This window comes from Amycolatopsis sp. NPDC004169 (assembly GCF_040610315.1).
Taxonomy (GTDB): domain Bacteria; phylum Actinomycetota; class Actinomycetes; order Mycobacteriales; family Pseudonocardiaceae; genus Amycolatopsis.
Map to the genome: position 1 here is coordinate 1 of NZ_JBEXMD010000001.1, position 56582 is coordinate 56582.

The 56582-nt window shown below is 70.4% G+C and carries 52 protein-coding genes (1 of these 52 running past the window's edge); 16 read left to right on the plus strand and 36 right to left on the minus strand.

What is annotated here, in order from left to right; translation table 11 throughout:
- Positions 1–116: 116 nt before the first annotated feature.
- Positions 117–1355, minus strand: a complete 1239-nt coding sequence (locus tag ABZX11_RS00005; protein WP_354908390.1) for a polysaccharide pyruvyl transferase family protein — start codon at positions 1353–1355, stop codon at positions 117–119.
- A 117-nt stretch (positions 1356–1472) separates the two neighbouring features.
- Here ABZX11_RS00005 and ABZX11_RS00010 point away from each other — a divergent pair, with 117 nt between their 5' ends.
- The 3 genes from ABZX11_RS00010 to ABZX11_RS00020 are packed head-to-tail and all read left to right on the plus strand — an operon-like array spanning position 1473 to position 4153.
- Positions 1473–2426 carry an ABC transporter permease gene (locus ABZX11_RS00010; RefSeq protein ID WP_176173644.1) on the plus strand — a complete coding sequence of 318 codons (954 nt, stop codon included), beginning with the start codon at positions 1473–1475 and terminating at the stop codon, positions 2424–2426.
- Between the two features lie 3 nt (positions 2427–2429).
- Positions 2430–3245: an ABC transporter ATP-binding protein gene (locus ABZX11_RS00015; protein ID WP_176173645.1), complete on the plus strand. Its 816-nt coding sequence runs from the start codon at positions 2430–2432 to the stop codon at positions 3243–3245.
- Positions 3245–4153: a glycosyltransferase family 2 protein gene (locus ABZX11_RS00020; RefSeq protein ID WP_354908393.1), complete on the plus strand. Its 909-nt coding sequence runs from the start codon at positions 3245–3247 to the stop codon at positions 4151–4153. The genes ABZX11_RS00015 and ABZX11_RS00020 overlap by 1 nt, the downstream gene beginning before the upstream one ends.
- A gap of 33 nt (positions 4154–4186) precedes the next feature.
- Here the strand turns inward: ABZX11_RS00020 and ABZX11_RS00025 are convergent, their stop codons facing one another.
- The 4 genes from ABZX11_RS00025 to ABZX11_RS00040 all read right to left on the minus strand — a co-directional run bounded on the left by ABZX11_RS00025 (position 4187) and on the right by ABZX11_RS00040 (position 7609).
- Positions 4187–5677, minus strand: coding sequence for a hypothetical protein (locus ABZX11_RS00025; RefSeq protein WP_354908396.1), 1491 nt, complete (start codon positions 5675–5677; stop codon positions 4187–4189).
- Positions 5678–5687: 10 nt separating this feature from the next.
- Entirely contained in the window at positions 5688–6260 is a 573-nt protein-coding gene (locus ABZX11_RS00030) for a DUF3558 domain-containing protein (protein ID WP_354908398.1), read from the minus strand.
- A 4-nt stretch (positions 6261–6264) separates the two neighbouring features.
- Positions 6265–6714, minus strand: coding sequence for a hypothetical protein (locus tag ABZX11_RS00035; RefSeq protein WP_354908400.1), 450 nt, complete (start codon positions 6712–6714; stop codon positions 6265–6267).
- Between the two features lie 130 nt (positions 6715–6844).
- Positions 6845–7609: an ESX secretion-associated protein EspG gene (locus ABZX11_RS00040; protein ID WP_354908402.1), complete on the minus strand. Its 765-nt coding sequence runs from the start codon at positions 7607–7609 to the stop codon at positions 6845–6847.
- Positions 7610–7715: 106 nt separating this feature from the next.
- On the opposite strand from ABZX11_RS00040, the gene ABZX11_RS00045 reads away from it, so the two are divergent.
- Complete coding sequence (locus ABZX11_RS00045) at positions 7716–7961, plus strand: hypothetical protein (RefSeq protein WP_310968146.1); 246 nt, start codon at positions 7716–7718, stop codon at positions 7959–7961.
- 52 nt (positions 7962–8013) lie between these two features.
- On the opposite strand, the gene ABZX11_RS00050 is transcribed toward ABZX11_RS00045, so the two are convergent.
- Positions 8014–9927, minus strand: coding sequence for a glycosyltransferase (locus ABZX11_RS00050; RefSeq protein ID WP_176173651.1), 1914 nt, complete (start codon positions 9925–9927; stop codon positions 8014–8016).
- Between the two features lie 6 nt (positions 9928–9933).
- Complete coding sequence (locus ABZX11_RS00055) at positions 9934–10401, minus strand: GtrA family protein (RefSeq protein WP_354853241.1); 468 nt, start codon at positions 10399–10401, stop codon at positions 9934–9936.
- 161 nt (positions 10402–10562) lie between these two features.
- Here ABZX11_RS00055 and ABZX11_RS00060 point away from each other — a divergent pair, with 161 nt between their 5' ends.
- Positions 10563–11897, plus strand: coding sequence for an FAD-binding oxidoreductase (locus ABZX11_RS00060; RefSeq protein ID WP_354909173.1), 1335 nt, complete (start codon positions 10563–10565; stop codon positions 11895–11897).
- Positions 11894–12649 (plus strand): decaprenylphospho-beta-D-erythro-pentofuranosid-2-ulose 2-reductase, encoded by a 756-nt coding sequence (locus ABZX11_RS00065; RefSeq protein WP_354908405.1) that lies wholly within the window; start codon positions 11894–11896, stop codon positions 12647–12649. Before ABZX11_RS00060 ends, ABZX11_RS00065 begins: the two co-directional genes overlap by 4 nt.
- 41 nt (positions 12650–12690) lie before the next feature.
- Here the strand turns inward: ABZX11_RS00065 and ABZX11_RS00070 are convergent, their stop codons facing one another.
- The 7 genes from ABZX11_RS00070 to glf form a co-directional block, all read right to left on the minus strand.
- Positions 12691–15342 carry a hypothetical protein gene (locus tag ABZX11_RS00070; RefSeq protein WP_354908407.1) on the minus strand — a complete coding sequence of 884 codons (2652 nt, stop codon included), beginning with the start codon at positions 15340–15342 and terminating at the stop codon, positions 12691–12693.
- The gene (locus tag ABZX11_RS00075) at positions 15339–15824 is read right to left on the minus strand and encodes a hypothetical protein (RefSeq protein WP_354908411.1); all 486 of its coding nucleotides are present in this window, start codon (positions 15822–15824) and stop codon (positions 15339–15341) included. The genes ABZX11_RS00070 and ABZX11_RS00075 overlap by 4 nt, the downstream gene beginning before the upstream one ends.
- A 138-nt stretch (positions 15825–15962) precedes the next feature.
- Positions 15963–17480, minus strand: coding sequence for a hypothetical protein (locus ABZX11_RS00080; protein ID WP_354908413.1), 1518 nt, complete (start codon positions 17478–17480; stop codon positions 15963–15965).
- Between the two features lie 75 nt (positions 17481–17555).
- A complete protein-coding gene (locus ABZX11_RS00085) occupies positions 17556–17732 on the minus strand; it encodes a hypothetical protein (protein WP_354908416.1) in 177 nt (58 codons plus the stop codon).
- A 730-nt stretch (positions 17733–18462) separates the two neighbouring features.
- A complete protein-coding gene (locus ABZX11_RS00090) occupies positions 18463–19431 on the minus strand; it encodes a decaprenyl-phosphate phosphoribosyltransferase (RefSeq protein WP_176173656.1) in 969 nt (322 codons plus the stop codon).
- Positions 19428–19946 (minus strand): phosphatase PAP2 family protein, encoded by a 519-nt coding sequence (locus ABZX11_RS00095; RefSeq protein WP_354908418.1) that lies wholly within the window; start codon positions 19944–19946, stop codon positions 19428–19430. Before ABZX11_RS00095 ends, ABZX11_RS00090 begins: the two co-directional genes overlap by 4 nt.
- The gene (glf, locus tag ABZX11_RS00100) at positions 19939–21162 is read right to left on the minus strand and encodes a UDP-galactopyranose mutase (RefSeq protein WP_354908420.1); all 1224 of its coding nucleotides are present in this window, start codon (positions 21160–21162) and stop codon (positions 19939–19941) included. The genes ABZX11_RS00095 and glf overlap by 8 nt, the downstream gene beginning before the upstream one ends.
- Before the next feature lie 79 nt (positions 21163–21241).
- On the opposite strand from glf, the gene ABZX11_RS00105 reads away from it, so the two are divergent.
- Entirely contained in the window at positions 21242–23245 is a 2004-nt protein-coding gene (locus tag ABZX11_RS00105; RefSeq protein ID WP_354908422.1) for a DUF6541 family protein, read from the plus strand.
- Positions 23246–23373: 128 nt separating this feature from the next.
- On the opposite strand, the gene ABZX11_RS00110 is transcribed toward ABZX11_RS00105, so the two are convergent.
- Complete coding sequence (locus tag ABZX11_RS00110) at positions 23374–24255, minus strand: LLM class flavin-dependent oxidoreductase (protein ID WP_176173659.1); 882 nt, start codon at positions 24253–24255, stop codon at positions 23374–23376.
- A gap of 96 nt (positions 24256–24351) precedes the next feature.
- Here ABZX11_RS00110 and ABZX11_RS00115 point away from each other — a divergent pair, with 96 nt between their 5' ends.
- A complete protein-coding gene (locus ABZX11_RS00115) occupies positions 24352–25149 on the plus strand; it encodes an HAD family hydrolase (RefSeq protein ID WP_176178011.1) in 798 nt (265 codons plus the stop codon).
- A gap of 55 nt (positions 25150–25204) precedes the next feature.
- Here the strand turns inward: ABZX11_RS00115 and ABZX11_RS00120 are convergent, their stop codons facing one another.
- From ABZX11_RS00120 to ABZX11_RS00165, 10 genes are all read right to left on the minus strand, one after another.
- Positions 25205–25933, minus strand: a complete 729-nt coding sequence (locus ABZX11_RS00120; RefSeq protein WP_176173660.1) for a lysophospholipid acyltransferase family protein — start codon at positions 25931–25933, stop codon at positions 25205–25207.
- Between the two features lie 9 nt (positions 25934–25942).
- Positions 25943–27376: a hypothetical protein gene (locus tag ABZX11_RS00125; protein WP_354908426.1), complete on the minus strand. Its 1434-nt coding sequence runs from the start codon at positions 27374–27376 to the stop codon at positions 25943–25945.
- Positions 27373–29085 carry a hypothetical protein gene (locus tag ABZX11_RS00130; RefSeq protein WP_354908428.1) on the minus strand — a complete coding sequence of 571 codons (1713 nt, stop codon included), beginning with the start codon at positions 29083–29085 and terminating at the stop codon, positions 27373–27375. Before ABZX11_RS00130 ends, ABZX11_RS00125 begins: the two co-directional genes overlap by 4 nt.
- Before the next feature lie 515 nt (positions 29086–29600).
- The gene (locus tag ABZX11_RS00135; protein WP_176173663.1) at positions 29601–30569 is read right to left on the minus strand and encodes a lysylphosphatidylglycerol synthase transmembrane domain-containing protein; all 969 of its coding nucleotides are present in this window, start codon (positions 30567–30569) and stop codon (positions 29601–29603) included.
- A 12-nt stretch (positions 30570–30581) separates the two neighbouring features.
- A complete protein-coding gene (locus tag ABZX11_RS00140; protein WP_354908431.1) occupies positions 30582–31826 on the minus strand; it encodes an acyl-CoA reductase in 1245 nt (414 codons plus the stop codon).
- The gene (locus ABZX11_RS00145) at positions 31823–32875 is read right to left on the minus strand and encodes an acyl-protein synthetase (RefSeq protein WP_354908433.1); all 1053 of its coding nucleotides are present in this window, start codon (positions 32873–32875) and stop codon (positions 31823–31825) included. Before ABZX11_RS00145 ends, ABZX11_RS00140 begins: the two co-directional genes overlap by 4 nt.
- The gene (locus ABZX11_RS00150; RefSeq protein WP_354908436.1) at positions 32872–34266 is read right to left on the minus strand and encodes an AMP-binding protein; all 1395 of its coding nucleotides are present in this window, start codon (positions 34264–34266) and stop codon (positions 32872–32874) included. Before ABZX11_RS00150 ends, ABZX11_RS00145 begins: the two co-directional genes overlap by 4 nt.
- Positions 34263–34991, minus strand: a complete 729-nt coding sequence (locus ABZX11_RS00155; RefSeq protein WP_354908438.1) for a glucose 1-dehydrogenase — start codon at positions 34989–34991, stop codon at positions 34263–34265. The genes ABZX11_RS00150 and ABZX11_RS00155 overlap by 4 nt, the downstream gene beginning before the upstream one ends.
- Entirely contained in the window at positions 34984–35229 is a 246-nt protein-coding gene (locus tag ABZX11_RS00160; protein WP_003096467.1) for an acyl carrier protein, read from the minus strand. The genes ABZX11_RS00155 and ABZX11_RS00160 overlap by 8 nt, the downstream gene beginning before the upstream one ends.
- A 10-nt stretch (positions 35230–35239) precedes the next feature.
- On the minus strand, positions 35240–35959 hold the full coding sequence (locus ABZX11_RS00165; RefSeq protein WP_176173668.1) for a UDP-N-acetylglucosamine acyltransferase: 720 nt from the start codon (positions 35957–35959) through the stop codon (positions 35240–35242).
- 149 nt (positions 35960–36108) lie between these two features.
- Between ABZX11_RS00165 and ABZX11_RS00170 the strand changes: the two genes are divergently transcribed.
- Entirely contained in the window at positions 36109–37215 is a 1107-nt protein-coding gene (locus tag ABZX11_RS00170; RefSeq protein WP_176173669.1) for a DegT/DnrJ/EryC1/StrS family aminotransferase, read from the plus strand.
- Positions 37212–38168, plus strand: a complete 957-nt coding sequence (locus ABZX11_RS00175) for a Gfo/Idh/MocA family oxidoreductase (protein WP_354908441.1) — start codon at positions 37212–37214, stop codon at positions 38166–38168. The genes ABZX11_RS00170 and ABZX11_RS00175 overlap by 4 nt, the downstream gene beginning before the upstream one ends.
- 190 nt (positions 38169–38358) lie before the next feature.
- Here ABZX11_RS00175 and ABZX11_RS00180 read toward each other — a convergent pair whose 3' ends face one another.
- From ABZX11_RS00180 to ABZX11_RS00210, 7 genes are all read right to left on the minus strand, one after another.
- A complete protein-coding gene (locus ABZX11_RS00180; RefSeq protein ID WP_354908444.1) occupies positions 38359–39744 on the minus strand; it encodes a M20/M25/M40 family metallo-hydrolase in 1386 nt (461 codons plus the stop codon).
- A 40-nt stretch (positions 39745–39784) separates the two neighbouring features.
- Complete coding sequence (locus tag ABZX11_RS00185) at positions 39785–40498, minus strand: hypothetical protein (RefSeq protein ID WP_354908446.1); 714 nt, start codon at positions 40496–40498, stop codon at positions 39785–39787.
- Positions 40495–41004: a SigE family RNA polymerase sigma factor gene (locus ABZX11_RS00190; RefSeq protein WP_176173673.1), complete on the minus strand. Its 510-nt coding sequence runs from the start codon at positions 41002–41004 to the stop codon at positions 40495–40497. Before ABZX11_RS00190 ends, ABZX11_RS00185 begins: the two co-directional genes overlap by 4 nt.
- 268 nt (positions 41005–41272) lie before the next feature.
- Positions 41273–41899: an acyltransferase gene (locus tag ABZX11_RS00195; RefSeq protein WP_176173674.1), complete on the minus strand. Its 627-nt coding sequence runs from the start codon at positions 41897–41899 to the stop codon at positions 41273–41275.
- A complete protein-coding gene (locus ABZX11_RS00200) occupies positions 41886–43082 on the minus strand; it encodes a glycosyltransferase family 4 protein (RefSeq protein ID WP_354908449.1) in 1197 nt (398 codons plus the stop codon). The genes ABZX11_RS00195 and ABZX11_RS00200 overlap by 14 nt, the downstream gene beginning before the upstream one ends.
- Before the next feature lie 32 nt (positions 43083–43114).
- Positions 43115–44044, minus strand: coding sequence for an NAD-dependent epimerase/dehydratase family protein (locus ABZX11_RS00205; protein ID WP_354908452.1), 930 nt, complete (start codon positions 44042–44044; stop codon positions 43115–43117).
- Between the two features lie 23 nt (positions 44045–44067).
- Positions 44068–45201: a DegT/DnrJ/EryC1/StrS family aminotransferase gene (locus ABZX11_RS00210; RefSeq protein WP_176173677.1), complete on the minus strand. Its 1134-nt coding sequence runs from the start codon at positions 45199–45201 to the stop codon at positions 44068–44070.
- A 127-nt stretch (positions 45202–45328) separates the two neighbouring features.
- On the opposite strand from ABZX11_RS00210, the gene ABZX11_RS00215 reads away from it, so the two are divergent.
- From ABZX11_RS00215 to lhgO, 4 genes are read left to right on the plus strand one after another with little or no spacing between them, the layout of a single operon-like run.
- Complete coding sequence (locus ABZX11_RS00215; protein ID WP_354908454.1) at positions 45329–48433, plus strand: BTAD domain-containing putative transcriptional regulator; 3105 nt, start codon at positions 45329–45331, stop codon at positions 48431–48433.
- Positions 48434–48442: 9 nt separating this feature from the next.
- Positions 48443–49321, plus strand: coding sequence for a Scr1 family TA system antitoxin-like transcriptional regulator (locus ABZX11_RS00220; RefSeq protein ID WP_354908457.1), 879 nt, complete (start codon positions 48443–48445; stop codon positions 49319–49321).
- The gene (locus ABZX11_RS00225) at positions 49281–49517 is read left to right on the plus strand and encodes a DUF397 domain-containing protein (RefSeq protein WP_176173680.1); all 237 of its coding nucleotides are present in this window, start codon (positions 49281–49283) and stop codon (positions 49515–49517) included. Before ABZX11_RS00220 ends, ABZX11_RS00225 begins: the two co-directional genes overlap by 41 nt.
- A gap of 11 nt (positions 49518–49528) precedes the next feature.
- Entirely contained in the window at positions 49529–50716 is a 1188-nt protein-coding gene (gene lhgO, locus ABZX11_RS00230; protein ID WP_354908461.1) for an L-2-hydroxyglutarate oxidase, read from the plus strand.
- Here lhgO and ABZX11_RS00235 read toward each other — a convergent pair.
- Both ABZX11_RS00235 and serS read right to left on the minus strand, forming a co-directional pair.
- Positions 50713–51714, minus strand: coding sequence for a DUF3558 family protein (locus ABZX11_RS00235; RefSeq protein ID WP_176173682.1), 1002 nt, complete (start codon positions 51712–51714; stop codon positions 50713–50715). The two genes, lhgO and ABZX11_RS00235, sit on opposite strands and share 4 nt — an antisense overlap.
- A 62-nt stretch (positions 51715–51776) precedes the next feature.
- Entirely contained in the window at positions 51777–53039 is a 1263-nt protein-coding gene (gene serS / locus ABZX11_RS00240) for a serine--tRNA ligase (RefSeq protein WP_176173683.1), read from the minus strand.
- A gap of 118 nt (positions 53040–53157) precedes the next feature.
- Here serS and ABZX11_RS00245 point away from each other — a divergent pair, with 118 nt between their 5' ends.
- Positions 53158–54453, plus strand: coding sequence for an aspartate aminotransferase family protein (locus tag ABZX11_RS00245; RefSeq protein ID WP_354908465.1), 1296 nt, complete (start codon positions 53158–53160; stop codon positions 54451–54453).
- Positions 54454–54465: 12 nt separating this feature from the next.
- Here the strand turns inward: ABZX11_RS00245 and ABZX11_RS00250 are convergent, their stop codons facing one another.
- Complete coding sequence (locus tag ABZX11_RS00250; RefSeq protein WP_354909176.1) at positions 54466–55023, minus strand: helix-turn-helix domain-containing protein; 558 nt, start codon at positions 55021–55023, stop codon at positions 54466–54468.
- 96 nt (positions 55024–55119) lie between these two features.
- Between ABZX11_RS00250 and ABZX11_RS00255 the strand changes: the two genes are divergently transcribed.
- A complete protein-coding gene (locus ABZX11_RS00255; RefSeq protein WP_354908467.1) occupies positions 55120–56046 on the plus strand; it encodes an NADP-dependent oxidoreductase in 927 nt (308 codons plus the stop codon).
- A 501-nt stretch (positions 56047–56547) separates the two neighbouring features.
- Here the strand turns inward: ABZX11_RS00255 and ABZX11_RS00260 are convergent.
- A protein-coding gene (locus tag ABZX11_RS00260; RefSeq protein ID WP_354908469.1) for a haloalkane dehalogenase crosses the window boundary here: on the minus strand, positions 56548–56582 show its 3' end. The gene runs 871 nt beyond the window's last position; 35 of the gene's 906 nt are visible here — the last part of the coding sequence; the start codon falls outside the window, past its right edge; the stop codon is at positions 56548–56550.

Sequence of the window (56582 nt, forward strand, 5' to 3'; positions counted from 1 at the left end):
TTGGGGGGGGTCTCCCACCCCGCGGCGGGGGCCGATCCCCACCTGTGCTCCACCCCCCCCCACCACCCGCGGCGGCCGCGCTTGGCCCCGCCCCGCCCCCGCCGTTGTTCGTGAACTCAGCCGCGGATGCGCCTCGACCAGCGGCGCCTGAACGACTCCGGCTGGGGTTCGGCAGGCGCCCCGGCCTGGGGCCTGCGCACCACCGGGGCGTAGACCGCCTTCGCGACCTCGAGCTTGGCACTTCGCAGCCGCGCGAGGGTGTCCGCCGAGTAGCCTCCGGCCGATGGGCGGTCCGGGATCTGGGTGAGGTCCTCCAGCACCGTCCAGTTCGAGCCGAGCGCAGCGAGCGAGCGGTGCTTCGTCGCGTAGTAGTCGGGGTTGATGGACACTGCCACGCCGGACGCGCCGGCTGCCGCGGCCAGCATGTGGACGTGGAAGCGGGTGGAAATCCACGTCTGGCGGGGGTTGGCCGGCAGGCCGTGCGCCCAGATGTGGGAAAACGGGTAGAACCGGGCGCCGGGGAGCTCGCGCTCGAGCAGGGCGAACACCTCGCGGTCGACGCGGGGCACCCCTTCCACGATCCCGACCCGCTCCGGCGGCACCTTCCACGAGCGCAGCATCGACAGCACCGCGCCGGCCAGCTTGCCGATACCGACCTCGACGAGGTCGGACTGGAGGCAGAGCATGACCTCCGGCTGGTCCTCGGCCGTCTCGTAGCGGTGCGGGCCGATGCCCAGGAACGCGTCGTCGATGCCGGGCTGCACGTCGACCAGGGCCGCCGATGCTTCGTCACGGACCTCGACGACGTCGAAGTGGTCCAGCAGGCTCACCAGCAGAGGGGCGACGTCGTCGCAGGCCGGCACGAGACCGTGGCCGGTCATCGCGGCCCGGCCCCCCGAGCGCTCCACCGCCGCCGCGGTCCCGGAGAACAGGCCGATCTGCTTGGGCCACAGCTTGTTGATGTAGCCGCCGCCGACGACGTGCACCACGTCGGCGGTCGCGAGCAGCTCGATCCCGCCGTGCAGGCGAGGCATCATGCCGGGGTTGTGCACCGCTTCGCGCACCCAGGCGGCCGCCTGCCACGGGTCCTCCGACGGCGCTTCCCAGCACAACCGCCACAGCGTGTCGGTGAACTTGGCCCGGGGGTGGATGCCGTCCAGCAGGACCGCCGCCGGACCCGGCGAATGCGTGTCCACCCAGACGTCGGCGTCGGGAGCCATCGTGGCCAGCTCGCGCAACCAGCTCGCCGCGATGAGCTCATCCCCGTAGTTGGGGTGCCCCACCGGAGCCACCACGTAGTAAAGAGCACGTTGGTCCGGCTTCGTCGACGAAGCCGAACTGGGGGCGACCACCATGCGCGGAATCGTACGGCGTGACGCACTGTAACCCAGGCCACCTTGGCACTAACCGCGAGCGCTGGTTGCGGGCGGGGCGGCCCGGCCGGTGCCGGGCCCATCGGTACCCTCGTCCACGTGCATGCCACCAGCACGGTTCAGGCCGCGAACTCCTCAGTAGCGACACCGGCGCCGCCGGTGTCGGACAGCAAGACGTTCTCGCGGGCCTTCGCCGACATCAAGGCCGGTTTCCGCGCCCGCGAGCTGTGGGGTCACCTCGGCTGGCAGGACATCAAGCAGCGCTATCGGCGCTCGGTGATCGGGCCCTTCTGGATCACCATCAGCCAGGCCGTCATCGCGCTCGGGCTCGGGCTGCTGTACTCGCAGCTGTTCAACTCGCCGATCCAGGTGTTCCTGCCCTACCTGTCCACCGGGTTCATCCTGTGGGGCTTCATCAGCGGCTGCCTGGCCGAGGGCATGGAGACGTTCATCGCGAACGAGGGGCTCATCAAGCAGCTCCCGGCGCCGCTGAGCGTGTACATGCTGCGCACGGTGTGGCGCCAGACGCTGCTGCTGGCCCACAACCTGATCGTCTACGTCGTCGTCCTGGTCATCTTCTTCAGCGCGCTCGACAACCCGTACTCGCTGGGTTCGAAGGACGGGCTGTGCCACGACGGCCTCTTCTGCCACCCGGGCCTCAGCTGGAACATCCTGCTGGCCATCCCCGGCTTCGTGCTGCTCGCGCTCAACGCGGGCTGGGTGACGCTGCTGCTGGGCATCATCTCGACCCGCTTCCGCGACATCCCGCAGGTGATCAACTCGCTGATCCAGCTGCTGTTCTACGGCACGCCGATCGTCTGGCCGGTCGACCAGCTGATGAACGGCGGGACGCGCGAAGGCATCTCCTGGGTGCTGCCGATCATCCAGGCGAACCCGCTGTACCACTTCATGCAGGTGGTCCGGGCACCGCTGATCGGCCAGTCGTTCACGCCGGGAAACTGGATCGTGGTCGGCTGCATCACCGTCGTCGGCTGGGCGCTCGCGCTCGTCGCGATGCGCAATTACCGTGCCCGCGTCTCCTACTGGGTGTGACACATGGTCAGCATTGACGTCCAGAACGCCTACGTCGACTTCCCGATCTTCGACGCGAAGACCCGGTCGATGAAGAAGAAGGTCCTCGGCAAGGTCGGCGGCAAGATCGGCACCGACACCAAGGTCCCGATCATCGAAGCCCTGCACGACGTGACCCTGAATCTCCGCGAGGGCGACCGGGTCGGCCTGGTCGGGCACAACGGCGCGGGCAAGTCCACGCTGCTGCGGCTGCTCGCCGGGATCTACGAGCCGACCCGCGGGTCCTCGCGGATCCACGGCAAGATCGCGCCGGTCTTCGACCTCGGCGTCGGCATGGACCCGGAGATCTCCGGCCAGGAGAACATCATCATCCGCGGCCTGTTCCTCGGCATGACCGCCAAGGAGATGGAGAAGCGGGTCGACGACATCGCGGAGTTCACCGAGCTCGGCGACTACCTGCAGATGCCGCTGCGGACGTACTCGACGGGTATGCGCGTGCGGCTGGCGCTGGGCGTCGTCACCTCGATCGACCCCGAGATCCTCATCCTCGACGAGGGCATCGGCGCGGTCGACGCGGCGTTCCTCAACAAGGCGCGCGACCGGCTCAAGGACCTCGTCAAGCGCTCCGGCATCCTCGTGTTCGCCAGCCACTCCGACGAGTTCCTGTTCGAGCTGTGCGACTCCGCCCTGTGGATGGACGAAGGCCACGTGAAGCAACGCGGCTCGCTGCGGGACGTCCTCACGTCGTACAAGGGGCGTGACCCCTTCGAGAACATGAGCCAGGAGACCCTGGACCGCTTCGGCATCGAGCCGGTGGCGACGACGAACGGCGGGGAATGATGGCGAGCGAGACCCGGCAGCTGCCCGACGGCGCGGTCGTCGGCGTGGTCGTCACGCGGCACCGGCGCGAGCTGCTCGCGGACTCGCTCAAGGTCATCGCGACCCAGACCCGGCCGGTCGACCACCTGGTCGTCGTGGACAACGGACCGGACGACTCCGCGCGCGAGGTCGTCGAGAACTACCCGCTGCCGTACACGTACCTGCCGTCGCACCGGAACCTCGGTGGCGCCGGCGGGTTCGCACTGGGCATGCTGCACGCGCTGTCGCTGGGCGCGGACTGGATCTGGCTGGCCGACGACGACGGCCGCCCGGCCGACGAGAACGTCCTCGCGATCCTGCTGGAGGAAGCGGAAAAGCGGAACCTGGCGGAGATTTCGCCGGTGGTGTCGAACATCGAGGCGCCGGACCAGCTGGCGTTCCCGCTGCGCCGCGGCCTGACGTGGAAGCGGTCGCAGTCCGAGCTGGGCACGGACTTCCTGCCGGGCATCGCGTCCCTGATGAACGGCGCGTTGTTCCGCGCGTCCACTTTGGACGTCGTCGGCGTGCCGGACCTGCGCCTGTTCTTCCGCGGCGACGAGGTCGAGCTGCACCGGCGGCTGGCCCGCTCGGGGCTGCCGTTCGGCACGTCGCTGAAGACGAAGTACCTGCACCCGGACGGCTCGGACGAGTTCAAGCCGATGCTGGGCGGCAAGTTCCACGCGCAGGACCCGGAGAACGAGGTCAAGCGGTACTACACGTACCGCAACCGCGGATACCTGCTGTCGCAGCCGGGCATGCGGAAGATCGGCGCGCTGGAGATCGTCCGGTTCGGGCTGTACTTCGTGGGCGTGAAGCGGGACCCGAAGGCGTTCCTGCAGTGGCTGAAGCTGGTGCGGCAGGGCCGCGCCGAGAAGTTCTACCGATACTGAGAAGGGGCCCCCGGCGGGGGCCCCTTCTTCGTGCTATTCGCCGATGACCGGCGGCGCGGTGCGCATGTCGGTGCCGAAGACCTCGTCGGGGTCACCCTCGACAAGGTAGGTCGGCCGCGAGTGTTCGGTGTCCTCGTCGCCTTCGCCCTTCTGGCCGCGGCCGAGACCACCGCCGGGGCTCATGCCGCCACGACCGGCCGCACCGGCCCCGAGACCACCCATACCGCGGCCGGCGGCCGCTTCGGCCGCACCGATCCCGCCCGGCCGGGCCGCCCCGGACGCGGCGCCCGCGCCGGTCGCGTTGCCTGCCGCGCCGGAGCCGCCGGGGCCGAACCCGCCGCCGCGGCCACCGCCCCCGCCACCGACCTTGGAGTTGTAGGCCTCGTCGCCGCCGAAGTTCATCCCGCCCATCGGCATCGGGCTCATCGGCGGCATCCCGGTGAACTGCTGGTTCGAGTTCTGCGACGACGCGACCGGGACCGAGCTGGGCGTGAAGCCGGACGGCGTGGTGGTGCCGGCCGGGACGAACCCGGACCCGGTGGTCGACCCGGGGCCGGAGACGGTGTGCCCGGCCGGCCCGCCGAGCGACCCGGGGGTGTTGCCGGACACGAAGCCCTGGGCCGTACCGCCCGGTGTGTTGACCGAGTGCGAGCCCGGCGTGTTCACGCTGGAGGGGTTGTTGATGCCGTTCTTCTCGCCGGTGCCATCGGTGCCATCGCTGCCCCCACCGGTGCTGAAACTGGGCGGCGGCGCGAAGGCGGGCTGCTTGGAGGCGGCCTCGTAGAGGTTCTTGTCGTAGGTCGCCATGACACTGGCGGCCTCGTCGTGCGCGGCCTGGCTGTCCTTCTGCTTCTGGATCGACTTGTCGACGTTGTCGGGCAGGTTGAAGGGGTTCGAGGTGGCCCAGCCCTTGAACTCTTCGGTCCAGCTGAAGGGGATGGGGGCAGGCATGGAGTTCTTCGCCGTGGAGGCGGCCTGGCCCTGGTCGTAGATGGTTTCCGAGGCCAGCTTGGCGTTTTGGGAGTTGGCGTCGGACCACTTGCTGAGGCTGGTGAAGTACTGCTGCGCGTTCTCGGCCGCGGAACCTTCCCAAGTGCCCTTGGAGGCGTTGACCGCGGTGGTCATCGACTGCGAAAACTTGTCGAAGACCTGGTGGACCTGGTGGTAGGCGGTCGAGACCTCGGACACCTGGTCGACATCGAGGTTGCTCTGGAGAAAAGCCTGGAGCTGGGTGTGGTCGGTGCCCTTGTAGTCCGCGTTGGGCGCGTGCAACCCCGAGACGTACTCGACATCACGGCCCTGGGTGGCGTCCTTGACGTTCTTGTCGCCCATCTGCTGGGCTTGGTTCTTCGCCCTGGTCTGGGCCATCCACTGCTGGATCGGACCGAACAGCCAGCTGCTGGGGTCGACGCCCTCTTCGGCCTTCTGCTGCAGGTAAGCGTCCCGCTCGGCCGGCGCCATTTCCTGGACCTGCTGGGGCGTCTTGTCCTCGGTCTTCGGGCGCGGGCCCTGTTGCGTCGTCATCTGGGTCCCCTCATCCCTTCGGCAACCGTGGTTCGACAGCGGTCTTCGCGACTGCCTCGGCGACCTGGCACGCCTCGTCGGACGACGCGACGGCCGTCACTTCCACGTCGACCCTGGAGGAATCACCGACGGCCAGCGCCAAGGTGCACCCGGGAGCGACGCCATCGGGCGATTCCTTCGCTTTCCGGCCGTTGATCTCCGTGTCGGACACTCCGCGACCGGTGTCCCTGACCTGGTCGATCGAGGCGTTGTCGCGGACGTTCGCGCCGACGACCATGCTCTTGTCGCTCGCCGAGGCGATCTGCTTCTGGTAGCTGCACGACCGGGCACTGCCGATCTTGCCGTTTTCCGGCGGATCGAACTGGCCGTAGCTGCTCAGATCACTCATTTCGAGGAGCGAGCAGGGATCGGTGATCGACTGGGTGCCCCCGCCGCCGGACGACGTGCTGTCCGGCGGCTTCGACTCGCCGGCCGACGACGACTGCGCGGGTGATGCCGTTCCCCCCTTGGTGGTGGTGCACCCGGCCAGCAGTGCCCCGCCGATGAGGAGCGGGAGGACGATGCGAGTGAGGGATTTGTTCATTACCTCAGGCCTGTTTGGTCTTGAGCGCGGAGAAGGCATCGTCTTCGGTCCCGGTGTAGAGCCCGGCTGCCCTGGCCAGGGCTTGGTCGGCCTGCGTGGCCACTTCTCGCAGCTGGTTCAGCACAGCTCGCGCCGACCCAGTGGCTTCGGTGGCGCTCTTCTGGTCGTGCGAAGCGACGGTTTGCCCGTACGGGTGGCTCCCGAGCTGGGGCGCCTGATCCAGCGCATAGACCTTGTGCCCGAGACCGTCGAGGTCCTTGACCAGCGCGGTCAACGCGTCGCGGAGCGGCTTCACACCCTCCGGCGTGATCTTGAAGCCACCGCTCGCGGCCGCGGCGACCAGCTTGTCGGTCTGCGCCTTGGCGGCCTGCACCGCGGCGCCCATGGCACCGGAGGACAACGGGTTGAGGAGGTCCGCGAGGTAGGCACTGCCCCCGCCGTCAGCTATCTGCATCGCTGTTCCACCCCGAATCGCTTCGCCCATACCTACGCACCCGGGAGTCTACTAGCGGGACACCCAGCGCAACGGCCGTTCACCGATCTTCACTTCCGACGCACGCCGCGCCCGTACGGTTCCCCGGTGCTCAGAACTGCCCTTCGAGCTGGGCGTACAGCTGCTGGGCCAGCCGGGCGTTGTCCGCCGGAGCGTAGGTTATCCAGCGCTGGCCGTCCGCTGCCGCTCGTGATGACATCAGCCAGCGGCCGTTCGGGGTGTCGAACCAGGCCAGTGGGGGGAACGTGGCGCTGCGGGTCTGGGCGGTGAACTGGCCCACGCGCTTCTTCGGCTCCTGGAACACGCGCTCGATCATGCGGACCTGCGGGCCGCCGCCACCGCTGTGCGACCGCGGGGCGCTCACGCCCGCGAACGGGTCGTACGCCTCGTCGCGGCGCTGGTGGCGGGGCTGCTGGACCGGCCGGGAGATCGTCACCGACTGGCCCGGCGCCGCCGGCGTCAGCGGGAGCAGGTCGACGATCGCCGGGACGATGCCCGTCGGGCGGACCTCCTCGAAGACGATCAGGTTCTCCTCCTGGCGGGCGAGGACCGCGAACTGGCCGTCGGTCGCCACGCGCGCGAACAGGTGGCGGTCGCCCAGCTCGGCCGCCGCGTTGATCGTCACGCTGCCGCGGACGAACGTCGCCAGCGCCAGCTCGGCGTCCGCGTCCAGGCGCCCCCGGCTCCACAGGCCGCGGCCGGTCAGGTCGCGGACGACGGCGTCGCGGATCATCGCGCGCTGCTCGATCGTCGTGCCGACGTGCGGGACCTCGAACGGCGTCGGCGCGCGGCCGAGCCCGAGCTGTTCCAGCAGGATGTCCACCGCCGCCAGCGACAGCGAGAACGAGTGCGGCATTCGCTTCCAACCCCCCGCGGATGAGTCCGGCTTCCCGGGAAAACCGTAGCTCCGCCCTCAGCGAACCCGCTTGCCGGGGCAAGATCGCCGCTGGTCCGATGGACGCATGGCCGACACGAAACCCGCCCTCGTCCTGCACCTCGCCACCGGCGGCGAACCGCTGCTGTTCGCGCTGACCACCGAAGAATCCGGGAAGCTGGCCGGCAGGCTCGCCCAGCTCGTCAAGGCGGGCGCCGTCGAATCGGTGACCACCAAGGACGACTCGGTGGTCGCGGTCAACTTCGCGCACGTCGCCGCCGCCTACATCGACGACCTCAACCGGAAGAGCAAGGTCTTCGGCCTGCACGCGTGAACGGCGAAGGCCGCCTCACGACGTGCGTGAGACGGCCTTCGCCACGGAACGCTCAGAGCTTGTACAGGCGCTTCCAGTTCTCCCGCGAGGTGAGCTCCGGCATGGCCCGCTTGTACTGCTCCTGCACCGCCGCGCCTTCCTTGCGCAGCCGCTGGATGACCCGCGCGCCCTGCTTGGCCAGCGCGAACATCTTCACCCGGTCGTAGGAGCGGACGCGGACGCCCTCCTGGCTCGCGTCGGTGACGACGGCCGTGTCGAACAGCGCGATGTGCCACCAGTTGGCCTCGTCGATCGGCACCGCGCCGAGCCCGAAGCGGCTGCGGCCGAGCACCCGGTCGAGCACCCGCTTGATCAGCACCAGGCGCTGCATGCTGGGCCGCGGCGCGCTGTTGATGATGCCGATGTCGTTGGACGCGATGCCCGGGACGTCGGTCGCCTTGTGGCGCTTGGTCTCCGGGTAGTCGTCGCGGATCCGGCGGATCTCCTTCATCGCCTCGACCCCACCGTCACGCAGGACTTCCGGGCCCTTGAGGAAGTCCTCGACGGCCTTGATCAGCGTCGCCGACAGGCCGTACTGCATGCCGAGCAGGTAGCGCACCAGCTGCGCGATCAGCACCCGCGAAAGCAGGTTCAGGTTGAACGGCGAGTGCAGCGCGGCGGTGATGATCGAGTTGCGCAGGTTGAAGTACCGGTGCCACTCGTCCCAGTCCTTCATGTGGAAGTCCGCGTGCCACACGCCCGCACCCGGCAGGGTGACGGTCGGGAAGCCGTGCGCGCGGGCCCGGTAGGAGTACTCGGCGTCGTCCCACTGGAAGAAGAACGGCAGCGGGTAGCCGGTGGCCTGGACCACCTCGTAGGGGATCAGGCACGACCACCAGCCGTTGTAGCCGGCGTCGAGGCGGCGCTCCTGGCGGTTCGGCTTCAGCGTCTCCTCGTCCACGCCGAGCAGGTCGGCGGTGGACAGCGAGTGCTCGACCGGCTGGCCGGGCTCGAGCGTGTTGAGCCGCGCGTACTCGGCGCCGACGTGCAGCTGGTTCGGGTGGAACAGGTTGAGCATCTGGCCTCCGACGATGATCGGGTTGGCGGCGCGGTTGGAGAACGCCGTCATCCGGATCACCAGGTCCGGCTCGAGCAGCACGTCGTCGTCCATGAACAGGACGTTCGCGTGCTCGGTCGCGGTGTGCCCGGCCACCTCGAACAGGCCGCGGGTGAAGCCGCCGGCGCCGCCGAGGTTCGGCTGCTTGATGTAGTGCAGCTTGTCGCCGAGGTCCTTGGCGACCTGCTCGAAGCCGTCGCGGGACTCGACGAGGTCGGTGCCCTGGTCGGCGACGTAGATGGCGTCCAGGGTCTCCAGCGAGGAGACGTCCGCGGCGAGGGCCTGCAGGTTCTTCAGGCAGTCGTCGGCGCGGTTCATCGTGCAGATGGTCACCGCGGTCGGGCGGATCTTCTCCGGGGCCTCGACCGTCCAGCGGACCTGCTCGACGCGCAGCGTCTGGCCGCCCTCGGTCTCGAGGTCGAGCCAGAGCGCGCCGCCGTCGTAGAACTTGTCCAGCTTGCCGGTCAGCGACACCTTCGCCTGCTTGGCGTCCTTGACCTGCTCGGCGGCCACCACGCGGGGCTCGCCCTCGACGTCGGAGGCGCCCATGGACAGCAGGCCGGTGCCGGTGACGACCGCCTCGACCGAGACCTCGGTCACCGTCGTCCAGCGCTGCCAGTAGCTGGCCGGGAACCGGCCGAAGTACGTGTTGCCGGACACCTTGGAGGCGGGCTCGAGCGTGATCGACGCACGGTCCCGCACGGCCGCGCCCCACTCGAGCTCGGCGTACAGGTCCTTGCTGACGATCGGCGCCGGGCCGGCGTAGAGCCCGCGCTGCGCCGTCAGGCGGCCCTGCGGAGTGTGCTCGGTGAACCGCGTCTCGGCGGCCGCGCCGGTGGTCGGCGCCGGGGTGGCTGTCTTACCGGGCATGGTTCCTCAGTTCTCCTTGGTCGACGGCTCGCGGAAAACGACCCACTTCAGCATCACGAAATTGATCACGGTGGCGGTGGCCTGCGACACCGCCCAGCACAGTGTGTGCTGCCACGCGGACTCCGGCAGCACCTGCAGCGCCAGCTGGTTCACCCCGACCGCGACGAAGAACGTCACGGTGTAGAGCAGGACGAACGAGCCGATCTGCGCCTTCCCGTCGCGGCGCCCGCCGGCGAAGGTGAACTTCCGGTTGAGGAAGAACGCCGTGGTCGTGCCCACGATGAAAGAGATAGCGCGGGCGATGTCGACCCACGGTGAGGTGGCCATCCCCGCCACCTGCGTCAACAGCGTGTAGGTGCCCAGGTCGACGAGGGCGCAGAAGCCCCCGATCAGGGCAAAGCGGATGAGCTGGCCCAGCAGTCCCGGGGAGGACTGCGCAGCCGCTACGTCGGCTTGCGGATCGGTCGCCACCACTGCATTACCTCGATACCTGTGTCACGGTCACCCGCGCGGGCGCTTGTGCCTTGATGCGCAAAGTGTAGAGATGAGCACTTCAGGGTCACGTCTCGGGCGGTCAACGGCGTGGCTACCCTGGTCGGGTGACCCACGTACCCAACACACAGCGTCGCACGCTCATGGGCTGGGCGCGGACCGCACCGACCACGGCCGACGTGCTGACCACCGCCGACGTCGAGGAGATCGCGCGCGCCGTCGCCCACGCGGGTGCACGCGGCGTGATCGCGCGCGGCCTCGGCCGGTCCTACGGTGACCCGGCGCAGAACGCCGGCGGCCTGGTCGTCGACATGACGGCGCTGAACCGGATCCACTCGATCGACCCGGACAGCGCGCTCGTCGACGTCGACGCCGGGGTCAGCCTCGACCAGCTGATGCGCGAGGCGCTGCCGTACGGCCTGTGGGTCCCGGTGCTGCCGGGCACGCGCCAGGTGACGATCGGCGGCGCGATCGCCAACGACATCCACGGCAAGAACCACCACAGCGCGGGCAGCTTCGGCAACCACGTCGTGTCGATGGACCTGATCACCGCCGACGGGCAGATCCGCACGCTGACGCCGGAGGGCCCGGACGCCGAGCTGTTCTGGGCGACCGTGGCCGGCATCGGCCTGACCGGCATCATCGTCCGGGCGAAGATCCGGATGACGAAGACGGAGACCGCGTACTTCCTCGCGGACAACGAGCGCACGAACAACCTGGACGAGACCCTCGAGCTGGTCAGCAACGGCTCCGACGACAACTACACGTACTCGTCGGCGTGGTTCGACACGATCTCCACCGGCGCGAAGCTGGGCCGTGCCGCCTTCGGCCGCGGCTCGCTCGCGAAGCTGGACGAACTGCCGCCGAAGCTGCGCGCGAACCCGCTGAAGTTCGACGCCCCGCAGCTGGCGACGCTCCCGGACGTCTTCCCGAACGGCCTGGCCAACAAGTTGACGTTCGGCGCCATCGGCGAGCTGTACTACCGCAAGACGCCGAAGGCGGCCCGCGGCGTGATCCAGAACCTGACGGCCTTCTACCACCCGCTCGACATGTTCGGCGAGTGGAACCGGGCGTACGGCTCGAAGGGCTTCCTGCAGTACCAGTTCTCGACGCCGCTCAACGCGCACGAGCCGCTGCGGAACATCGTGAAGAAGATCGCCGAGTCGGGGCACGTGTCCTTCCTGAACGTCTTCAAGCGGATGGGCGAGGGCAACGCGGCGCCGCTGTCGTTCCCGCACCCGGGCTGGATGGTCTGCGTCGACTTCCCGATCAAGAACGGCCTGAGCCGGTTCTGCCAGGAGCTCGACGAAGACGTCCTGGAACTGGGCGGCCGGCTGTACACGGCGAAGGACTCGCGCACCTCGCCCGAGACGTTCGCGAAGATGTACCCGCGCCTCGAAGAGTGGCGCAAGGTGCGCGCTTCCATCGACCCCGAAGGCGTTTTCGCCTCTGACATGAGCCGGAGGCTCGAACTGTGATCGACGCGGTGGGCAACCCCCAGTCCCTGCTCCTGCTCGGCGGCACGTCCGACATCGCGCTGGCGATCGCCGAGAAGTACCTGGCCGAGAAGCCGCTGCGGGTCGTGCTCGCGGCCCGGCCGTCGCCCCGCCTGGAGGCGGCGGCCCAGCGCCTGAAGGACCGCGGCGCCGAGGTGTCCACAGTGGACTTCGAGGCGGCGGACACGGCATCGCACCCGGCTGTGCTGACCAAGGCGTTCGAGGGTGGCGACATCGACGTGGCGGTGGTGGCGTTCGGCCTGCTCGGCGACCCGGAAGAGGTCTGGCAGGACCACGCGAAGGCGGTGGAACTGGCCACGGTGAACTACACGGCGGCGGTGTCGGTCGGGGTCGCGTTGTCGGAGAAGCTCAAGGAGCAGGGTCACGGCACGGTGATCGCGCTGTCGTCGGTGGCGGGCGAGCGCGTCCGCCGGTCGAACTTCGTGTACGGCTCGACGAAGGCCGGCTTCGACGGGTTCTACCTGGGTCTCGGTGAGGCGCTGGCGCCGTTCGGGGTGAAGGTGACGGTCGTGCGGCCGGGGCACGTGAAGACGAAGATGACCGAGGGGCTCAAGGACGCCCCGCTGGCGCAGACGGCTCCGCAGGTGGCGGAGATCGCGGTGGGGGCGGCTCGGGCTGGTAAGGAGCTGGTTTGGGCGCCGGCGCAGTTCCGGCTGGTGATGTCGGCGCTGCGGCATGTTCCGCGGCCGATCTTCCGGAAGCTGCCGATCTGAGTTGAGGGCATCCACGCCGGTGGATGCCCTCAACTCAAACGTCACAGCGCGTTCAACGCCTCGGTGATCTTCGGCTTCCATGGCCAGTTCCCGGCGTGGTCCGGGCACCGAAGCCCGAGTTCCCACAGCTCCCGTGCCTTCCGAACGTCACCGAGCCCGGCCATCGCCTGTCCGTAGTAGTAAAGATCACGGGACAGGGCTTCACGGTGCGAAGGCGGGTCAGTCAGGTCGTCGGCCAGGGCTTGGGCGAACAACTCGGCCGCCACCGCCCAGTGGCCGGCCGCCCACGCCGCGCGAGCCCGGAAGATGAGCACGAGGTCGGCGCGAGCGTTCTGCCGGATCCACGGGTCGTCCTCGAGAGCCTGCAAATGGGTCACAACGAGGTCGAGATCGCCGGTCAGCAGCCCCAGGTCGGCCAGGTGGGCATGCGTGTTCATCACCCAACGGGAGGCGCTCGGCCCCTGGGCCTCGTCTCCACCGAAGTGCTCCAACGCGGCCAGGTGCGCGGCTTTGTACTCCTCCGCCTCGACGACACCACCCAGCAAGCCGTGGCGCAGGCCGACCAGCCGGGAGATATACGCGCTGGTCCGATCCCCGGCTTCGTCAGCGGCTTCGGCGGATTCCGTGAACCACGCGAGCGCCTGGTCGAGCCGGCCGTGCAGGGCCTCCAGGTAGGCGAGATCGTAGAAAAGGGAAGACCGTTGCCTCGCCGATGTGACGTCGTCGACGTCGGTGACCTCCGCGATCGCCTGTGCCAGCAGCCGGTGGGCGGCGTCCAGGTTTTCCGGGCCACCCAACCGGCGAAGCCGTCCCGCCTCGCCGTGGGAGAACGCGATCCGCGCGGCCGCGCGGTTCCTCGGGTTCGGGATGGCTTGTTCGAGGTAGTCCGAATCACTCAACCGGCGCAGCACAGCCGCGTTGAGATCGGCCACGTCGTGTCGGTGCTGGAGCATCGCGTGCAGGCTGCTCGCGAGATCGGTGCGGCCTTCGTTGATCAACCGGGCAAGCACGGCGGTGAGGCCATTTTCCAGTTCGGGTGAACCGGACATGGCCACGTAGGCCGCGACGTAGTCGCCCAGCATGTCGTCCACACCGACCCGGTGGCTTTTGGCGATCCCGAACGCCGGCGCGGCGAGCAGATCGGTGAGCAACTGCTCAGCCTGAACGCGGGTGCGGGCAGACCCGGCGGTCCGGATCGACGCGACGAGGTGCGAGGCCGTGTTGTTCAAGGCGTACGCGTCGTCGCACGTGGCCCAGGAGTCACCGTGTTCGGTAAGCAGCCGCTGGGCTAGAGCGAGGTGGCTTTCGTCGGCTTCCACATGCCAATCATCCAGGATCCGGTCCTCATCTGCCGAGGTCAGGAACTCGGCCATGGTGACGTGGTGCAGCCGGACCGTCCGGGTTTCCCCGGACAGGAATTGGGCCAGATCATCGAGCGCCTCGCGGGCGTGGGCGCGGTCACCGGTCAGGTCCGCGAGCAGGAGCAGCGTCTTCAGCGGCAGCGGGGCTTGGGCGACGGCGAGGACCTCCAGCAGTTTGCGGTGCACTCGCGTCCACACACGGGTCCACTGGTTCCCCTCGCGGCGTTTGACAGTGTCACGAATCACCACGAGGAAGTACTCATAGATGCCGTCCAGCCCCGCAGGCAGTACGGACAACCGGGTGAGCGCCGCCACTCTTCCGGTGTCACCATCGCTCACCGCGTCACGCAGCCCGCTCGCCCACAACGTCAGGTAGAGAAAGCTGCCTTCGGCGTGATCGGCAATGCGTCGCGCGACCGCCTCCACGCCGACCCGTCGCACTTCGGGCAGCTTGGCGATGGCCGGTTCGGAGACGACAGTCCGTGCGTACTTGAGCAAGTCCTCGCGCACCTCCGCGGCGGAAGGTTCGATCCGCTCCTCGCGCAACCGCTCCGCTTGCGCGAGCCGGAACCGGCGCAGCAACTCGGTGTCCGGCCGCGCGGACACCACCACCCGCAAGTTGGCCGGAAGCTCCGGGCAGTCGGCGAGCCATTCGAGAATGTCCGTCCGCCCCACGTCTTGCCCCTGGTGACGGAGCTCGTCTACGGAGTCGATGCACAGCACGACCATGGCCGCGGGGTCGCTGGCGGCGAGCCGGACGGCGGGCTCGATCAGTGCGAGGTGCTGCAGGTTGCCGACGTCGTTGAGCCTGGAATCCGCGACCATCCGCGCGATCTCGAAGCCCACGACGCTGCCTTCGGCGATCTCGACCTGCTGCGCGACCTGTACGGCCGTGTGCTGGAACGGCGAAATGTGCAGCAAACCCACTCGGGCGCCCACGACGCGACCCGCCTCGGCGACCCGGCCAACTGCCTGGGTCACCTGGACGTCCAAGTCGACACGCATCAGCTCCGGGCGCAGCAGGGCCAGCTGGTGCCCGACGCTCAGCAGCAACGACCACGCGTCCCCACTAGCCAGTGGATGGCTGCTCAACCGCCGCAGGAAGTACCGTGGTGATAAGGCGTGGCGCTGGGTGAGCCACGCCAGCAGCGTGCTCTTGCCAGCGCCGGGACCACCGGAGAGCAGCACGAACCGGCAGTCCGGATCACGGAAGTGCCGCTCGATCCTCGCGGCCAACCAGAAGCGCTCGACGAACCCCTGCTCGAGGTAGCGGGCGATCACCTTTTCGTACAGCAACTCGTCCCGGCTGAGCCGGGCCTGTTCGTCGGTCAATCGCCGATCCGGTCGAAGTCGACGCCCACGGCGGTCCCGGAGACCTCGTCCGCCCGGACGGCGCCACGCACGTGGGTGCTCCCGCCGACGACCCGCGCACGGACGCCGGCAACGTAACCCGATACGGCTGCGACGTCGACAGTGCCTTCGACCACCGGGCCGGAGGCCGGTCGCTGTTCTCCGCGGAAGGTGATGCGCTGGCGGTAGACAGCTTCGAGCAGTCGCCGGACGGCGTCGGTGGTTTCGAGCAGCCGTCCGTCCTCGGTGCTGATGGGTTCGATGTCGTCGACGTAGTCCTGAAGCACCTTGCGCAGCTCCCGCAGATCCGGCTCGACCCGATCGAGCACCACGGGATCCGGGTCCAGCGGAGCCAGCTTCCCCTCCAGAGCCGTGGTGTCCGGAACCGTGGCCGCCTTCTCGCGACGGCGCTTGAGAAGCTCAGTTGCCTGGTTGTATACGAACTTGATGCCTTCGGTGAGCACCGTCGCCCCGAGCACGGAAAGCGTCAACGGGTCCGCCATGTGTCATTCCTCCCCGTGGTTGACGGCTCTCGTCCTACCGGTCACCCGCACGGGGGAGCAAGCCCTTTAGCCTGAACGGCCGCAGGGGTGGGATCCGGCTCAGCCGCCGGTGGCGTGGGCGGGGACCAAATACAAGTTCTGGCTGCCCACCCACGGTGAGTCGATGTGCCAGCTCGCCAAGGCCGTCCGGGGTGGGGTGCGGCGGGTTGTCGCCAGGACCAGGTCTGGGCTGGTCGGGGCGACGCTGTGGTCGAAGTTGTGGAAATTCGCCTCCAGCAGCGCCCGGCCCAGTTCGCCGCTGCGGCGCTTCGTCTCGGCGATTGCCGGGTCGACCGCGCCGCGGTCTGAGAACTCGTCGACCAGCTCGCAGTCGCACGCGTACGCCAGTGCGCCGACTTCGCCCGCCGTCTCGACCTTGCGGCCGTGGGCGATTGCCGCCAGTTCCTGGCCTATCTCGCGGTACTCCGTTGTCGATGCGTGGTTGCTCGTGATCGGGGCGAACTGGCGGGGCAGGCCCGGCAGCAGGTACACCGCGACGCTCGCGACGAGCGCCGTTCCGGCCAGCGTCCACGTTGCCCGCCGCATCGGTTCCGGGACCGCGCAGGCGCAGGCCGCCAGGAAGATCGTTGCGCCGATGATGCTCGGCGCGTAGTACCAGTGGTACGGCGGGACGCCCAGCTGGCTGTACGCCAGGTAGTGCAGCGCGCCGGCGATGGCGAGCGCCGCGAACGGTGTCAGGCGGCGGGCCGTCTCTGAGCCGCGGCGGTACTGGACCAGCCACGCCGCTCCGGCCATCGCTGCCAGCAGCAGGGGCAGGAACGACAGCGTGGCCGCGGCCGGGAAGTTGCGCCAGTACAGGAGCGGGCCGTTGGTGAAGCTGAACGGGCCCCACGACTGCTGGCTGATTTTGATCACGAGCGTGTCCGGCACCGCCGAGCCGAGCGCCACCCAGCTGAACGCGAACCAGGGCAGCGTGACGGCGAGCGCGGCGAAGACCGTCCGCCAGATGCCCACCCAGAACTCGCGGCGGGCGGCGAACAGCACCGCCGCGATCAGCACCAGGTCGATCCGGACCAGCGCGAGCAGGCCGATCACGACGCCGAGCCGTCCCGCGTGCCGCTCCCCCGCGTACACCAGCGTCCACACGACGCCGGTGGCGCCGAGCGCGACCTCCAGGCCGATCGACGACAGCAGCAGCGGGTTGACCAGCAGCAACGCGAACGTCAGCGGCGCGAACGCCGTCGGCAGGCCGGTGCGCTCGCCCAGCCGGCGCAGGCCCAGCACGAGCAGCACCTGCGCGACGACGAACACGACGCCGGCGGCGAGCACGGCGTCGCGCACCAGGAACGTGACCGCGCCGAGGGCCAGGACGTTCAGCGGGGACGTCGCCGTGTTCGCCGTCCCCTGCTCGATCAGGCCCCAGTGGCCGTGGAAGGCGAGGTTCTTCGCGTAGGACAGCGTGATGTACGTGTCATCGATGAGATGGCTGCTGACCAGGGCGAACACGACGGCGGACGCGGCCGCGGCGCCTGCCGGCAGCGCCCACGAACGGGTGATGGGGATGGCCGCCGGCAGCGCGCGGGCGACGTTGGGGAGTTCTGCGGAGGCGCTTCGCATCCATGACACCGTACCCCGCTCGTGATGCTTCTGTGATCTGAGCGGGGTAGGCGTGGCCGAGGCCACAGAGGTGGATCAGATGCCGTCGCCGCCACCGGAGGCGGCGTGGCCACGGCCTCCGAAGCCGGGACCGCGGCCGTCGAAGCCCTGGTCGGGGCCGTTGTACTGGCGGTGGACACCGGGGCGGCCGTCGCGCGGGCCGTGGTGGCTCGCGGCGGCGATCCCGCCGACGATGCCCGCGCCGACCAGCATGCCGAGCACCCCGACGGCGACGAGCTGGGTGGCCCGGTGGCCGACGAACCGCCGGAAGCCGCCGGGCTGCCGCGGGGGCGGGCCCCAGGCGGGGTAGGGCTGGCCGGGGACGGGCGGGGGCCCGGGTGGGGGTTGCTGGCCGTGGACCGCGGTCTGGTCGGCCGGGGTGGTGCCGGCTGGGGCTTCCGCGGGACCGGCCGCGCTCTGCGCGGCGGCCGCTCCCGACGCGGGTGCGGCGGCCGGGCGGCCCGGCTCCGCAGGCTCGGAAGCAAATGCGGCTTGCGCGGCGGCTTCCCCCGAGCCAGGGCCTGGGACGGCGGAATCGGCCGCGCTCTGCGCGGCGGCCGCTCCCGCAGCGGGTGCGGCGGGAGCGGCCGGCCCGCCTCCGCAGGCTCGGAGGCGAATGCGGCCGTGGGAGAGGCTTGCGTGGCAGCGTCTCCCTGGCCGGAACCTGGCGCCGCGCGCCCGGCCGCGGCAGGAGAGGCTTCCCCCGCTCCGGATGCTGGGGCCGCGGAGGTAGCCGCGGGCTCGGGAGCCGGCGGGGGGCCGGCAGCTGCCGCTGTCGGGTGCTCGACTGTCGGCTCGTCCGGAACCTTCTTCTCGCGCGGCTGGTCGTTCATCGTCGCTCCTGTGGTCACGGGGGCGGGCGCAGTGCCCGCCCCCACCACCTCAGGGTGCGCCGGTCAGCTGTGCGTCAGCTGAAGCGAACCTGTCGATCCGCCATGAGAACTCACAGGTAGAACGCCAGGAACAGGGTGATCACCCAGGTTGCGCCCAGCACCTGCAGGATGCGGTCCTTGAGCGCGATCTCCTCCGGCTCGCCCGCGATGCCGCCGTCGACGTCGACCGCGTAGCGCAGGACCGCCACCAGGAACGGGACCATCGAGATCAGCGCCCACACCGAGTTGTGCTCGGTCTGGCGGATCTCGAACGCCCACAGGCAGTACGACATGATCAGGATCGCCGCCGACGTCGCCCAGACGAACCGCAGGTAGCTCGCCGAATACTTCTTCAGCGACGAGCGGATCTTCGCGCCGGTGCGCTCGAACAGCATGATCTCCGCGTAGCGCTTGCCCGCCACCATGAACAGCGAGCCGAACGCCGTGACCAGCAGGAACCACTGGGACAGCGCGATGCCGCCCGCCACGCCGCCGGCGATGGAGCGCATCAGGAAGCCCGAGCCGACGATGGCCAGGTCGACCACCGGCTGGTGCTTCAGGCCGAAGCAGTAGCCGAGCTGGACCGCCTCGTAGACGCCCAGCACGACCGCCAGCTGCCAGCTCGCCGCGAACGACACGGCGAGGCCGGCCAGGAAGAACACGACCGCGGCCCCGTACGCGACCGGGACCGGGACGATCCCGGCCGCGATCGGGCGGTTGCGCTTGGTCGGGTGGGCGCGGTCGGCCTCGACGTCGATGGCGTCGTTGATGAGGTAGACCGAGCTCGCCACCAGCGAGAACGCCACGAAGGCGATGATCGCGTCGATCAGGAGACCGGTGCGGTCGGTCGACTTCGAGAACGCGAAGAACGGGGCCGCGAAGACCAGGACGTTCTTCACCCACTGCCGTGGCCGCGCCGTCTTGATGACGCCGCCGACCAGGCCGAACGGCCCCCGCGACGCCGTCGTCTCGACGGCGGCGCCGGCCTCGGGAGTCACGGCAGGTTCGTCGCTGCTGCGCTGCTCGGTCGTTTCGCTCATCGGCTCTTCTTCAGCTTCCGTCGTATCAGACCACCGACGAGCCCCCCGAGAGCTGCACCGGCCAGGACGTCTGTCGGATAGTGAACGCCGAGCACGAGCCTCGAGGCCAGCATCGGCGGTACCAGGGCGGGCACCAGGTTACGCCCGGTCAATCCGGAGTAGAGCACCGCCGCCGCCGTGGTGGACGTCGCGTGCGACGACGGGAAGCTCAGCTTGCTCGGTGTGCCGACCAGGACCTCGACGCTCGGGTGGTCCGGCCGCGGCCGCCTGACCACGCGTTTCACCGCGATCGAGGCGGCGTGCGCGCCGACCACACCCACCGACGCGACCAGCCAGTCCTTGCGCCGCTCCTTGTCGAGCGCGGCGCCGACCAGGCCGATGGCAAACCACCCGGCGCTGTGCTCGCCGAAGTGCGAAAGGCCGCGCGCAGCCTTCACCGAAGCTTCACTCTTCAGAAAGCCCTGCGCCTTCGACAGGACTGCCACCTCGCCGGCGGGCTGCCCCTTCTCAAGCATCGAGGGACCCGTCGAGCGGCGCACCGTCGGTCAGGTGCGGGGCGATCTTGTTGTCGAACGCCGACAGCGCCGAACCGATCGCCATGTGCATGTCGAGGTACTTGTAGGTGCCCAGCCGGCCGCCGAAGAGCACGTTCTTCTCGCGCGCCTCGGTCTTGGCGAGCTCGCGGTAGGCCTCGAGCTTCTCGCGGTTGTCCGGCGTGTTGATCGGGTAGTACGGCTCGTCCTCCTCGCCCGCGAAGCGCGAGTACTCGCGGAAGATGACCGTCTTGTCCTTGGGGTAGTCCCGCTCCGGGTGGAAGTGCCGGAACTCGATGATCCGGGTGTAGGGGACTTCCTGGTCGTTGTAGTTGACGACCGAGGTGCCCTGGAAGTCGCCGGTCTCGGCCACCTCGGACTCGAAGTCGACGGTGCGCCAGGTGAACCGGCCCGCCGAGTAGCCGAAGTAGCGGTCCAGCGGCCCGGTGTAGACGGTCGGCGTGCCCGCGGGGATGTGCTCGCGGACGTCGAAGTAGTCGACGTTCAGCCGGATCTCGATGTTCTCGTGCTCGGCCATCTTCTCGAGCCACGCGGTGTACCCGTTGACGGGCAGGCCCTCGTAGGTGTCGTTGAAGTACCGGTTGTCGAAGTTGTAGCGGACCGGGAGGCGCGTGATGATGTTCTCGCCCAGGTTCTTGGGGTCGTTCTCCCACTGCTTCGCGGTGTAGCCCTTGATGAACGCCTCGTAGAGGGGACGGCCGATCAGCGAGATCGCCTTCTCCTCGAGGTTCTGCGCGTTGGCCGTCTCGAACTCCGAGGACTGCTTCGCGATCAGCTCGCGCGCTTCGTCCGGGGTGTGCGACTTGCCGAAGAACTGGTTGATCAGGGCCAGGTTCATCGGGAACGAGTAGACCTGGTCCTTGACCCGCGCGAAGACGCGGTGCTGGTAGTTGGTGAACTCGGTGAACCGGTTGACGTACTCCCAGACGCGCTTGTTCGAGGTGTGGAACAGGTGCGCCCCGTACTTGTGCACCTCGATCCCGGTCTCCGGGTCGGGCTCCGAGTACGCGTTGCCGCCGATGTGGCTGCGTCGCTCGAGGACGAGGACCTTCTTGCCCAGCTCGGCCGCGGCCCGTTCGGCGACCGTCAGGCCGAAGAAGCCGGACCCGACGACGACGAGGTCGTAACCTGCGAAATCGTCTTCAGTAATCTTGGCGGGGTTCGTGTGCGCGCTCACGGGCGTCGAGGGTACGGGGGTCGCTGACCCGCCCCGCACCCACCTATCACATTTCGGCCTACGACACACCTGGAAAGCAGTGCCTGCACCCGAGGACTTCTGGAGCTACTTCGGCGCGGTGGCCACCTACCTGGCCGTGCTGGCGGTCCCCGGCGGGGTCGTCGGGTGGGCCGCCGGCCTGCGCGGCTGGGCCCTGGCCGGCCTCGCGCCGCTGCTCAGCTACGCCATCACCGGTCTCGCCGGGCCCTGGCTCGCCATCGCGCACGTCCCGTACGGCCCGCTCAGCGTGGCCGCGGTCACCCTGCTGTTCGCCGCCGTGCTCCACGGCCTGCGCCGCCTGGCCACCGCCCGCGGCCGGCTCACGCCGGACGCCGGAGGACCGCCGTGGACGCGGCGGGCGCACCTGGCCGTCGCGGCCTGCGTCACCACCGCCGTCGCGGTGTCGATCGTCGTGGTCGTCTCCGGCCGCGGCGGGACGACCGCGGTGTTCCAGCGCTGGGACACCGTGTTCCACGCGAACGGCATCCGCTACATCGCCGAGACCGGCGACGGCTCGCTGACCGGCATGGGCACCATCAACTGGTACCCGGACGGCTCCTTCTACCCCAACGCCTACCACCTGGTCGGTGCCCTGGTCTACCAGCTGTCCGGGACGTCGATCCCGGTCACGCTCAACGCGGTCACGATGCCCATCGCCGGGCTGTTCGCCCTCGCCATGGCCGCACTGGTCCGCCAGCTCGGCGGCCGCGCGGTGTTCGCGGGCAGTGCCGCGCTCGTCGCCGGCGGGGCGACGACCGGGGCGTACGAGTCGGTGTCGAGCGGCCTGCTGCCGTTCGCGCTCGGCATCGTCCTGACGCCGCTGGCGGTGGTCGCGCTGCAGCGGTTCCTCGCGCGGCCGGGCGTCGACACCGGCGCGGTGCTCGCGCTGAGCGCGACCGGCCTGCTCGCCGCCCACTCGAGCGCGCTGTTCGGGGCGCTGCTGTTCGCTTTCCCGTTGGTGGTGCAGCGCTGGTACCGGGCCGTGCGCGGCCGCCGCGTCGACGGCGCCGGAGAGGGCACGCGGGCCTGGCGGGTCGTCGGCGGCGACGTCCTGCGGATGCTGCCGGTCATGGTCTTCGCCGGGCTGCTGTCCGCGCCGATGATCCTCGGCGCGATCGGCTTCACGTCCGGCTCGTACCCGTACTACGCCTGGGGCTCGCACATGCCGGTGTGGAAGGCACTGGCCATGCTGGCGACGTTCAAGCAGGTGCTGCCGGTGCCGCAGATCTGGCTGACGGTGTTCCTGGCGATCGGCGTGCTCACCCTCACCGCGCTGCGGCGGATGCGCTGGCTGGTGCTCTCGGCGCTCGGGCTGTCCGCGCTGTTCGTGCTCGTGGCGTGCTTCGGCGGCGAACACTGGGTGATCAGCCTCTCGCGGCCCTGGTGGAACGACCGGTTCCGGCTGATGGCGCTGGCGTCGATCCCGCTGTGCCTGCTCGCCGCGCACGGCATGAGCGAGGCCCAGCGGTGGCTGGCGAAGCTGGCGAGCGGGCGCGCGTGGGTGCGCGCGCGGCCGTGGCTGACCGGCCGGGTCGGGCTGGCGACGGCGGTGCTGCTGGTGGTCGCGATGGGCGTGCTGACCGGCGGGTTCTACCGCGCGGCCAACGCCAAGACGGTGTCGCTGCTGTACTACAACGGCCTGCCCGGCGAGGTGGTCCCGCCGGTCAGCCAGGACGAGATCGACGCGATGGACCACCTCGGCGCGCTCGGTATCCCGGCCGACCAGAAGGTGCTCAACGACCGGCTCGACGGCACGGCCTGGATGTACGCACTGACCGGCGTGCACCCGGTGGCCGGCCACTACGACGCCGGCGTCGCTCCCCCGGACGCGCTCTACCTGGCCAAGCACTTCGTGGACTACGACAGCGATCCCGAGGTGCGCGCGGCCGTGCGGCGGCTGAACATCCACTACGTGCTGGTGGGCAGCGGCACCATCCGCCGGGACACACCCATCGCGTGGGGCCTGCAGCACCTGGACGGGCACGACTTCCTGCAGGTCGTCTACCGGAACCCGGGCGCCGTCATCTACCGGATCGTCAAGTAGAACGCCCTCGTGGCCGCGGCGCCCCACCGCGGCCACGAGGGCCCCCGCACCCCCGGGGTGGTCTGCAAGTACCGACGCCCGAGGGGCGGCAATCGGTTTCCCGATCACCCCGATGTCACTCGTTCGGACTAGTGCAGCTCCGGCAGGACGTCGGCCGCGACCTGCTCCAGGACGGCTTCCCGGCCTTCGTAGGGCGACGACGACCGCGGCCAGTGCGAGATGACGTCGGTGAAGCCCAGCTCCCGCGCCCGGCCGACGGCGTCGCGGAACGCCTCCACGCTGGTCAGCGAAAACACCGGTGACGAGTCCAGGCTGAGGTGCCGCTGGATGCTCGCGCGGTCGCGGCCCGCCTCGTCCAGCCGCCGGTCGAAGATCTCGGTGAGCTGCTTGATGCCGGCCCACCACTCGTCGGCGGTGTCGCCGCCCTTGCCGGTCGTGACCCAGCCCGCGCCGAACCGCGCGGCGAGGGTCATCGTGCGCGGGCCGTTCGCCGCGACGACGAACGGCAGCCGCGGCCGCTGGACCGGGCCGGGCAGGTTGCGGGCCTCGCGGGCCCGGTAGTACTCGCCGTCGAAGCCGAACTTGTCGGTCATCAGCAGCCCGTCGAGGGCCTCGACGAACTCGGTGAAGCGGTCGACGCGCTGCTTGGCCGTCAGCTCCGGGGCGCCGAGCACCGCGCCGTCGTAGTGGTGGTGGTCGACGCCCGCGCCGACGCCGAGGACGAACCGGCCGTCCGAGACGTCGTCGAGGGTGTTCAGCTCGCGCATGAAGGGCACGGGGTGCCGGGCGACCGGCGACGCCACGAACGTGCCCAGCCGGATGCGGGAGGTGACCATCGCCGCCGCGGTCAGGGTCGGGATCGCGGAGAACCACGGGCCGTCGACCAGGTTCTTCCAGCCCAGGTGGTCGTAGGTCCAAGCGTGGTCGAAGCCGTACTCCTCGGCGGCGCGCCACTTCGGCTCGGCGGCCCACCAACGATCTTCAGGGAGAATCACGATGCCAACTCGCACAGATCCGGACGCTATCGGTAACCGCCGGAGGTCGCACGGACGGGGACGGTCCCACCCGAACGTGTCAGGGACAATGGTCGGGTGGAGAGACCCCAGTTGATCGCGTCCGACGTCGACGGCACCCTGCTCGGCCCCTCCGAATCCCTCACCGGCCGCACGATCGCGGCCGTCCGCCGGGCGATCGAGGCGGGTGTGCCGTTCGTGCTGGCCACCGGCCGTCCGCCGCGCTGGATCGCGCCCGTGGCCGGGCCACTCGGGCTGACCGGGTACGCGGTGTGCGCGAACGGCGCCGTCCTGTACGACTGCGGCCGCGAGGAGGTCGTCGCGGTGCACGGCCTGCTGCGGCCCGAACTGCTCCACGACATCGCGCACGCGCTGGACAAGGCCCTGCCCGGCTGCCGGCTCGCCGCCGAGCGGGTGAGCACCGGCGCCGACCACGAGATGCGCAACTTCGTGATCGAGCCGGACTACCACAACCCGTGGGGTGACGGCGAAGGCCGCACCGCCCCGCGCGCCGAGGTGCTCGGGCACCCGGCGATCAAGCTGCTGGTCAGCCACCGCGGGATGTCGTCGGAGGAGATGGCGGACGGGGTGACCGCGCTGTTCGACCGGGACGTCGACGTCACGTACTCGTCGTCGGGTGGCCTGGTCGAGCTGTCCGCGCACGGCATCACCAAGGCGACCGGGCTCGCCGACGTCGCCGAGCGGCTCGGCGTCGGGCCCGAGCGGGTGATCGCCTTCGGCGACATGCCCAACGACGTCGAGATGCTCCGCTGGGCGGGCCACGGCGTCGCGATGGAGAACGGGCACCCACAGGCGCGGTCCGTCGCCGACGAGATCACCGGCCCGGCCGGTGAGGACGGCGTGGCGCAGGTCCTGGAGCGCTGGTTCTAGCCGTCTTACGGGGTCCGGGTGGCGGAGCCCCCGGCCCGGGGCGAAGCCCCGGGTGTCACCGCCGGTCGAGTTCCGCGGCTTCCTCCGGGGTCGGTGCGGTGCCGCCCAGGTGGGCCGGCAGCCACCAGCGTTCCTCGTCGGAGGCGGGCTGGTCGGGGTACTCGGCCTGGGCGCGGTCGAGCAGCGCGCTCATCCGGGAGCGCAGCTCCTTCGTGACGACGTCCCAGTCGTCACCCTTCGCCGGGTGCATCGGCTCGCCGATGAGGATCGAGATGGGCACGTGCCGTCGGGTGAGGTCCTTCGGCCGTCCCTTCGTCCAGAGGCGCTGGGTGCCCCACAGCGCCATCGGCACGACCGGGACGTCGGCGGCCGCGGCCATCCGGACGGCCCCCGACTTGATCTCCTTGACGGTGAACGACTGGCTGATGGTGGCCTCGGGGAAAACGCCGACGACCTCGCCGGCCTGCAGTTTGGCGAGCGCTTCGCGGTAAGAGGCCAGCCCGGCCGACCGGTCGACGGAGATGTGGTGCATGCCGCGCATCAGCGGCCCGGCGATCTTGTTGTCGAAGATCTCCTTCTTCGCCATGAACCGCGTCAGCCGCTTGGCCGGGCGCGCGCCGAGGCCGCAGAAGATGAAGTCGAGGTAGCTCACGTGGTTGCACGCGATGACCGCGCCGCCGCGGCGCGGGATGTGCTCCGCGCCCTCGATCCGGATGCGGTTGTCGAGTACCCGGAACATCGTCCGGGCCGCCGCGATCACGGGCGGGTAAACCAGGTCAGCCATCCGGCAAGGTTACGGGACCGTAGGTTCTTGACCGCTGTTCAGCGGGCAAGAACACAATGTGACGGCGACCAGGAGCGCGAACAACGCGACGGACTGGTGCTTGATCCCCTCGATGCCGTCCCCCAGCGCCGCCGTCCCGAACTGCGTCACCGAGACGGCGAACAGGAAGGCGACCACCACGCCGAGGGCGGTCCGACGCCGCAACCAGGCCCTGACCAGTACGAACAGCCAAATCGGCACCAGTGCGAACAGCCCCAGCGGGGCGAGCAGGCCGGTCAGCCAGGACACCACCGGCACCCGGTACTCCTGCGCGTGCGGCGGGAAGCCGGCTTCCTGGTCGAAGCTGCCGAGGTAGTCCGGCCGCGCGGTGAGCTGGTCGGTGGCGGCGCGATCGAGCACTTCGAGGGTCCGGGCGGGGTGGTGCGCGAAGTACGCGACGACGTTCCCGCGGCTCATCCGGTCGCGGTAGCGCGGGTACAGCGGGTCGATGCGCGCCGGGTGCGGGTGCCACCAGCCGTTGCCCGCGTACTGGGCGAACGACGGCGGCAGCCCGAGCTCGGCCAGGTCGGCCTGGGTGTCGTGGCGCCCGTCGACGATGTTGAGGAAGATCGAGTTGAAGACGTTGATCTCGCGGGAGTCGTCGCCCGGGAAGTCGCTGTACGTCCCGTCGGGCGCTCGCGCGGGCTCGACGCTCTGCTGCGCGTAGAGCGTGACGGCGCCGATCGCGCCGATCACCAGCACCGCGGACGCCCACCGCTTGGCCCCGCGCAGCGGGCCCGGCCGGGTGAACAGGATCGCCAGCGCGAGGATCGGCAGGATGGTCAGCGTCTGGACCTTGGCGTTGACCGCCAGGACGCCGCCGGCGAACGTCACCGCCATCCCCGCGTAGCTCCACCGGCCTTCGCGGGCGGTCAGGAGCAGGCCGCCGACGGCGAGCAGCAGGCCGAGGAAGGCCGCGCCTTCGCCGAGGATCGCGGCGAAGTAGCCGAAGACCGCCGAGTCCGCGACCACCAGCAGCAACGCCGCCGCCACGAACAGCCGGGCCCGGCGCGGGTGCGGCAGGCCGAGCACGATCGCCGTCACGGCCGCCGCGGCGATCACGCTGCTCAGCAGGCCCAGGATGACCAGGCTCAGGGTGCCGTGGAGGCCGATCAGCCGTCCGATCCGGACGGCCAGGTCGGCGAGCCAGCTCTGGGTCAGCAGGTACGTCGGGCGGCACGTCTCCGGCGTCGGCGGGTAGGCGAGGTGGACGAACGGCTCGGGCAGGCCCTTCCAGGTGATCCCGGCCCCGCACAGCACGCGGCCGCCGTCGCCGTTGTTGGACATCGCGATCGGCCGCGGCACCAGGAACCGCACCACCAACAGGGCCAGCGCCGTGCCGAACACCCCGAGCCCGAGCCGCGCCTCGGCGCCCAGCTGCCGGTCCGGGGCCTCGAGCTTCACGAAGGACAGGGTACGTAGCGGAAGTCCGGGCCCTGGTCGAGGTCGGCGACCAGCGACTTCGCCTGCTCGGCCCGCGGGTACACCGAGACCCAGTACGGCGTGCCGACGCGGCGGAAGGTCGCCACCTGGTACTTGCCCGCGTACACCGGGTCGATCGCGCAGTGCTGGCGGTCGGCGTACCCGCCGTCGGCCGGCAGGGCGACCGTCGGGCGGCGGCCGTTGACGACGTAGTCGTAGTCGGTCGCGACGCCGCCGTCGTGGCGTCCTTCGCGGGCGATGTGGTCGTCCGTGCGGCCGAGGACGTCGATGATGAGCAACTGCCCGCCGTGGGCGGCGAGCGCGCCGGGCGCGGCCGCGCTGACCACCGATCCCGGCGGCAGGTAGTCGCCGAGCCAGCCGCCGATCTCGGCGAGCTCGACGCCGTGCGCGTGCCAGTTGCGGACGCGGTCGAGCATCTCGGGGCTGAACACCGAGACGAGCACCGCGATGCCGGCCAGCCCGCCCGCGGTCACCGGCACCAGCCGCGTCCCGACCGGCCACGGCTTCGGCCGCGGCGACGGCTTCCCGGCGACTTCCGCGGCCAGCACGCCGTACGTCCCCGCGGCGGCGACGGCCAGCAGCGGCGGCACCGGGGCCAGCAGCCGCCACGACGGGCCGGGGTCGCCGCCGATCAGCACCGCGGCCGCGGACAGCCCGGCCGCCATCGCGAACAGCAGCCAGATCAGCGCCCTGGCCTCGACCGCTTTCACGACCTGGGCTTCGCGGTGCGCCTCGGACTCCGCCGCCCGTGTCCCGGTGTCGGAGCGGCGCAGCACGAGCGCGACCGCGGCGACCAGCCCCAGCAGCAGGAAACCCTGGTGCGCCAGTGCGAACCCGGACAGGTACGGCCAGCCGGTGGCGAGGCGGTCGTTCAGCGGCCCGCCGAGCTTCGCGGCCAGCGGGGCCGGGACGAAGTGCTGGTAGAACGTCGCTCGCCAGGCCAGGCGCGGGATCAGGAAGACCAGCGCGCCCAGCGCGTACCCCACCGGCGCCCACCAGCTGTGCTTCGCCCGGAGCGCGGCGCCGGCCAGCCACAGCCCGGCCAGGGCGGCGACCACCAGGCCTTCCGGGCTGGTCATCACGGCGAAGGCGACGAGCACCCCGGCGACCACCGGGCGGCGCGCGGCCAGCGCGTACCCGACGGCGAGGACGATCAGCACGAACAGCGGGACTTCGGAGCCCGAAGCGCCGTAGACGGCGAGGCCGCCGGCGCTCGCGGTGAGCACCGCGGCGGCCACCCCGATCGCGGGCCGCGGCAGGGCGCCCTCCGGCGCGGCCGCGGCGACGATCCGGTTGGCCAGGAAGCAGGACACGAGCACGCAGCCGAGCGCGGCGAGGACCCCCGAGACGACCGCCGTGGTGCGGATGTCGGCGCCGAACGCGGCGCGCGGCAGGGCGACCAGCACCACCCAGAAGAAGTTCGTGTACCCCTCGACGCGTTCGCCGGGGTTGAAGACCGGGCCGTTGCCGTCGGCGATGTTCTGCGCGTAGCGGAAGGTGACGAGGGCGTCCTCGGTGACGGTCGCGAACAGCAGCTGGTGCAGCAGCGACAGCCCGAGGGTGAGGGTGAGGACGCAGGCCCGCCAGCCGCGGTCGACGTCGAGGCGGTGCCAGGTCAGCACCACGGTCGCGGCGACGACCAGCCACGCCACCACGACCGCGTAGACCACCCGGCCCCCTCCGCCTCGGCACCGCACCCGCCCGGGCCCCCACCCAGGTTATCGATCATCGGCGGCGAAGCGTTTCCGGTGGACCGATCACCGGTCCGAATGGGGGTGGATCACTTCGCCGGCGACAGTCAATCAGGGAATTCCACTACCCAGAATAACCCGATCGGGTGTCGGTTCGGCCGGCGGAACTGACGTCTTGGGAAATCGCCGATCGGAGTATCGGCAGGCGTGGCTTGGCTGCTTCGACGGGAATTCGAACGGTCGCCGGGCATTTCGGCGAACTTCCCCACCGTCCGACGCGGCGGTGACGGCGAATCGCTTTCGAAACTGTTCGACGGATCCGGCGGGTGCGCCGGGTTGGCCATCCATTGGGTCATTTCGGGAAAGCCGTCCGCCGGCCCGGCCCCGCCTTATCAGCCGGGGCTGACCGGATTGACGGGCGAACCGTTCTACCGGCCGCCTCCGAGTTGTCCACAGGTGGGCAAACCTGTGGACAGCCTGGGGACAACCCCCGGTCAGGCGGGGGTGGCCGCCGGGCGGGCCGAGCGGGCCGCGACCGCCGCGATGCCGGCCGTCAGGAGGTCGGCCACCGTGAACATCACCCGGGAGGCCACCGCGAACGCCGTGGCCTGGCCGACCGTCAGGCCGCTGGCCGTCAGGACCGCGACCTGGGCCACCTCGCGAACGCCGACACCGCTCGGGAGGATGAACGCGAACGTGCCCACCGTCATCGCCACGGCCATCGCGCCCACGCAGAGCACGAAGCCGCCGATACCGGGGGTGCCCACCGAGTTGGCCAGGAGCCACAGGTGGACACCCTGCAGGCACCACGCGGCCGTCGAGGCCCCGAAGACCTTGCCGATGACCGCCCAGCCCAGCGGGTGCGCCAGCGGCGGGCGGCGGAGGATCCGCAGCACCAGTGACGTGCCCCAGGTGAGGATCTTCGGGTGCAGCATCGCCAGGCCGAGCGGGATCAGCACGAACAGCCACAGCGCTCTCGGGCTGTTGCTGAACACCGCCGGCGCCGCCAGCAGCGACACCACCAGCGCCGACACCACGCCGACGCCGAGCTGGATCAGGGAGCCGGTGAAGATGCGGGCGCGGGCCAGGCCCGCCTTGCGGCCCAGCTCCATCTGCAGCAGGTAGGCCCAGACCGAGCCCGGCACGTACTTGCCGAGCGAGCCGACCAGGCAGATCTGCGCGCCGCGGGCGTAGCCGATCGGCGCGCCCAGGTCGTCGACCATCACCTGCCAGCCCCAGGTCGAGACCAGGATCGCCGCGACCAGGGCGACCAGGCTCAGCAGGGACGACTCCCAGGCGACGTCACGCAGGGTGTGCCAGAACTCGCCCCAGTTGGCCGCCAGCTGCTTGGCCGCGAAGCCGATGACCAGCAGGATCGCCACCCACCGGACGACGTCGAGGATCTTCGCCCGGGTGGACTTCGGCTGCTTTCCGGCAGCCGGCAGGTCCTCAACTGTCGTCATCGACGGCTCTCCTCAGGCCTGGACCGTGACCAGGCGGCTGAACTCGGAGAGCAGATCGTAACCGTCCCACACCGCGGAGAAGGTCAGGGCGGAGCCGAACGGCACGATCCGGTCGACGCCGCGGCCCGCGAGCTCGTGCGCGAACGCCGTCAGCTCCTCGGCGGTGAAGCCGAACTGGCTGACCGTCTGGTCCTTCCGGAGGACGATCGGCACCAGGTCGGACAGCGACGAAACCCGCGCGTTCGCGAACGTGCCGGCGCCGAGCCACTCGCGCGGCAGCACCGCCGGGTCGGCCAGCTCCAGCGTGGCCAGGCCGTTGCCCTGGAACTCGATCTCCTTGACCAGCCCGTCGACCGCCGCGCCGTACGCCGAGACGCGCTTCTGGACCGCCATCGCCGGCTCGGTGACGTGCTCCTTCGCCGAAAGCACGGCCGCCAGCAACGCGCGGAACTCGCTCCCGGCCGCCACGGCCCCAGCCTCGTCGCCGACCCAGAACACCGCGCGCGGCGAGGAGCAGGCGGCCTGGTCGAACCAGTACGAGTCGTTGTAGAAGCCCTCGGCGGCCGCGCGCCGCTCTTCGGCGGACGCCCGCTGCCAGCCCGCCACCGAGGCGACGGCGAAGGACGAGCGGTCCGGGAACGTCAGGTCACGCGCATGCGGGGCCAGCGGGTACTTCCGCAGGGCCGCGACCGAGCCGTCGCCGCCCCAGATGACGCGCAGGTCGGCGGCCAGCGACAGGGCGCCGCTGACCTCGTCACTGCGGTCGTAGGTGACCATGCGCTGGGTCGCGGTAATGGCCTCCGCCACCGAAGCGTCCACTTCGGACAGAGCAGCGTTCAGCGCTTCCAGCACCGCTTCGGCGGCCCCGGCCGAGCGCGAGGAGACCCGCACGACGTTGTGGTTGCCCGCCAGCGCGGACAGCGCCCACGAGTAGACGAAGATCGTGTCGACGTTCGCCGGCGGCACGTGGAACACCAGCCCGCGCGGGAACCGCAGCGCGTTCCCCGAAGTGTCCAGGGTGGACAGTGCCTTGGCGATCTCGCCCTTGCGCAGGAAGAACCCGAGGGACGCCAGCTCCGGGAACCGGCGCGCGGTGGCCGGGGCCAGCAGCTTGCGCGCGAACTTCGTGATGAACTCGACAACCCGCGGGTCGCCGACGCGCAGCCGTCCGCCCGGCGGTGCCGCGCGCAGCTGATCGACCAAATCGCCGACGGAAACCGCGTCCGACGAGGGGAAACGCTGGGTCAGAGAAGTCACGCCGCCGCTCCCGAGAACGTGTCGGAGCACCCGCGGGCCTCCGCCTTCGGCAGCCGGCCGAGCACCGAGAAGTGCTTGCCCGGCCAGTCGCCGTCGTCGATGCCGTTGTAGACGCCGAGGTCTTCGGTCAGCAGCACGTGCCCCGGGTACGACCGCGGCAGCGTCGAGACGACCTCGATCATGCCCGGCTCCCCGACCGGCTGCTCTTCCCACGTCTCCGGGTTGCGGATGACGACGTCGGCGAAGTCCGGGCAGTACAGCGAGTTTCCGGACGGGCCCTCGAGGAACACCGTGCCGATCTGCTCGATCATCCCGTAGTAGTTGTGGATCCGGGTGAGCCCGGTGTCTTCCTTGAACCGGCGGCGGAACTCGGTGTTGTCCACCGCGCGGTCGATCAGCTTCTTCCAGCCACCGCTGTGGATCAGGATCCCGTTCGACAGGTCCAGCCCGTGGTCCCGCGCGACTTCGTACAGGTACAGCCAGACCATGAACGTGAAGCCGAAGATCAGGAAGGGCTTGTCGCCGTACTCGGCCAGGAACTTCTTGACCGCCTCGACGTCGGGCTGGTCGTTCTCGTCGAGCACGTACGTGTGCTTGCGGCCGAAGTTCGCCATGCCCAGCACACCAGCGCCCCGCGCGGAGAACGAGCGGCGGTTCTTGATGATGCCGATCGTGTCGACCATCAGCATCGGCAGCCGCTCGCCGCCGAGGACCTCCTGCAGCGTGGCGCCCAGCTGCTTGGTCTGCGCGCCCGCCGCCTCCTTGTCCAGGTAGATGCGGGACGCGCCGGCACCGGTGGTGCCCGACGACGTCAGCGTCTTGAACACCTCGCTGTCCGGCACCGACTTCAGGTCGTGCGTCTTGAACATCCGCACCGGCAGCCACGGCAGGTCGGCGATCGAGCCGAAAGCCGCGCCGGGCTCGACGCCCAGGGAGGACAGGATCCGGTCGTAGCCTTCGGAATTCGCCCGGTGGTGGGCGGTGAGCGCAGCCAGCTCGGGCAGCAGCAACGCTTCCCGGTCGGCCTGCGACCGCGTGAACACACTCATACCCGCCCCTCCAAGGTCCGGTAGTCGATCTTGCCGCTGGCCAGCAGCGGCACGGTGTCGATCGGGCGGACGTCGAACCCGCTGGCGTGCAGGTGCAGCCGCTCGGCCAGCGCCCGCGACGCGTCCTTGCAGATCTCCTTGTCCGCCCCTTCGGCGAACAGCACGACCTTGTCGCCTGCCGCCACCGCGGCCACCACGTCGATCCCCACCGCCGCGGTGCGCACCGCCTGCTCGAGGTCGTCGAGGCTGACGCGGTTGCCGAAGACCTTGCCGATGCGCTTGAGCCGTCCGGTGATGAACAGGTAGCCCTCTTCGTCGAGGTACCCGAGGTCACCGGTGGCCAGCACGCCACCGTATTCGTCGCCCTTGGCCAGCCCGGACTCGTCGTCCGCGTAGCCCATCATCACGTTGGGCCCACGGTAGACGACCTCACCGACGATCTTCGGGTGCGTGGTCTCCGAGCCGTCGTCCCGGCGCACCGAGAACTTCCCGCCGGGCAGCGCCGGCCCCGCGGAACCGAGCTTTTCGGCCAGCTTTTCGGCGGGCACCGTCGTCATCCGCGGCGCGGCCTCGGTCTGGCCGTACATGACGTACATCCGGCCGCCGACGGCCAGCATCTTCTCGTTGAACTCGGCGACCAGCTCGTCGCGCAGCTTCCCGCCGGCCTGCGTCAGCGTGCGCAGCGTCGGGTACTTCGCGGGGTCGAACTTGAGCCGCCGCAGCATTTCGTAGTGGTACGGGACGCCCGAAAGGGACGTGACGCCGTAGGTGTTCACCGCGTCCCAGAAGCCGCGGCCGAGCACGCCGGACGGCTCGATGACGATGGTCGCGTCTCGCACCAGGTGCGAGTTCAGCACCGAGAGGCCGTAGCTGTAGTGCAGGGGCAGGCAGGTGGGCGCGACCTCGTCGGCGTCGATGCGCAGCACCTGCGCGATGGCGTCGGCGTTGGCCAGGATCGCCTGCCGCGAGAGCCGCACGAGCTTCGGGTTGCCGGTCGAGCCGCTGGTCGGCAGCAGCACGGCGAGGTCGGGGTGCGGCTGAACGCCGTCCGTGGACGAGCGGATCCAGTCGGTGCCCTGCGTGGTGTACCCCTCGGGTGCGGCACCCGAAGCCGCCAGCACGGCCGCCGGGCGGAACCGCGAAACCAGCCCGGCCAGCACGTCGGCGTCCAGCGCCGGGTCGATCAGCGCGATCGCCCGCCCGGACTCGAACGCGCCCAGGTAGGTCAGCACGCTGTCGAGGTCGACCGACATCCGCGCGAAGACGACGCCGGTGGGCAGCGCCGCCAGCTCCTCCACCGCGCGGCCGACCTCGGCCGACAGTTCCGCGCCCGCCAGCGTGCGGCCCCCGGCCACATCGACCAGCCGGGCTCCCGCACCCAACAGCGTCACAGCACCAAGCCTCCGTCGATCCCCAGCACCTGGCCGGTGATGAACGACGCTTCGTCGCTCACCAGGAACCGGATCGCGTTCGCCACTTCTTCCGGCCGGCCGAGGCGCCCGAGTGGCGTCTTGCCGGCGTTTTCCGCCTTCGCGTCTTCGCTCAGGCCCGCCGTGAGATCGGTCTCGATCACGCCGGGGGCGACCGCGTTGACGCGGATGCCGGACCGGCCGAGCTCCTTCGCCGCCGACTTCGCGATGTTCGCCACCGCCGCCTTCGAGGCCGCGTACACGGTCTGACCAGCGCTTCCGTACTCGCCGACGATCGAGGCGAGCACGACGATCGAGCCGGACTTCTTGCGCATCATCGCCCGGGCCGCGGCCTGGACGGTGTGCAGCGTGCCGGCGACGTTCGTGCTCAGCGTCGTGTCGACGAGGTCTTCCTTGATCATCCCGAGGAGCGCGTCCTCCATGATCCCGGCGTTCGCGACCACGACGTCGAGCTTGCCGTGCTCCTTGGCGACCCCCCTGACCAGCGAAGACACCGCTTTCGCGTCGGCGACGTCCAGCGCCAGCCCGGAAGCACCCACGGAGGCGGCGGCCTCCTTGGCGCGAGCCTCGTCGCGGCCGGTGAGCACCACGGTCGCGCCCGCCTCGACGAGCGCGCGAGCGGTGGCCAGGCCGATCCCCCGCGTCCCGCCGGTGACGAGCGCGACGCGACCGGAAAGATCAGTCATTCTTCGACTGCAGCTCGGTCACCATGTCCACGGCGACCTTGAAGCTCGACATGTCGATGACCTGGTCGGTGTCGAACTCGACGTCGAACTCGTCCTCGATGGCCGCGACCAGCGCCATGTGGCCGACCGAGTCCCACGCCTCGATGTCGCGGTACTTCAGGTTTTCGACGTCCACACCGCCGTCGAGGTCCAGCGCCTCGACGAAGACCTCGCGCAGCTTGGGGGCGACTTCCGACATCAGATAGCTCCTAGTGCTCTTCGCGCGGGCGAGCGTCCCACGCCTTTACCAAGGTAGAGAGGTCGCCGGGCAGCGTGACGTCCGGGAGACCTTCCTTGCCCTTCAGCCACGGCCCGAGGGCCTCGATCGTCTCCTCGTCGAGACCGCGGCGGGACAGGCCCACCACGTTGACGCCGGTGACGCGGGCCGGGTTGCCGACGGCGATGGTGAACGCGCCGATCTCGCGGCGCACCGCCGAGCCCATCCCGATCATCGCGCCGGGGCCGATCACGACCTTCTGGTGCAGGATCGCGCCCATGCCGAGGTTCGCGCCGTCCCAGATGTGGCAGTGGCCACCGGTGACGGCGTTCGAGGCGATCGTCACGCCGTCGCCGACCAGGCAGTCGTGCGCGATGTGGGAGTTGCGGAGGTAGTAGCCGTCGCTGCCGACGGTCGTCGTCCGCCAGGTCCCTTGGTGGACACTCACGTACTCGCGGATCCGGTTGCGGCTGCCGATGACGACGCCGTGGCCGTCGTGATCCGGGTCACCGGTAGGCGCGTCTTCCCAGGCGGCGGGGTGGGGACGGCCGCGGTCCTCGCCCGGCGTGCCGATCGTCACGTGCGGGCCGATCCAGTTGCCGTCCCCGATCCGGGTCGGTCCGGCGATCACCGCGAACGGCCCGATGACGTTGTCCTCGCCGAGTTCGACACCTTCGCCGATGACGGCGGTCGGGTGGATGCGGTTGGCCACGGGTGGTCGTCCGTTCGTCGGCGGCTGGGTACTGGGCGCGCTGCCGCGCCCGGTAACGTGTGGCCCGCGTTGCTGCAGGGCGGCCGGGCGCAGAACCGGCGGCTCACTGTACCGGACGCACCGAAATCGCCTGCCGAGAGAGACTGCCCATGATCCCCATCACTGTGGTCGACGTCCGCGACGCGGAGGACCTCGTCGTCGAGGTGCTGCGCTCCGGCGCCATCGCACAGGGACCGATGGTCAAGCGCTTCGAGGACGCCTTCGCGGCGGTCTCCGGGACGAAGCACGCGATCGCGGTCAACAACGGGACCACCGCGCTGGTCGCCGCCCTCCAGGTGCTGGACCTGCAGCCGGGTGACGAGGTCATCACCTCGCCGTTCACCTTCGTGGCGACGCTGAACGCGATCCTCGAGGCCGGCGCGACCGTCCGGTTCGCCGACATCCGGCGCGACGACTTCGCGATCGACCCCGACGCCGTGGCCAAGGCCGTGACGGACCGCACGAAGGTCCTCATGCCGGTGCACCTCTACGGCCAGACCGCGGACATGGGCAAGCTCGCCCCGCTGGCCGCCGAGCGCGGGCTGCAGGTGATCGAGGACTCGGCGCAGGCCGTCGGGGCGTCCTTCGAGGGCAAGCCGGCCGGCTCGTTCGGCATCGGCTGCTTCTCGCTGTACGCGACGAAGAACATCACCACCGCCGAGGGCGGGGTCATCACCACGGACGACGACGCGCTGGCCGACAAGCTGCGCGTGCTGCGCAACCAGGGCATGCGCGCCCGCTACCAGTACGAGGTCGCCGGGCACAACTACCGGATGACCGACCTGCACGCGGCCGTCGGCATCCCGCAGCTGGCGAAGCTCGACCAGCTGACCGCGGCCCGCCAGGCGAACGCGAAGCGCCTCTCGGAGGGCCTGGCCGGCACGCCGGGCCTCGACGTCCCGCAGGTGCTGCCGGGCCGCGAGCACGTCTGGCACCAGTACACCGTGCTGGTCGGCCCGCACGCGTTCCTCTCGCGCGACGAGCTGGCCGCGGCGCTCACCGAGCGCGGCATCGGCAACGGCATCTACTACCCCAAGATCGTCTTCGACTACGACTGCTACGCGGGTCACGACCTGATCCCGGGCGCGCGCGTCGAGGACTTCCCGGTCGCGAAGTCGGTCGCCGAGCAGGCGCTTTCGCTGCCGGTGCACCCGCACCTGACCGAGTCCGACCTGGACACCATCATCGAAACCGTTCGCGAGGTACTGGGCGCATGACGCATCGGATCGCTCTTGTCGGTACCGGGAACATGGGTTCCCTCCACGCCCGCGTGCTCGCCGCCAACGAGCGCGTCGACCTGGTCCGCGTGATCGATCCGCGCGAGGAAGCGGGCAAGCTCGTCGCCGACCGGTACGAAACGCGGTGGACACCGGAGATCGGCGAACTGTCCGATGTGGACGCCGTGGTGCTCGCCTCGGCCACCGAGGTGCACTACGACCTGGCGCAGGAGATCTTCCGCCAGGGCAAGCCGATGCTGGTCGAGAAGCCGGTCTGCAACAGCTTCGAGAAGTCGCAGGAGATCGTCTCGCTGTCGGCGAAGAACGACATCCCGCTGATGTGCGGCCTGCTGGAGCGCTACAACCCGGCGGTGATGACCGCGCGGGCGCTGGTGAACGAGCCGGTGCACCTGATGGCGCGCCGTCACGGCCCGTACGCCCCGCGCATCAAGACCGGCGTGGCGTGGGACCTCCTGGTGCACGACGTCGACCTGGCGATCCAGTTCTTCGGCGGCGCGACCCCGGCCCGCGTGACGTCCGGCGCGGGCTACTTCCACCCGTCGTCGGCGGAGGGCGCGGAGGACACGATCGAGACGGTCCTGTCGTTCCCGACCGGCCTGGCCACGGTGTCGGCTTCGCGGCTGGGCCAGCGGAAGGTCCGGTCACTGGTGGTGTCGGAGCTGGACCGCCTGATCGAGATCGACCTGCTGCGCCGGGACGTCACGATCTACCGGCACGTCTCCCACGACTCCGTCACCCCGGACGGCCTCGGCTACCGGCAGCAGACGGTCATCGAGATCCCGGAGCTCGTCACGGCCCGCGAGCCGCTGGCCACCCAGCTCGACCGGTTCTGCGACCTGCTGGAAGGCAAGATCGACGCCGACACCGAGCGCGACCTGATCCTGCCGTCGCACCACGTCGTCGAGCAGGTACTGACCCAGGCCGCGGCCTAGACCGCTCTGCCGCGGCAGACCCGCAGCTGCCGGGTCTGCCGCGGCTTCAAAGACAAAAGCGTCCTCGCCGGACGGGCAGGCTCTGGGATGACCCCGGCTCCCGCTGTCGCCTCACCTTCTGGAGGTGGGCCGCGGGGTGGTCATGTGAGGGGGCATCACCCGACCACCGACCGAGTCACGCACTACTCGTCTAGCTCGCCGGCACCGGGAACGCGGCCGGGCTCCGGTGGCCACCGGGGCCCACCGCGCGGACGCCGAAGAAGACGTTGTCCTTGGACAGGTCGATCTTCGCCGTCAGCGCCGGGCCGACGTCGATCGCGTGCGTCCAGTCCGGGGCCGTCGTCTCGCGCCAGACGACCTCGTAGCTCGTCGCACCCGGGGTGGCGGTCCAGACCAGCTCGGAGTCGTTCGTCAGCGCCGCCGTGCGGATCTTCACGCCCTTCGGCGTGCCCGGTGCGGTGGCGAGCGACCACAGCGCGGCGCCGTTGACCCGCGCCACCCGGGCGATGAACGGGAAGTCGCAGAACTCCGGCAGGTCGCCGTACTGGACGCCGTTTTCTACGCGGACGTCCTGGTGCTGGTGGGCGAAGTCCTCGTTCGGCTCGGTGAACCGCGCCGCCGGGTAGCCCTGCTCCAGGAAGCCGATGTGGTCGCCGCCGCGCAGGTAGCGGTCACGGCGGTAGATCACCCGGACCGTCATGCCGGTCGCGTCGTTCTCCGCCACCGACTTCACGAACCGGGCCAGCTGCCGCGGCGGGGAGTCGTTCTCGCCGCCGATGCTGCGGCGCAGGTTCGCCTCGGCCGGGGTTTCCGCCGTCGGGACCCCCTCGGCGAAGAGGCGGATCGTGAAGGGATCGCGCGTGCCGTCGTCGGCGCGGCTGGAGCCGACGATGTCGTCGGTGAACATCGCCTGGACGTCGGTGCCGGCCGCCTTGAACTGCTGCGCCATGAACCGCGAGCCGTACAGGCCCTGTTCTTCGCCCGCGACGGCGGCGAAGACGATCGTCGCGGCCGGTTGCCGCGTCGAGAGCACCCTGGCCAGCTCCAGGGCGAGCGCGACACCCGAAGCGTCGTCGTCGGCGCCCGGTGCGGCGCCGGTGAAGTCCATGACGTCGGTGCGGCGCGAGTCGTAGTGCCCCGAGACGACGTACACGCGCCCGGGATCGGTGGAGCCGTGCAGCGTCGCGACGACGTTGGTGATCGTCGTCGGCACCGGGATCCGGTCGGCGGGCGGCTGGACGTACGACTGCAGCGCGACGCTCAGCCGTCCCCCGGAAGCCGCCGCGACCTGCTGGAACTGCGCGAGGAGCCAGTCGCGGGCGGCGCCGATGCCGCGAGCCGGGTCGTCCTGCGCCGACAGCGTGTGCCGGGTGCCGAACGCGGCCAGCCGCCGGACGGTCGCTTCGATCCGCCGTTCGTCGACCTGGCGGAGCAGGGCCTTCAGTTCCGCGTCGGGCCGCTGCGGGCGGACCGGGCCACCGGGCCCGCGGTCGCCGAGTTCGGCGGCGCCGGCCGGAGCCGCGGCCACCAGGCCGAGCGCGGCCGATGCGGTGAGGAACGCGCGTCGAGAGGTCACGATCCACGTCTTACGCCCGCACCGGGTGAGCGGGTACCGCCTACTTGGTGAGCCGCTTGCCGTCGGCGTCGTAAGCGATCAGGGGGGTCAGGACGGCCGAGTTCGGGACCTCGTCGGGGTTGAACCAGAAGAACACCACGCCCGGGTCCGCCGACCACCTGGCCAGTTTCGCCTCGACGGTCCGGCCGTGCACCGTGGTCGTGACCCTCTCCGCCGGGCCGGCGAAGTAGCCGAAGACCGGGATGACCTGGTTGCGGATCACCTCGCCGCCGTCGGTGGCGTGGAAGCCGAACGAGCGGTCCGAGCCGCGGAACTCGTTCGTCGCCAGCACCGACTGCAGCGACGTCCCGGACCGGAAGCCCGCCACCAGGCCGAAGCGGATGCCCGGCAGCTCCGGCGCGTCGACGGCCCGGGCGTACAGGACGATCTCGCCGTCCGGGGTCCGGATCCCGGTGCCGACGACGTCGCCGATCGGCTGCTCCACGGGCTGTGGTGTGGTTGGCGCCGGTGCCGCCGACGTGGCCGGGGCCGGTGGCTGCGCGACCGGCGCGGGCGCGGGCTGCCGCAGCTGGATGGCGAACACCACGACCAGCACGACGGCGGCCGCGGCGGCCACCCCGGCAGTGCCGGTCAGCAGACGGCGGCGGCGCCGGATGCGCCGCCCGCCTGCCATGATCACGGCCAGGTCGGGTTCGGCGAAGGGCTCCTCGGGCGGCTGCCGGAGGGCGGCGCGGAAGTCGTCGAGCTCGTTCACCGCCCGCTCCCCCCGATCAGCGTGTCCTCCGGATCGGCCCCGACCCGCAGCTTGGCCAGCGCCCGCGAGTTCGTGCTCTTCACGGTACCCAGGGAAACACCGAGCTCACGGGCCACCTCGGCTTCCGGCAGGTCGAAGAAGTGCCGCAGCACGACGACGGCACGTTCGCGGTCGGTGAGCGTCTTGAGCATGGCGGTGAGCCACTCGCGCTGGGTGACGGCCTTGCCGACGTCGAGGCGGTCCGGCCGCTCGGGCACAGTCTCGGTGGCGTATTCGCGGAACGGCCGCCGCCAGCCGTCGATGACGTGGTTGACCAAGACGGTCCGGGCGTAGCCGTAGGCATCCTTGTGCCGCACCCGCGACCAGGCGGCGTAGGTGCGCGTGAAGGCGGTCTGGGCGGCGTCTTCCGCCTGGTGGCGGTCACCGGTGAGCAGGAACGCGGCGTGCGTGAGCCGGGCCGACGACGCGCGGACGAACTCCGCGAACTCCTCGTCGCCCCGCGCCATGCGTCACCTCGCTCCGTCCTCAACCAGCGACGGGCGGGCCCGCGAAAGGTTGCTTCACGATCTTTCCCGAGGTTACCGGGCACGCCTGAAACGTTGTGTAACCGATATCTCGCGCTCGGTCACGGAGGACTAGATTATGTGCTGCGCGCGGGACGTGCGGTTCCGTGCGGAGGGCTTCACCGCCGGGAGGTCCGGGCGGTTTCACGACGGCGGCGCCGGCGCCCGGCGCCGGTGCCGCCGTCATCCAAAGCCGCCGCCGTCGAACGGCTCACTCCGAGAAGTCACCCGAGGGCGCGCCCCACCCGGACGCGTCGCCGCCGCGTTCCTCCGCGATCTCCCGCCGCCGGGCGTTCTCCGCGCGCACCCGGTCCACTTCGGACTGGATGTACTCCTCGTCGTAGCGCTGGAACACCCGGGCCGGGTTCCCCGCCACCAGCGTGCGCGGCGGGACGTCCTTCGCCACCACCGAGTTCGGCTGGACCGTCGCGAAGTCGCCGATCGTCACGCCCGCCATGATCACCACCAGGCCGCCGATGAAGCAGCCCTTGCCGATCTTCACCGGCTTGCGCTCGATCAGGTCGCTGCCCGAATGGTTCTGCAGCGTCATGTTCGCCAGCCAGCTCGAGTGCGTGAAGATCAGCGTGTTCAAGCCGATGCTCGTGTGCTCGCCGATCTCCAGGCCGCCGCTCGCGTCGAGGGCCGCGCCCTCGCCGATCCAGCAGTGGTCGCCCATCTTCAGGTTCTCGGGGCTGATGATCTTCACACGCTCGCGGACGCGACACGTCGGGGGCAGCCCGTAGAACTGCGCGCGCTCGGCGTCGTTCATGTACTGCGAGACCAGCTCGGTCAGGATCTGCGGGCGCAGCCGGTGGCTGCGCTCGTCATCGAAGAACATCGGCTTCCGACACCAGCTTCTCGAAGGTCCTGAGGTGCTCCTCGGCGACGACGTCGAGGCCGAAGTTCGACCGCACCAGCTCGCTCTCCCGCTGCGCGATCAACGCCCGGCGCTCCGGGTCGTCGAGCAGCTCGATCACCGTGCGGGCCACCGCTTCCGAGTCGTCCGGGCGCACCAGCAGCACATTCTCGCCGTTGCGCAGCTCGATGCCCGGGTAGTTGTCCTCGGTCACCGAAGCGATCGTCGCCGTCCCGGAGAGCATCGCCTCCAGGGACGCCGTGCCGCAGCCGCCGTTGAGGTCGTGCGTCACGATGTCCGCCGCCGCGAAGTACGCCGGGACGTCCTCCTTCGGCACCGCGCCCGTGACGATCAGCGCCTCCGAAACGCCCAGTTCCGCCGCCCGCTTGAGGAATGCGTCGTGGTACACGCGGCCGACGACCACCACCCGCACCCCGGGGTGCTTGTCCAAAATGGACGGCAGGGCCTCGATCAGCGGCAGCCGGTTGCGCAGCGGGATGACGTGCCCGAGCGAGACGATCAGCGGTGCGTCCCCGATTTCGTGCTCCGCGCGGACGTCCTTCGTCACCGGCTTCGCGAAGTGCCCGGTGTCGACGGCGATCGGGAAGTACTCCGAGTTCGCGTCGCTGGTGCCGTACCGGTCGACGCAGTAGTCGACGCCCAGCTTGTCGAGGATCACGTACTTCGGCTTCAGGTACGCCAGGATCGGCCGCACGAGCACCGCGTCGAGCAGCCGGAACACGCCGCCGTAGAGCTTGTTGTCGCTGATCAGGAGCGTGTGGATGGTCAGCAGCGTCGGGACGCCGTGCCGGCGCGCCCAGATGCCGGCCAGCCACGACAGGTCGAAGAACTGGCCGTGCAAGTGGATCGCGTCCGGCTTGAACTCGTCCAGCAGCTTCCACAGCCGCCGCCAGTTGCCCGGCCGCAGCGACGCGAAGCTCATGTCGAAGTCGATCGACAGGCCGATCTGCGGCATCTTCACCGCCGGCAGCCGCACGACGCGGTAGCCGTCGCGCTCCTCCTCGGCCGGGGCGTCGGCGTACTCGGCCGTGATCGCGAGGACCTCGTGCCCGGCCTCGACGAACTGACCCGCCAGCGACGCCGCCATGTGCGCGCTCCCGCCGACGCGCGGCGGAAAGAAATTGTTCACCACCGCGATGCGCATCGCACGTCCTTGGGCAGGCCCCGCGGTGGTGTTCATTCGGTTTCCTTGACCAGATCCCGCATGCCGTCTTCGACGGTGATCCGCGGCTCCCAGCCCAGCACGTCCCGCGCCCGGCTGATGTCGGCCGCGCGCCGCGAGACCAGCACGTCACGGTCGTTGAACAGCGGCTCGACGTCGACGCCGACGGCCTCGATGAGGATCTTGGCCAGCGCCGCGATCGACGTGTCGATGCCGGTGCCGATGTTGATCGGCACGTTCGCCTTCTCCGACTCCAGCGCCGCGACGACGGCGTGCGCGAGGTCGGTGACGTGCACGAAGTCCATCGACTGGTCGCCGCGGCCGTCGATGATCGGCGGCTGGCCGTTGCGCAGGCGCTGGATGAAGTGGTTGATCACCGAGGTGTAGTAGGCCTCGATCTTCTGGCCGGGGCCGTACACGTTGAAGAACCGCAGCGCGTTCCACGAGAGGCCCTTCTGCCGCTCGTAGAAGCCGAGCAGGTCCTCGCCGGCGCGCTTCGAGATGCAGTACGGCGTGAGCGGCTTGAGCTCGTCGTCCTCGTGCATCGGCAGCCGCTTCGGGTCGCCGTAGACCGAAGCGGTCGAGGCGAACACCAGCCGCTCGACGCCCTCGTCGGCGGCCGCGGCGAAGACGTTGTGGTTGCCGATCATGTTGATGTCGATCGACTCGTGCGGGTCGGCGATCGACTTGTTGATCGAGACCGTCGCGAAGTGGATGACGTGCGTGCAGCCGCGCATGGCCTCGCGCACCGCGCCGCCGTACCGGACGTCCTTCTCGACCAGCTCGACCTTGCCGGTGGCGACGAACTCGTTGACCCGGGCGCGGTCGCCGCGGGTCATGTTGTCGAAGATCCGGACCGTGTAGCCGCCCTCGAGCAGCAGCGGGATGACGTGCGCGGCGATGAAGCCACCGCCCCCGGTGAAGAGCACCTTCTTGTCGGACACCAATTTCTCCTCGGTAGGCGGCTTCAGGACAGGGACTGCACGGCTTCGCGCACGACCTCGGCGACGCGGGTGACTTCGGCGTCGGTGAGGTTGGCGTGCATCGGGATGGCGAGCTGACGCGCGAACGCGTCGGCCGAGACGGGCAGCGGGGCCTGAGGCCCGTAGATCGGCTGCAGGTGCGAGGCGTAGGTGCCGAAGTTGCACTGGACGCCCTGCGAGCGGATGCGCAGCGCCAGGGTGTCGCGGCTGACCTCGGGCGCGACCGTGAGCAGGTAGGCCTGCCACGGGTGCTCGCGGTCCGGCAGTTCGACCGGGACGGTCAGCGCGTCGACGTCGGCGAAAGCCTCGTGGTAGCGCTTCGCGACCGAGCGGCGGGTGGCGAGGAGGTCCGGCAGCCGGTCGAGCTGGACGTTCATGATCGCGGCCTGGACGTCCGACAGGCGGAAGTTGTAGCCGAGCTCGTGGAACTCCGGGATGGGCAGCGTTTCCGAACCTTCGCGGCTGATCGCCGGCTCGATGCCGTAGGTGTGCAGCTTGCGGGCGCGGGCGATGAGGTCTTCGCGGTCGGAGACCAGCGCGCCGCCTTCGCCGGCGGTGATGCCCTTGCGGCCGTGGAAGGAGAACGCGGCCAGGTCGGCGAGGCTGCCGGCCGGGCGCGTCTTGTACGTCGCCCCCGCGGCGCAGGCGGCGTCCTCGAAGAGCCAGAGGCCGTGCTTGTCGGCGATCGCGCGGTACTCGTCGAAGTCACCGGGCTGGCCGGCGACGTCGACCGCGAGGATGCCGACCGTCTTCGGCGTGACCAGCGCTTCGACGTGCGCCGGGTCCGCGCTGAAGACGTCCGGGCGGATGTCGGCGAACACCGGCTTGGCGCCCGCCTGCACGACGGCGTGGCCGGTCGCCGGGAACGTGTAGTCACCGACGATCACCTCGTCGCCCGGCTGCACACCGAGGACTTCGAGGCCGAGGAAGAGAGCCGAACCGCAGTTCGCCGTCGTCAACGCGTGCGCCGTGCCGGTGACCTGGGCGAACCGTTCCTCGAACCGGCGGCACGCCGGTCCGGCGCCCGCCAGCCACCCGGATCGGAAGACTTCGGCTACGGCGGCTAGCTCCTCTTCACCTACGGTCGGCTGACCGAGGGCGATGCTGTCTGACGACATACCTCTCCCATTGCGTGGGGACCCGGCGAAGTGTATAGACGCACGCTCAGGTGATTCACAGGACCACGCCGAACTCCCGTTTGGAGTGACGCCCGCCGCAGGTCGGGGACGTCTTAGGCTGGGGTCCATGCGATTCGGGGTGCTGGGGGCCGTCGCCGCGTGGCGCACGGACGGCACGCAGGTGGCGGTGGGCGGCCCGCGGTCGCGGACGCTGCTGGCGCTGCTCGCGCTCGAGGCCGGCCGGTTCGTCCCGGCGGAGCGGCTGATCGACGGCATGTACGGCGAATACCCGCCGGAGGGCGCCGCGAACGCCCTCCAGTCGCAGGTGTCGCGGCTGCGGACGGCGCTGAAGGAGCTCGCGCCGGTCGAGTTCACCGCGGCCGGGTACCGGCTGGCCGTCGCACCGGACGAAGTGGACGTTCACCGTTTCGAACGGCTCACCCGCGAAGGCCGCGCGCTGCTGAAGAACGGGGAGCACGCGCGGGCGGCGGAGGTGCTCGGCGAGGCGCTGGCGCTGTGGCGCGGGGCCGCGTTCACCGACCTGGCGGACGCGCCGTTCGCCGCCACGCAGGTCACCCGGCTCGACGAGCTGCGCGCGGAGGCCGTGGACGACCACGTCGAGGCCCGGCTGGCCCTCGGGCAGGCCGAAGACGTCCTCGCCGGCCTGCGCGAGACCGTCGCCGCGCAGCCACTGCGGGAACGGCCGCGCGCGCAGCTGGTGCGGGCGCTGGCCGCCGCGGGCCGCTCCGCCGACGCGCTCGCCGCGTTCGAGGATGCCCGCCGCACGCTGGCCGACGAGCTGGGCGCCGACCCCGGTCCCGAACTCGCGGAGGCGCACCTTGCGGTGCTCCGCGGCGAAACCGAGAAGCCGGTGCTCCCGGCCTTGCCCGCGCAGCTGAGCAGCTTCGTCGGCCGCGAAGCCGAGCTGCGGCAGGTTGCGGAGCTGCTGGACCGCGCCCGGCTCGTGACGCTGACCGGCCCGGGCGGCACCGGCAAGACCCGGCTGGCGGTGGAGGTCGCCGCGGGCCAGGCCGGTCCGGTGGCGTTCGTCGCGCTCGCCCCGCACGGCGGCGGTGACGTCGCGGGCGCGGTGCTGGCCGCGCTCGGCCTGCGCGAGAGCGCGCGCGGCGGCCCGCAGGACCCGGTCGAGCGGCTGGTCTCGGCCCTGCGCGACCGGCCGGTCCTGCTGGTGCTGGACAACTGCGAGCACGTCGTCGAGGAGGCGGCCCGGCTGGCCGCGCGCCTGCTCGCCGCGTGCCCGGGGTTGCGCGTGCTGGCGACGAGCCGCGAGCCGCTCGGCATCACCGGCGAGCAGCTGGCGCCGGTGCCGCGGCTGGCCGTCCCGCCGCCCGGGACGCCGGCCGCGCACGCGCTGGAGTTCGCGGCCGTCCGGCTGTTCGCCGACCGCGCGGCGGCGAGCGATCCCGCGTTCGCGCTCGACGAGTCGACGGTCGGCGACGTCCAGCACGTCTGCGCGGCCCTCGACGGCCTGCCGCTGGCGCTGGAGCTGGCCGCGGCCCGCGTCCGCACCCTGGAGCTCGGCGAGATCGCGACCCGCCTCGACGACCGGTTCCGGCTGCTGGCCCGCGGCAGCCGGACGGCCGAAGCGCGGCACCGCTCGCTGCGCGGGGTCGTCGAGTGGAGCTGGGACCTGCTGACCGACGAGGAACGCTCGCTGGCCAGGAGACTCTCGGTGTTCTCGGGCGGCGCCACGGCCTCGGCGGCCGCCGAGGTGTGCGGCGCCGACGTCGACCTGCTGCCCGAGCTGGCGGACAAGTCGCTGGTCGAGGCGGTCGGCGGCCGCTTCCGGATGCTGGAGACGATCCGCGCGTTCGGCGGCGAGAAGCTGGCGGAGGCGGGCGAAGCGGAGACGCTCCACCGCGCGCACGCCGAGTACTTCCTGCGGTTCGCCGCGGAAGCGGACCCGAAGCTGCGGACAGCGGAGCAGCTGGAGTGGCTGGCGCGGATCGACGCCGACTACGACAACATCCTGGCGGCGCTGCGCTGGTCGACCGAGCACGACGTCGTGCCGGCGCTGCGGCTGGTCCCGCTGCTGGCGATGTACTGGTGGATGCGCGGACGGCGGTTCGAGGGCGCCGGGCTGTCGCTGGCCGTGGTGTCGCGGTGCTCGCCGGAGCTGCGCGAGGAGTACGTCGAGGAGTTCCTGGTGTGCGTGCTCGGCGCGCTGGCCGGGCCCCCGCACGAAACGCTGGAGCAGTACTTGCCGCTGGTCCGCCGGTTCGCGACCTCGGAGGACTGGACGCCCCGCAACCCGATGCTGGTGATGCTGCTGGGCGTGGTGGCCGGCCCGCCGGGCGACGACGCCGAGCTGCTCGGCCGCGGCCTGCTCGCGGCCGGCGACGCGTGGGGCTGGGCGCTGCTGCCGATGGGCACGGGCCTGCGGGCGATGATGTCGGGCGATCTGGCGGGGGCCGAGGAGGGGTTGCGCGAGGGTGCGGCGCAGTTCCGCGCGCTGGGCGAGCGGTGGGGCCTGTCGATGGCGCTGGACCACCTGTCCCAGCTGCTGACCTGGCGGGGCGAGCACGCGGCCGCGTTGCCGCTGATGGACGAGGCGCTGGGCCTGATGCACGAGATCGGCGCGACCGACGACGTGGCGGACCTGATCTGCCGCAGGGCGTGGGCCCACCTGCTGTCGGGCGACCCGGCCCGCGCCCGGGCGGACTACGAGCTGGCGGCGGCCACGGCCCGCAGATCGGGAATGCCGGAATCCCGCGCGGCGGCGTACGTCGGGCTGGCGAACCTGTCCCGCTTCGCCGGCGACCTGGCGGCGGCCCGTGAGCTGTGCGAACGAGCCCTGGCGGAGTGCGCGGGAGGCTCGTTCGCGGCGGAGTCCCTCCGCGCGACGGCGATGATTTCCCTGGGCTGGCTGGCATTGGCGGAGGGCGACCGGTCGTCGGCGGCGGCGTTGCACCGCTCGGCGTTGCTGATCGGGCGCAAGTGGAACGCGAGCGACGTGGTGGCGTTCGCACTGGAGGGGTTGGCGGGAGCGGCGGAGTCTTCACAGGCGGCGGTGCTGCTGGGAGCGGCCGCAGCGGTCCGGGGGACGGCGATCACCGGAGACCCGGACGTGACGGCGGTCCGGGGGCGGCTGGTGGCGTCGCTGGGGGTGGGCGAGTTCGAGCAGGCGTACCGGACGGGGCTGGGGATGAGTGCGCAGAAGGCGCTGGAGCACTCGATCGGGGACGGGCGTCCCGCAGGTGGGGACACCTAGATTGCGGCCATGCCGAGGACGGACATCGTCACCCCGAGAACCCGGACGCTGGCGGCTTCGATCCGCACGGTGCGCAAGGACGCCCGTTTCGGACTACGCGAGCTGGCCCGGCGGCTGGGGATCAGCCCGCAGCAGCTGAGCGCCTGGGAGCTCGGCCTGCGCACGCCGAGGCTGGAAGACGTGACCGCGATCCTCGGTGCGCTGGGGGTGATCGGTGAGCGGAAGGAGCAGATCCTGACGCTGGCGAAGGGCACTGCGGAGCCGGGCTGGCTCACGTACGGCACGCCGGGGATTCCGCAGCAGCTCGCGGCGGTGATCGAGTGCGAGAAGGCGGCGGAGTCGATCGTGGAGTGGTCGCCGCTGGGCATTCCGGGCTTGCTCCAGACTCCCGCCTACGCACGTGCGCTCTTCAGCAACGGTTCCTCCGAATACGACATCGAGCAGCGGGTGCGGCTGCGGATGGAACGCCGCCGCCTCATCGTGGGGCGCGAGCCGACTCCTTTCGAGGCGCTCATCGGCGAAGCTGCGCTTCGCGACCGCATCGGCAGCCCGGCGACCATGGCGGAGCAACTGCGCTTCCTCACGGAGATCGGCGCCTTCCGCACCATCTCGATCCGGGTGGTTCCGGCGCATTGTGGATGGCACCCCGGACTGGCCGGCCGATTCATCCTGTACTCGCTGGTCGACAAGAGCGCGGTCTTGTATTTCGAGCATTTGAGCTCCGGAGCCTTCGTGCCCGACGACTACGATGTCCGGAAGTACCGCGCGGCGATCAAGGGCATCCACGCGGTCGCGATGGGCCCGGCGGAATCCTCGAGCTTCATCGCCCGGCTGGCGGAGGAGATCGATGGTGCTGAGGGTCGGGGCCTGGCGGAAAAGCACCTATAGCGGCCAGGAAGGCGCCTGCCTGGAAGCAAGCTGGCGGAAAAGCACCTACAGCGAGCAAGAGGGCGCCTGCGTCGAGACAGCGCTCGACCGGGCCGAGGTGCTGGTCCGGGACTCGAAGGACCCGGCCCTGCCCGTCCAGCAGCATCCCGCCGCGGCCTGGCGGGCCTTCCTTAACCACCTGGTGAGACTCGCGTAGCCTGATTCACCGTGCGTAACGTGGTAGTCGTCGGGGGCGGGATCGTCGGTCTGGCTGTGGCCTGGGAGCTGACCAGGCGGGGGCTGGACGTCACCGTCCTGGAAAAGGAATCCCGCTGGGCGGCCCACCAGACCGGGCACAACTCGAACGTCGTGCACGCCGGGCTGTACTACAAGCCCGGCTCGTTCAAAGCGCGGATGTCCGTGGCCGGGAACCGGTCCATCGTGGACTTCGCGCGGCAGTACGGCGTTCCCGTCGAGGTGTGCGGGAAGCTCGTCGTCGCCACCGACGAAAAAGAGATCCCCGCGCTCAACACGCTCGCCGAACGCGCCGAGGCCAACGGTGTCCCGGCCAAGCAGATCTCGCCCGCCGAAGCGCGCGAGTACGAGCCCGAGGTCGCCTGCGTTGCCGCGCTGCGGGTCGAATCGACCGGGATCATCGACTTCCCCGCCGTCTGCCACGCGCTCGTCCGGCTGCTCGACGAGGCCGGTGTCGACCTGCGGCTGAGCTCGCCCGCGCTGGCCATCCGGGCCGGCGGCAACGGCGGGGTCGAGGTCGCGACCGGCGACGGCGTCGTGCAGGCCGACGCGCTGGTGAACTGCGCCGGCCTGCACTCCGACCGCGTCGCGCGGCTGGCCGGGCTGACGCCGTCGGCGAAGATCGTGCCCTTCCGCGGGGAGTACTACGAGCTCAAGCCGGAGCGGCGGCACCTGGTCAAGGGCCTGATCTATCCGGTGCCGGACCCGACGCTGCCGTTCCTCGGCGTGCACCTCACGCGCATGCTCGACGGCAGCGTCCACGCCGGCCCGAACGCCGTGCTCGCGCTGCGCCGCGAGGGCTACCGCTGGCGCGACTTCTCCCCGAAGGACGTCGCCGAGGTTATGGCCTTCCCCGGCGCCTGGCGGCTCGCGAAGAAGTACGCGTTCCCGACCGGGCTCGACGAGGTCCGCCGCTCGTTCTCGAAGAAGCGCTTCGCCGCCAGCCTCGCGCGGCTCGTGCCGGCCGTCACCGAGGACGACATCGTGCGGCACGGCTCCGGCGTGCGCGCCCAGGCGATGCGCCGCGACGGCTCGCTCGTCGACGACTTCCTCATCGAGACCGCGCGCGACCAGGTGCACGTCCTGAACGCGCCGTCGCCGGCCGCGACGAGCGCGCTGGAGATCGCGCGCCACATCGCCGACCAGGTGGCGAAGGACTAGCCCGGCAGGTTCGCGGTCACCAGCGGCAGGCCCTGCTTCACCAGGTCGCAGGTCTTCGCGTCGTCGCCGATGAACCCGCTGACCACCTGGACCGACGACGTCTCGGTGATCGCCAGGGTCGCGCCGCAGGTCACCCGCAGGCCGCCCATGTTCGGGAAGATGCCCCACTTCTTGCCGCCGACGTCGACGGTCTCGGTCGGGGCGACCCCCTTCGCGCCCGGCCACTCCCCGACCGGCGTGCTCGGGCCGAACCAGACCTCGAACGCCTTCTGGCCGCCGTCGCCGTCGGTGTCGTCCCAGAGGCAGTAGGACGCGTTCGGCACCGTGGAGGAGGTGTCCTTCTCGCCGTTGGGCGAGATGTCCTTCAGCTGGGCCACCTGGTCGGGCTTCAGCATCGCGCACGGGTCGGCGGACAGCAGCGGGCCGCCCGGCTCCGGCTTCGCCGACGTCGACGGCGTCACCGGCGGGGCGTCCTGCCCGCCGGGCAGGTGGGCCGCGACCTGCGGCACCGCCTGCTTCACCAGCTCACACGACCGGTCGAGCTTGCCGGCCGAGACGCCGACGAAGGCGAACGACTTGGCGCCGAGCAGGGTGTAGAGCGAGCAGTCGTCGGGCAGGATCGAGGCGTACTGCGTCCAGCTGAGCCCGCCGATCCGCTGCGGCTCGGACTTCTTGACGGCGCCGGCGATGTACTCGTTGAAGTCCATGTCCGAAGCGACGCCGACGGTGAGGATGGCCGACGGCTCGACGTCGTCCTTGGAGTTCCAGAGGCACATGGGCGGCTGCAGCCGCTCCTTGTTCTCCTTCACCGAACGACCCGGCGTCCGGTACCCGAGGCCGTCGACCTGGGCCTCGTCGAGCAGGGTGCAGGCGTCGACGGCCGTGACGACCGGGCCCTGGCCGGGCACCGGCGACGCCGAGCCGCCGACGGTCACCGTGCAGCCGGTCACCACGGTCACGGCCGCCAGCGCCGCCGCGACCTGCCACTTCATCCGCATGGATCCTCCTTCGGCCCGGACACTACTGGGACGAACGGAGCAGCACCGCGGATCCGCCCGATTCAGCGAGGCGTGAGGACTTCCTTGCCGCCGACGAACGGCCGCAGCGCCTCCGGCACGCGGACCGAGCCGTCCTCCTGCTGGTGGTTCTCGACGATCGCGACGATCCACCGGGTGGTGGCCAGTGTGCCGTTGAGCGTCGCGGCGATCTGCGGCTTGCCGTTCTCGTCGCGGTAGCGGACGGACAGGCGGCGGGCCTGGAACGTCGTGCAGTTGGACGTCGAGGTCAGCTCGCGGTAGGTCTCCTGGGTCGGGATCCACGCCTCGCAGTCGAACTTGCGGTGCGCGGACGTGCCGAGGTCGCCGGTCGCGGTGTCGATCACCCGGTAGGGCACCTCGATCTTGGCGAGCATCTGCTCTTCCCAGCCGAGCAGCCGCTCGTGCTCCGCCTCGGCGTCCTCCGGCTTCGCGTAGACGAACATCTCCACCTTGTCGAACTGGTGGACGCGGATGATGCCGCGGGTGTCCTTGCCGTACGAGCCCGCCTCGCGCCGGTAGCAGGACGACCAGCCCGCGTAGCGGTTCGGGCCGTCGGTCAGGTCGAGGATCTCGTCGGCGTGGAAGCCGGCGAGCGGCACCTCCGACGTGCCGACGAGGTAGAGGTCGTCGTCTTCGAGGTGGTAGATCTCGCTCGAGTGCTGGCCGAGGAAGCCGGTGCCGGCCATGATCTCCGGGCGCACCAGCGACGGCGTGATCATCGGTGTGAAGCCGTTCTCGAGCGCCTGCGCGATGGCCATGTTGAGCAGGCCGAGCTGCAGCTGCGCGCCGACGCCCGTGAGGAAGTAGAACCGCGAGCCCGACACCTTCGCGCCACGTTCCATGTCGACGCCGCCGAGCCCTTCGAGCAGCTCGAGGTGGTCCTTCGGCGCGAAGTCCAGCTTCGTCGGCTCGCCGACGTGCTTGAGGACGGTGTAGTCGTCCTCGCCGCCGACGGGCGCGCTCGGGTGGACGAGGTTCGGGAGGGTGCGGAACAGCGTGTCGAACTCCTCCGACGCGGTGTTCTGCTCCGCCTCGGCCGCCTTGACCTGGGCGGCGAGCTCCTTGGCCGTGGCCAGCAGCTGCTGCTTCTCCTCCGGCGGCGCCTTCGGGATCTGCTTGCCCAGTAGCTTCTGCTCGTTGCGCAGCTTGTCGGCGGCCGCGATCGAAGACCGGCGCCGGGAGTCGAGGGAGAGCAGCTTGTCGACCACTCCCTCGTCTTCGCCACGGGCGCGCTGCGACGCGCGCACGGCTTCCGGGTCATCGCGCAGAGTCCTGGGGTCAATCACGGGTCAGAGGGTAGTCCGTACAGACTGTGCGTCCCTACTGGGTTATCCCGACAGTCTGATCGTTGAAGCGCTGTTCACGGCCTCCTCATACTCGCTTGAGACCCCGAGGAGGCGTTCGATGACCGATGAGCTGCTCGCCCGGCACCGCGCAGTCATGCCGTCGTGGATGTCGCTGCTCTACGAGGAGCCGATCGAGATCGTGCACGCGCACGACCGCCGGATGACCGATTCCCAGGGCCGCACCTACCTGGACTTCTTCGCCGGGGTGCTGACCAACTCGATGGGCTACGACGTCGCCGAGATCGGCGACGCGGTCCGCAAGCAGCTCGACACGGGCATCCTCCACACCTCGACGCTGTACCTGATCCGCTCCCAGGTCGAGCTGGCCGAGCGGATCGCCAAGCTGTCGAACATCCCGGACGCCAAGGTGTTCTTCACGAACTCGGGCAGCGAGGCCAACGACACGGCGCTGATGCTGGCGACGCAGTACCGCCGCAGCAACCAGGTGCTGGCGATGCGCAACAGCTACCACGGCCGCTCGTTCGGCACGGTGGCGATCACCGGCAACCGGGGCTGGTCTGCGTCCTCATTGAGCCCGGTGAAGGTCAACTACGTCCACGGCGGGTACCGCTACCGGAGCCCGTTCCGCGACCTGCCGGACGCGGCGTACATCGACGCGTGCGTGGCGGACCTGGTGGACGTCCTGGACACGGCGACGGCGGGCGACGTGGCCTGCTTGATCGCCGAGCCGATCCAGGGCGTCGGCGGCTTCAGCCTGCCCCCGGACGGCCTGTTCCGGGCCATGAAAGAGGTGCTCGACGCCTACGGGGTGCTGTTCATCTCGGACGAGGTCCAGACCGGCTGGGGCCGGACGGGCGAGCACTTCTGGGGCATCGAGGCCCACGGCGTGACGCCGGACATGATGACGTTCGCGAAGGGCCTCGGAAACGGCCTCGCGGTGGGCGGCGTGGTGGCCCGCGGAGACGTCCTGGACTGCTTCCAGGCCCAGTCGTTCTCGACGTTCGGCGGCAACCCGGTCTCGATGGCCGGAGCGACGGCGGTCCTGGACTACATCAAGGACCACGACCTCCAGGCCAACTGCGCGGCCCGGGGAGCACAGCTGCTGGCGGGCCTGCGGGCGGCTGACTCGCCGCTGGTGGCGGAAGTGCGCGGCAAGGGCCTGATGATCGGCGTGGAGCTGATCAAGCCGGGCACGACGGAGCCGAACGTCCCGGCCGCGGCCCGCATGCTGGAGGAGACGAAGAAGCGCGGGCTGCTGATCGGCAAGGGCGGCCTGCACGGCAACGTCCTGCGCCTCGGCCCCCCGATGACGTTGACGGCGGACGAGGCCCAGGAGGGCGTGGACATCCTGGTGGACGCCCTGGCGGCCACGCACGAGGCGCTGGCCGGGTAGCCGCGCGCGGGCTCAGGCCGGCCGGGTGCCGGCCTTGAGCCCGTCCATCAGGAGGTCCAGCAACCGCCCGGCCTTGTCCGCGTGCGCGGGCCGCGGTGCCACGGTGAAGATGCCGATGAGGGAGGCGGCGACGTCTTCGGCGCCGACATCGCCGCGAAGATCACCGGCGGCGCGCCCGGCGTCGAGAATCGCGGTGATGGCCGACAGCAGCTCGTCCCGCGTCTGCGCATGCGCGATCTCGCCGGACTCGATCATCGCGAGCAGCGTGTCGAGCATGCCGTTCTTGGTGGCGATCCAGTCCCCGAACAGGTCCATCCAGCCCCGCATGGCCGCGGCAGGCGCCAGCCGTCCGAGCAGCTCCCGAGCCCCGGCGGTCAGCCGCCCGACCTGGTCCCGGTAGACGGCGTCGACCAGCGATTCCCGGGTCGGGAAGTGCCGGTAGAGCGTGGCGATACCCACGCCGGCCTCCCGGGCGATGGCCCGCATCGGCGGCTCGGCACCCCCCGAGGCGAACATCCGGGTCGCCACCGCGAGCAGCTGCTCACGGTTGCGGCTCGCATCCGCGCGCATCGGCACGTCAGTCAAAACGGATCACGCTCCGGTTCTGGTGTACGGTGGACCGTAGAAACGGAGCATAGTCCGTTTCGTAGTGCCCGGAGGAGACTCATGCGGGAAGACAGAAGCAGGGCGGTCCGCCTCGAGAAGTTCGGCGGCCCGGAGATGCTCGAAGTCCAGGAGGTCCCGGCCCCACAGGCGGGCCCGGGCCAGCTCAGGGTCCGGGTCACGGCGGCGGGCCTGAACCCGATGGACTGGATCATGACGGCCGACGCGGAAACGGCGTCGAGGTTCGGCTTGACCCTCCCAGCAGGCTTCGGAACCGACTACGCGGGCGTGGTCGACCAGGTAGGAGCAGGGGTAACGGACTTCCAGCCGGGCGACCGGGTGTTCGGAAGCGCACTGTCCCGAGCGGTAGCGGACTTCGTGGTGGTCGACTTGACCGGAGAGTCGGTGGCGGACGAAGCCCACCACACGCCAACCGGAGTGGACGACCGAACGGCAGCAACCTTGTCGATCGCCGGCCGCACGGCAGCGGCAGCCCTGGCAGTGATCAACCCAGGCCCAAAGGACACGGTGCTGATCGGCGGCGCAGCAGGCGGCGTAGGAGTGTTCGCGGTCCAGCTGGCCCGAAGGGCCGGAGCCCGCGTATTGGGAACGGGCTCGGCAACATCGGCGGAGTTCTTGAGAGAACTGGGCGCGGAGGCAGTGACCTACGGCGACGGCCTGACCCAAGCCCTCGAATCCGAGGAAATCACCGCAGCCATCGACTTGCACGGAACGGAAACGGCAGAGACCGCCCGCAAACTAGGCGTCCCGGACACCAGAATCTGCACGATAGCGGCCAGGGTGGAAGGAATCCCGGGAGCCAACGGAGCAAACGCCCCGGCCAACACTTCGAGCGAGATCGCAAAGCTGGTAGCGGAGGGCAAAATCCACGTACCAATAGCGGCAACATTCCCAATGGAGCAAATCCGAACAGCAGCCGAGCTACAGGCAAAGCGCCACGTAAAGGGAAAGCTCGTCATAGAAATGTGAGCTGGGTGGTCATCCCGTCGCCTGAGGCCGCAAAAATCACTTTGAGCCGGGCCCGCAACCAACAACGCGAAGTGGGGAGCCAGAACAAAGCTTGCGGGCCCGGCTCAAAGTGATAGGCCTCAATCAGGCGACGGGATGACCACCCAGCGACCCAACTCCAGAACCGGCGGCCGAGAGCGGTAGTGGTGGTCATCCCGGAGCCTGCCTGTCCGGCGAGGACGATCTTTAAAGCCACGGCAGACTTCGTGCGCAGCTTCTCGTCGCTACCGCGGCTGAGCTCTGCCGCGGCACGGCAGCGGATCCGACCTCCCCCGCCCCTCCGTTCGGATTTTCAGCCGCCGGACGGGTTTGTCAAGGCGGGAAAGCGTGCCTTGACAAACCCGCCCGTCGGCTGAAGGGATAGCAGGGATGAGGGGCGGGGGAGGTCTGGTGAGGTGTTTGGTTGCCTCGCGTTACCGGCCGGCGGTTTTCGACGTTCGTTTGGCCGCCGGTCCGGATGTCTCACCCGCGCACGAACCTCACCACGTGCTCCGCCA

Excerpts from the sequence above, each read along its gene's own strand:
- ABZX11_RS00155 (WP_354908438.1), bottom strand. The coding sequence starts at position 34,991 with ATGACTGATCTTTCCGGTCGCGTCGCGCTCGTCACCGGCGGGACGCGG.
- ABZX11_RS00035 (WP_354908400.1), bottom strand. The coding sequence starts at position 6,714 with ATGCAGATAGCTGACGGCGGGGGCAGTGCCTACCTCGCGGACCTCCTC.
- ABZX11_RS00090 (WP_176173656.1), bottom strand. The coding sequence starts at position 19,431 with ATGAGCGAAACGACCGAGCAGCGCAGCAGCGACGAACCTGCCGTGACT.
- ABZX11_RS00220 (WP_354908457.1), top strand. The coding sequence starts at position 48,443 with ATGCCGAGGACGGACATCGTCACCCCGAGAACCCGGACGCTGGCGGCT.
- ABZX11_RS00040 (WP_354908402.1), bottom strand. The coding sequence starts at position 7,609 with ATGCCGCACTCGTTCTCGCTGTCGCTGGCGGCGGTGGACATCCTGCTG.
- ABZX11_RS00255 (WP_354908467.1), top strand. The coding sequence starts at position 55,120 with ATGCGGGAAGACAGAAGCAGGGCGGTCCGCCTCGAGAAGTTCGGCGGC.
- ABZX11_RS00215 (WP_354908454.1), top strand. The coding sequence starts at position 45,329 with ATGCGATTCGGGGTGCTGGGGGCCGTCGCCGCGTGGCGCACGGACGGC.
- ABZX11_RS00160 (WP_003096467.1), bottom strand. The coding sequence starts at position 35,229 with ATGTCGGAAGTCGCCCCCAAGCTGCGCGAGGTCTTCGTCGAGGCGCTG.
- ABZX11_RS00135 (WP_176173663.1), bottom strand. The coding sequence starts at position 30,569 with ATGACGACAGTTGAGGACCTGCCGGCTGCCGGAAAGCAGCCGAAGTCC.
- ABZX11_RS00085 (WP_354908416.1), bottom strand. The coding sequence starts at position 17,732 with ATGCTGGTCGGCGCGGGCATCGTCGGCGGGATCGCCGCCGCGAGCCAC.
- ABZX11_RS00005 (WP_354908390.1), bottom strand. The coding sequence starts at position 1,355 with ATGGTGGTCGCCCCCAGTTCGGCTTCGTCGACGAAGCCGGACCAACGT.
- ABZX11_RS00225 (WP_176173680.1), top strand. The coding sequence starts at position 49,281 with ATGGTGCTGAGGGTCGGGGCCTGGCGGAAAAGCACCTATAGCGGCCAG.
- ABZX11_RS00200 (WP_354908449.1), bottom strand. The coding sequence starts at position 43,082 with ATGCGCATCGCGGTGGTGAACAATTTCTTTCCGCCGCGCGTCGGCGGG.
- ABZX11_RS00060 (WP_354909173.1), top strand. The coding sequence starts at position 10,563 with ATGGGCTGGGCGCGGACCGCACCGACCACGGCCGACGTGCTGACCACC.
- ABZX11_RS00015 (WP_176173645.1), top strand. The coding sequence starts at position 2,430 with ATGGTCAGCATTGACGTCCAGAACGCCTACGTCGACTTCCCGATCTTC.
- ABZX11_RS00030 (WP_354908398.1), bottom strand. The coding sequence starts at position 6,260 with ATGAACAAATCCCTCACTCGCATCGTCCTCCCGCTCCTCATCGGCGGG.
- ABZX11_RS00175 (WP_354908441.1), top strand. The coding sequence starts at position 37,212 with ATGACGCATCGGATCGCTCTTGTCGGTACCGGGAACATGGGTTCCCTC.
- ABZX11_RS00120 (WP_176173660.1), bottom strand. The coding sequence starts at position 25,933 with ATGGCTGACCTGGTTTACCCGCCCGTGATCGCGGCGGCCCGGACGATG.
- ABZX11_RS00145 (WP_354908433.1), bottom strand. The coding sequence starts at position 32,875 with ATGAGTGTGTTCACGCGGTCGCAGGCCGACCGGGAAGCGTTGCTGCTG.
- ABZX11_RS00020 (WP_354908393.1), top strand. The coding sequence starts at position 3,245 with ATGGCGAGCGAGACCCGGCAGCTGCCCGACGGCGCGGTCGTCGGCGTG.
- ABZX11_RS00195 (WP_176173674.1), bottom strand. The coding sequence starts at position 41,899 with ATGTTCTTCGATGACGAGCGCAGCCACCGGCTGCGCCCGCAGATCCTG.
- ABZX11_RS00095 (WP_354908418.1), bottom strand. The coding sequence starts at position 19,946 with ATGCTTGAGAAGGGGCAGCCCGCCGGCGAGGTGGCAGTCCTGTCGAAG.
- ABZX11_RS00080 (WP_354908413.1), bottom strand. The coding sequence starts at position 17,480 with ATGCGAAGCGCCTCCGCAGAACTCCCCAACGTCGCCCGCGCGCTGCCG.
- ABZX11_RS00050 (WP_176173651.1), bottom strand. The coding sequence starts at position 9,927 with ATGCCCGGTAAGACAGCCACCCCGGCGCCGACCACCGGCGCGGCCGCC.
- ABZX11_RS00170 (WP_176173669.1), top strand. The coding sequence starts at position 36,109 with ATGATCCCCATCACTGTGGTCGACGTCCGCGACGCGGAGGACCTCGTC.
- ABZX11_RS00045 (WP_310968146.1), top strand. The coding sequence starts at position 7,716 with ATGGCCGACACGAAACCCGCCCTCGTCCTGCACCTCGCCACCGGCGGC.
- ABZX11_RS00210 (WP_176173677.1), bottom strand. The coding sequence starts at position 45,201 with ATGTCGTCAGACAGCATCGCCCTCGGTCAGCCGACCGTAGGTGAAGAG.
- ABZX11_RS00235 (WP_176173682.1), bottom strand. The coding sequence starts at position 51,714 with ATGCGGATGAAGTGGCAGGTCGCGGCGGCGCTGGCGGCCGTGACCGTG.
- ABZX11_RS00025 (WP_354908396.1), bottom strand. The coding sequence starts at position 5,677 with ATGACGACGCAACAGGGCCCGCGCCCGAAGACCGAGGACAAGACGCCC.
- ABZX11_RS00190 (WP_176173673.1), bottom strand. The coding sequence starts at position 41,004 with ATGGCGCGGGGCGACGAGGAGTTCGCGGAGTTCGTCCGCGCGTCGTCG.
- ABZX11_RS00250 (WP_354909176.1), bottom strand. The coding sequence starts at position 55,023 with ATGCGCGCGGATGCGAGCCGCAACCGTGAGCAGCTGCTCGCGGTGGCG.
- ABZX11_RS00245 (WP_354908465.1), top strand. The coding sequence starts at position 53,158 with ATGACCGATGAGCTGCTCGCCCGGCACCGCGCAGTCATGCCGTCGTGG.